At 48.0% G+C, this 57,671-nt stretch carries 53 protein-coding genes, 1 tRNA gene and 2 other annotated features (1 of these 56 running past the window's edge); of the genes, 17 read left to right on the top strand and 37 right to left on the bottom strand.

The features are described from left to right. The 4 genes from ACAN55_RS13565 to ACAN55_RS13550 all read right to left on the bottom strand — a co-directional run. Positions 1-1,182: the 5' portion of a helicase-associated domain-containing protein gene (locus ACAN55_RS13565; protein ID WP_379133449.1), read on the bottom strand. Its footprint begins 714 nt before the window's first position; the window shows 1,182 of its 1,896 coding nt (coding positions 1-1,182); it begins with the start codon at positions 1,180-1,182; its stop codon lies off the left edge, out of view. Continuing rightward, positions 1,182-2,891 (bottom strand): DNA repair helicase XPB, encoded by a 1,710-nt coding sequence (locus ACAN55_RS13560; protein ID WP_379133447.1) that lies wholly within the window; start codon positions 2,889-2,891, stop codon positions 1,182-1,184. The genes ACAN55_RS13565 and ACAN55_RS13560 overlap by 1 nt, the downstream gene beginning before the upstream one ends. A 96-nt stretch (positions 2,892-2,987) precedes the next feature. Beyond that, the gene (locus tag ACAN55_RS13555; RefSeq protein WP_379133683.1) at positions 2,988-3,398 is read right to left on the bottom strand and encodes a CBS domain-containing protein; all 411 of its coding nucleotides are present in this window, start codon (positions 3,396-3,398) and stop codon (positions 2,988-2,990) included. A gap of 94 nt (positions 3,399-3,492) precedes the next feature. Then, positions 3,493-4,674: an amidohydrolase gene (locus ACAN55_RS13550; protein ID WP_379133444.1), complete on the bottom strand. Its 1,182-nt coding sequence runs from the start codon at positions 4,672-4,674 to the stop codon at positions 3,493-3,495. Between the two features lie 230 nt (positions 4,675-4,904). Here ACAN55_RS13550 and ACAN55_RS13545 point away from each other — a divergent pair, with 230 nt between their 5' ends. Continuing rightward, on the top strand, positions 4,905-5,252 hold the full coding sequence (locus tag ACAN55_RS13545; protein WP_379133442.1) for a YugN family protein: 348 nt from the start codon (positions 4,905-4,907) through the stop codon (positions 5,250-5,252). A 14-nt stretch (positions 5,253-5,266) separates the two neighbouring features. Then, entirely contained in the window at positions 5,267-6,487 is a 1,221-nt protein-coding gene (ftsW, locus tag ACAN55_RS13540; protein WP_379133439.1) for a putative lipid II flippase FtsW, read from the top strand. 108 nt (positions 6,488-6,595) lie between these two features. Here ftsW and ACAN55_RS13535 read toward each other — a convergent pair whose 3' ends face one another. Then, positions 6,596-6,961, bottom strand: coding sequence for an Asp23/Gls24 family envelope stress response protein (locus ACAN55_RS13535; RefSeq protein ID WP_175374539.1), 366 nt, complete (start codon positions 6,959-6,961; stop codon positions 6,596-6,598). A gap of 154 nt (positions 6,962-7,115) precedes the next feature. On the opposite strand from ACAN55_RS13535, the gene cax reads away from it, so the two are divergent. Continuing rightward, the gene (gene cax / locus ACAN55_RS13530) at positions 7,116-8,186 is read left to right on the top strand and encodes a calcium/proton exchanger (protein ID WP_379133437.1); all 1,071 of its coding nucleotides are present in this window, start codon (positions 7,116-7,118) and stop codon (positions 8,184-8,186) included. 85 nt (positions 8,187-8,271) lie between these two features. Here the strand turns inward: cax and ACAN55_RS13525 are convergent, their stop codons facing one another. The 7 genes from ACAN55_RS13525 to nirB all read right to left on the bottom strand — a co-directional run bounded on the left by ACAN55_RS13525 (position 8,272) and on the right by nirB (position 14,918). After that, on the bottom strand, positions 8,272-8,568 hold the full coding sequence (locus tag ACAN55_RS13525; protein ID WP_379133434.1) for an Fpa/YlaN family protein: 297 nt from the start codon (positions 8,566-8,568) through the stop codon (positions 8,272-8,274). A 144-nt stretch (positions 8,569-8,712) separates the two neighbouring features. Beyond that, positions 8,713-8,958 carry an HPr family phosphocarrier protein gene (locus ACAN55_RS13520; protein WP_379133431.1) on the bottom strand — a complete coding sequence of 82 codons (246 nt, stop codon included), beginning with the start codon at positions 8,956-8,958 and terminating at the stop codon, positions 8,713-8,715. Between the two features lie 104 nt (positions 8,959-9,062). Further along, complete coding sequence (locus ACAN55_RS13515) at positions 9,063-10,178, bottom strand: aminopeptidase (RefSeq protein ID WP_379133429.1); 1,116 nt, start codon at positions 10,176-10,178, stop codon at positions 9,063-9,065. Between the two features lie 94 nt (positions 10,179-10,272). Beyond that, complete coding sequence (locus ACAN55_RS13510; protein ID WP_379133426.1) at positions 10,273-11,127, bottom strand: hypothetical protein; 855 nt, start codon at positions 11,125-11,127, stop codon at positions 10,273-10,275. Positions 11,128-11,263: 136 nt separating this feature from the next. Continuing rightward, positions 11,264-12,031 carry a uroporphyrinogen-III C-methyltransferase gene (cobA, locus tag ACAN55_RS13505; protein WP_379133423.1) on the bottom strand — a complete coding sequence of 256 codons (768 nt, stop codon included), beginning with the start codon at positions 12,029-12,031 and terminating at the stop codon, positions 11,264-11,266. A gap of 126 nt (positions 12,032-12,157) precedes the next feature. After that, positions 12,158-12,469, bottom strand: a complete 312-nt coding sequence (nirD, locus tag ACAN55_RS13500; RefSeq protein WP_379133680.1) for a nitrite reductase small subunit NirD — start codon at positions 12,467-12,469, stop codon at positions 12,158-12,160. Between the two features lie 22 nt (positions 12,470-12,491). Beyond that, a complete protein-coding gene (gene nirB, locus ACAN55_RS13495) occupies positions 12,492-14,918 on the bottom strand; it encodes a nitrite reductase large subunit NirB (protein ID WP_379133420.1) in 2,427 nt (808 codons plus the stop codon). Positions 14,919-15,244: 326 nt separating this feature from the next. On the opposite strand from nirB, the gene ACAN55_RS13490 reads away from it, so the two are divergent. Further along, a complete protein-coding gene (locus ACAN55_RS13490; protein WP_379133418.1) occupies positions 15,245-15,865 on the top strand; it encodes an ANTAR domain-containing response regulator in 621 nt (206 codons plus the stop codon). Next, a complete protein-coding gene (locus ACAN55_RS13485; RefSeq protein ID WP_379133415.1) occupies positions 15,862-16,908 on the top strand; it encodes an anthranilate phosphoribosyltransferase in 1,047 nt (348 codons plus the stop codon). The genes ACAN55_RS13490 and ACAN55_RS13485 overlap by 4 nt, the downstream gene beginning before the upstream one ends. A 36-nt stretch (positions 16,909-16,944) precedes the next feature. Here ACAN55_RS13485 and ACAN55_RS13480 read toward each other — a convergent pair whose 3' ends face one another. Beyond that, positions 16,945-18,936 carry a sensor domain-containing diguanylate cyclase gene (locus ACAN55_RS13480; RefSeq protein ID WP_379133412.1) on the bottom strand — a complete coding sequence of 664 codons (1,992 nt, stop codon included), beginning with the start codon at positions 18,934-18,936 and terminating at the stop codon, positions 16,945-16,947. A 440-nt stretch (positions 18,937-19,376) separates the two neighbouring features. Between ACAN55_RS13480 and rpsD the strand changes: the two genes are divergently transcribed. Beyond that, complete coding sequence (gene rpsD, locus ACAN55_RS13475) at positions 19,377-19,976, top strand: 30S ribosomal protein S4 (protein WP_379133409.1); 600 nt, start codon at positions 19,377-19,379, stop codon at positions 19,974-19,976. A gap of 182 nt (positions 19,977-20,158) precedes the next feature. Here rpsD and tyrS read toward each other — a convergent pair whose 3' ends face one another. Then, positions 20,159-21,412 (bottom strand): tyrosine--tRNA ligase, encoded by a 1,254-nt coding sequence (gene tyrS, locus ACAN55_RS13470; protein WP_379133406.1) that lies wholly within the window; start codon positions 21,410-21,412, stop codon positions 20,159-20,161. A 70-nt stretch (positions 21,413-21,482) separates the two neighbouring features. Continuing rightward, positions 21,483-21,743: a binding site (T-box leader), on the bottom strand. Positions 21,744-21,880: 137 nt separating this feature from the next. Between tyrS and ACAN55_RS13465 the strand changes: the two genes are divergently transcribed. After that, the gene (locus tag ACAN55_RS13465) at positions 21,881-24,832 is read left to right on the top strand and encodes a transglycosylase domain-containing protein (RefSeq protein WP_379133403.1); all 2,952 of its coding nucleotides are present in this window, start codon (positions 21,881-21,883) and stop codon (positions 24,830-24,832) included. 57 nt (positions 24,833-24,889) lie between these two features. Here the strand turns inward: ACAN55_RS13465 and acsA are convergent, their stop codons facing one another. Next, entirely contained in the window at positions 24,890-26,614 is a 1,725-nt protein-coding gene (gene acsA / locus ACAN55_RS13460; RefSeq protein ID WP_379133400.1) for an acetate--CoA ligase, read from the bottom strand. 159 nt (positions 26,615-26,773) lie between these two features. On the opposite strand from acsA, the gene ACAN55_RS13455 reads away from it, so the two are divergent. Further along, positions 26,774-27,406, top strand: a complete 633-nt coding sequence (locus ACAN55_RS13455) for a GNAT family N-acetyltransferase (RefSeq protein WP_379133396.1) — start codon at positions 26,774-26,776, stop codon at positions 27,404-27,406. Positions 27,407-27,430: 24 nt separating this feature from the next. Here the strand turns inward: ACAN55_RS13455 and ACAN55_RS13450 are convergent, their stop codons facing one another. From ACAN55_RS13450 to ACAN55_RS13440, 3 genes are all read right to left on the bottom strand, one after another. After that, positions 27,431-28,126: a 5'-methylthioadenosine/adenosylhomocysteine nucleosidase gene (locus tag ACAN55_RS13450; protein WP_379133393.1), complete on the bottom strand. Its 696-nt coding sequence runs from the start codon at positions 28,124-28,126 to the stop codon at positions 27,431-27,433. A gap of 92 nt (positions 28,127-28,218) precedes the next feature. After that, the gene (ccpA, locus tag ACAN55_RS13445) at positions 28,219-29,229 is read right to left on the bottom strand and encodes a catabolite control protein A (protein ID WP_379133390.1); all 1,011 of its coding nucleotides are present in this window, start codon (positions 29,227-29,229) and stop codon (positions 28,219-28,221) included. A 242-nt stretch (positions 29,230-29,471) separates the two neighbouring features. Further along, positions 29,472-29,939 carry a hypothetical protein gene (locus tag ACAN55_RS13440; RefSeq protein WP_379133387.1) on the bottom strand — a complete coding sequence of 156 codons (468 nt, stop codon included), beginning with the start codon at positions 29,937-29,939 and terminating at the stop codon, positions 29,472-29,474. A 187-nt stretch (positions 29,940-30,126) separates the two neighbouring features. Here ACAN55_RS13440 and ACAN55_RS13435 point away from each other — a divergent pair, with 187 nt between their 5' ends. Then, complete coding sequence (locus ACAN55_RS13435; RefSeq protein ID WP_379133384.1) at positions 30,127-30,651, top strand: type 1 glutamine amidotransferase domain-containing protein; 525 nt, start codon at positions 30,127-30,129, stop codon at positions 30,649-30,651. A 67-nt stretch (positions 30,652-30,718) separates the two neighbouring features. Here the strand turns inward: ACAN55_RS13435 and ACAN55_RS13430 are convergent, their stop codons facing one another. Together ACAN55_RS13430 and ACAN55_RS13425 are read right to left on the bottom strand one after the other, a co-directional pair. Then, positions 30,719-32,149, bottom strand: coding sequence for a DUF4179 domain-containing protein (locus ACAN55_RS13430; RefSeq protein ID WP_379133382.1), 1,431 nt, complete (start codon positions 32,147-32,149; stop codon positions 30,719-30,721). Between the two features lies 1 nt (position 32,150). Continuing rightward, positions 32,151-32,669 carry an RNA polymerase sigma factor gene (locus ACAN55_RS13425; protein WP_379133379.1) on the bottom strand — a complete coding sequence of 173 codons (519 nt, stop codon included), beginning with the start codon at positions 32,667-32,669 and terminating at the stop codon, positions 32,151-32,153. 219 nt (positions 32,670-32,888) lie between these two features. Between ACAN55_RS13425 and ACAN55_RS13420 the strand changes: the two genes are divergently transcribed. Beyond that, positions 32,889-34,046 (top strand): glycosyltransferase family 4 protein, encoded by a 1,158-nt coding sequence (locus ACAN55_RS13420; RefSeq protein WP_379133377.1) that lies wholly within the window; start codon positions 32,889-32,891, stop codon positions 34,044-34,046. A 222-nt stretch (positions 34,047-34,268) separates the two neighbouring features. On the opposite strand, the gene ACAN55_RS13415 is transcribed toward ACAN55_RS13420, so the two are convergent. From ACAN55_RS13415 to aroA, 6 genes are all read right to left on the bottom strand, one after another. Next, positions 34,269-35,324 (bottom strand): LLM class flavin-dependent oxidoreductase, encoded by a 1,056-nt coding sequence (locus ACAN55_RS13415; RefSeq protein ID WP_379133374.1) that lies wholly within the window; start codon positions 35,322-35,324, stop codon positions 34,269-34,271. Positions 35,325-35,621: 297 nt separating this feature from the next. Further along, on the bottom strand, positions 35,622-37,388 hold the full coding sequence (gene ptsP, locus ACAN55_RS13410; protein ID WP_379133371.1) for a phosphoenolpyruvate--protein phosphotransferase: 1,767 nt from the start codon (positions 37,386-37,388) through the stop codon (positions 35,622-35,624). Next, complete coding sequence (locus ACAN55_RS13405) at positions 37,385-39,268, bottom strand: glucose PTS transporter subunit IIA (RefSeq protein ID WP_379133368.1); 1,884 nt, start codon at positions 39,266-39,268, stop codon at positions 37,385-37,387. The genes ptsP and ACAN55_RS13405 overlap by 4 nt, the downstream gene beginning before the upstream one ends. 604 nt (positions 39,269-39,872) lie before the next feature. Next, positions 39,873-40,541 carry a hypothetical protein gene (locus ACAN55_RS13400; protein WP_379133365.1) on the bottom strand — a complete coding sequence of 223 codons (669 nt, stop codon included), beginning with the start codon at positions 40,539-40,541 and terminating at the stop codon, positions 39,873-39,875. 217 nt (positions 40,542-40,758) lie between these two features. Next, positions 40,759-41,193, bottom strand: coding sequence for a CoA-binding protein (locus tag ACAN55_RS13395; RefSeq protein WP_379133363.1), 435 nt, complete (start codon positions 41,191-41,193; stop codon positions 40,759-40,761). Between the two features lie 151 nt (positions 41,194-41,344). Beyond that, a complete protein-coding gene (gene aroA / locus ACAN55_RS13390) occupies positions 41,345-42,637 on the bottom strand; it encodes a 3-phosphoshikimate 1-carboxyvinyltransferase (RefSeq protein WP_379133361.1) in 1,293 nt (430 codons plus the stop codon). Between the two features lie 113 nt (positions 42,638-42,750). Between aroA and ACAN55_RS13385 the strand changes: the two genes are divergently transcribed. Continuing rightward, complete coding sequence (locus ACAN55_RS13385; RefSeq protein WP_379133359.1) at positions 42,751-43,050, top strand: rhodanese-like domain-containing protein; 300 nt, start codon at positions 42,751-42,753, stop codon at positions 43,048-43,050. Between the two features lie 4 nt (positions 43,051-43,054). Here the strand turns inward: ACAN55_RS13385 and ACAN55_RS13380 are convergent, their stop codons facing one another. From ACAN55_RS13380 to ACAN55_RS13370, 3 genes are all read right to left on the bottom strand, one after another. Continuing rightward, entirely contained in the window at positions 43,055-43,603 is a 549-nt protein-coding gene (locus ACAN55_RS13380; RefSeq protein ID WP_379133356.1) for a shikimate kinase, read from the bottom strand. 164 nt (positions 43,604-43,767) lie between these two features. Continuing rightward, complete coding sequence (gene gndA / locus ACAN55_RS13375) at positions 43,768-45,180, bottom strand: NADP-dependent phosphogluconate dehydrogenase (protein WP_379133353.1); 1,413 nt, start codon at positions 45,178-45,180, stop codon at positions 43,768-43,770. A 329-nt stretch (positions 45,181-45,509) separates the two neighbouring features. Continuing rightward, positions 45,510-46,106, bottom strand: coding sequence for a hypothetical protein (locus ACAN55_RS13370; protein ID WP_379133351.1), 597 nt, complete (start codon positions 46,104-46,106; stop codon positions 45,510-45,512). Between the two features lie 271 nt (positions 46,107-46,377). Between ACAN55_RS13370 and ACAN55_RS13365 the strand changes: the two genes are divergently transcribed. Next, positions 46,378-47,001 (top strand): DUF1054 domain-containing protein, encoded by a 624-nt coding sequence (locus tag ACAN55_RS13365; protein WP_379133349.1) that lies wholly within the window; start codon positions 46,378-46,380, stop codon positions 46,999-47,001. A 75-nt stretch (positions 47,002-47,076) separates the two neighbouring features. Here ACAN55_RS13365 and ACAN55_RS13360 read toward each other — a convergent pair whose 3' ends face one another. After that, positions 47,077-48,360 carry an MFS transporter gene (locus ACAN55_RS13360; protein WP_379133346.1) on the bottom strand — a complete coding sequence of 428 codons (1,284 nt, stop codon included), beginning with the start codon at positions 48,358-48,360 and terminating at the stop codon, positions 47,077-47,079. 91 nt (positions 48,361-48,451) lie between these two features. Between ACAN55_RS13360 and ACAN55_RS13355 the strand changes: the two genes are divergently transcribed. Further along, positions 48,452-49,927, top strand: a complete 1,476-nt coding sequence (locus tag ACAN55_RS13355) for an aminotransferase class I/II-fold pyridoxal phosphate-dependent enzyme (protein WP_379133343.1) — start codon at positions 48,452-48,454, stop codon at positions 49,925-49,927. Between the two features lie 123 nt (positions 49,928-50,050). Here the strand turns inward: ACAN55_RS13355 and ACAN55_RS13350 are convergent, their stop codons facing one another. The 5 genes from ACAN55_RS13350 to ACAN55_RS13330 all read right to left on the bottom strand — a co-directional run bounded on the left by ACAN55_RS13350 (position 50,051) and on the right by ACAN55_RS13330 (position 52,266). Next, the gene (locus ACAN55_RS13350) at positions 50,051-50,374 is read right to left on the bottom strand and encodes a DUF1292 domain-containing protein (protein WP_379133341.1); all 324 of its coding nucleotides are present in this window, start codon (positions 50,372-50,374) and stop codon (positions 50,051-50,053) included. Positions 50,375-50,464: 90 nt separating this feature from the next. Further along, positions 50,465-51,016 carry a copper amine oxidase gene (locus tag ACAN55_RS13345; RefSeq protein ID WP_379133338.1) on the bottom strand — a complete coding sequence of 184 codons (552 nt, stop codon included), beginning with the start codon at positions 51,014-51,016 and terminating at the stop codon, positions 50,465-50,467. Positions 51,017-51,174: 158 nt separating this feature from the next. After that, on the bottom strand, positions 51,175-51,408 hold the full coding sequence (locus tag ACAN55_RS13340; RefSeq protein ID WP_379133336.1) for a DUF3892 domain-containing protein: 234 nt from the start codon (positions 51,406-51,408) through the stop codon (positions 51,175-51,177). Between the two features lie 81 nt (positions 51,409-51,489). Beyond that, positions 51,490-51,933, bottom strand: coding sequence for a GNAT family N-acetyltransferase (locus ACAN55_RS13335; protein WP_379133334.1), 444 nt, complete (start codon positions 51,931-51,933; stop codon positions 51,490-51,492). 120 nt (positions 51,934-52,053) lie between these two features. Next, positions 52,054-52,266: a hypothetical protein gene (locus tag ACAN55_RS13330; protein WP_379133332.1), complete on the bottom strand. Its 213-nt coding sequence runs from the start codon at positions 52,264-52,266 to the stop codon at positions 52,054-52,056. A gap of 116 nt (positions 52,267-52,382) precedes the next feature. Then, positions 52,383-52,650 (top strand) — a binding site (T-box leader). A gap of 19 nt (positions 52,651-52,669) precedes the next feature. Here ACAN55_RS13330 and metG point away from each other — a divergent pair. Both metG and ACAN55_RS13320 read left to right on the top strand, forming a co-directional pair. Then, entirely contained in the window at positions 52,670-54,343 is a 1,674-nt protein-coding gene (gene metG / locus ACAN55_RS13325; RefSeq protein WP_379133329.1) for a methionine--tRNA ligase, read from the top strand. 151 nt (positions 54,344-54,494) lie between these two features. Further along, on the top strand, positions 54,495-55,118 hold the full coding sequence (locus tag ACAN55_RS13320; RefSeq protein ID WP_379133326.1) for an HAD family hydrolase: 624 nt from the start codon (positions 54,495-54,497) through the stop codon (positions 55,116-55,118). A 123-nt stretch (positions 55,119-55,241) separates the two neighbouring features. Here the strand turns inward: ACAN55_RS13320 and ACAN55_RS13315 are convergent, their stop codons facing one another. Further along, the gene (locus ACAN55_RS13315; RefSeq protein ID WP_379133323.1) at positions 55,242-55,604 is read right to left on the bottom strand and encodes a response regulator; all 363 of its coding nucleotides are present in this window, start codon (positions 55,602-55,604) and stop codon (positions 55,242-55,244) included. 255 nt (positions 55,605-55,859) lie between these two features. Here ACAN55_RS13315 and ACAN55_RS13310 point away from each other — a divergent pair. Then, positions 55,860-55,931, top strand: a tRNA-Val gene (locus tag ACAN55_RS13310). A 97-nt stretch (positions 55,932-56,028) separates the two neighbouring features. Here ACAN55_RS13310 and ACAN55_RS13305 read toward each other — a convergent pair. Then, positions 56,029-56,550: a serine O-acetyltransferase gene (locus tag ACAN55_RS13305; RefSeq protein WP_379133320.1), complete on the bottom strand. Its 522-nt coding sequence runs from the start codon at positions 56,548-56,550 to the stop codon at positions 56,029-56,031. A 407-nt stretch (positions 56,551-56,957) separates the two neighbouring features. On the opposite strand from ACAN55_RS13305, the gene ACAN55_RS13300 reads away from it, so the two are divergent. Then, positions 56,958-57,392, top strand: a complete 435-nt coding sequence (locus ACAN55_RS13300) for a hypothetical protein (protein WP_379133317.1) — start codon at positions 56,958-56,960, stop codon at positions 57,390-57,392. Positions 57,393-57,671: the final 279 nt, after the last annotated feature.

Genomic DNA, 57,671 nt, shown 5'->3' with positions numbered 1-57,671 from the left:
GCCTCCCAGTGAATGGTCATCAAGCCAACGAATGGCTTCATCAACAAATATTCCAGATTCATAACCGAACTCGAACTGCTCTCTGGTTAACTTGTAACTCCACATGATATCAATCCTTTGGAGCTCAGCGATGCAACCAAGTGTCCAACGGACAGAGTATGGAGCTTCAGAAGGAACCAGAATCTCAAAATCAGGTTGTATCACGAGCAGAGCTTCCGGTATAGCTGGAGCAGAAACACCTTCTCCATCAGATATTTCATAATCTGCATCCTTCTCAAGGATGTCCGGCTTCGGGTTCACCCAGCGGAAATTGACATCTCCTGCGCTGTCACTACCTAGCTGACACCAGCCGCAGCCAGTCAAGCATTCCAGCCAAGCCAGACTTGAAATCTCTAATTGTTGACGGAATGAAGGATTGGAAAGCCCGGAATTCTCCATCCAGTCCAACAGACTACCTAATGATACCCAATGTCCTAATTCAAATTCCGGACGCATAATAATCCAGCGGAAATGCTGTGCAACCGTCTCTGGTCGACCATAACGATCCATAACAGCCTTGAACAGCAGCCGGTGCATTTTTTCTTCGGGAAGCAGCAGCCAGCTTTTTAAAACCTCTGTCTCTATTCTAAAAGCCCCCTCCTGCCGTTTTATGAGGCCTAAGAAGATCAACAGATCAAGGATTACTGCGACTGACGCAGGGTATTCTTCCTGATTCCTCCAGTTTAATCCCAGTCTATCCAAATGTTTATTCTGAAGTTGCAGCCTTGCGGCAAAACCTGAAACAGTTTTCTTATGAAGTACGCCTTTCACGGTAAGAGGCAGTCCTTCCTTGGCAGCAAACAACAACCCAATAAGCAAATCTGCCGGAAGTCCACGTCCCTCCTCCATCGTGATCTGTATATCACTGGAGGTCTCCGCAAGGGGAATCACAGGAAAGAACAGCTGCAATAGAAAAGGCAGTTTACCCTCAGGAACTCCATACAATCTCTCGCCCCATAATTTCTGCATAACGAAGAGATTCTCCGTCCGAACAAGCTCCATCAAATCGAGATTATGTTCAGCCCGGCACCGTATCACTGGACGGAGATATTCCAATTTGGCTTCTTCAAAAGGCTGTGAGCCATATGCTGCAACGATCTTTCTCAGCAGCTCTTTAGCCGTCTCTGTTAATGGAATTGCCATTATTCCATGATCTCCTCCCGACCAGATGACCTCAACTCATACTGATACCCTTGTTCTGTCAAAAACATCCGGCGGCGGAGGGCAAACTCCTGCTCCCGGCTTTCATCCGATACCAGAACGTAAAAGCTGGCTTTATTCTCACCGGATTTCGGTCTGAGGATGCGTCCAAGCCGCTGGGCTTCTTCCTGACGCGAACCAAATGCTCCGGAAATCTCAATCCCAACCGATGCATCCGGAAGATTAACGGCAAAATTAGCTACTTTAGAGACAGCCAGCACCTTCAGTTCTCCCGAATTGAACGCGCTGTATAATGCCAATCGTTCCTGCTGTGGAGTAGCACCTGTAATTAGAGGAATACCCAGTTCATGTGTAAGCATCTCCAATTGCTCAATATATTGTCCAATAATTAGGACCGCTTTACCGCTGTGATTGTGCAGCAGTTCGCGCACAACTTGAATCTTAGCCGGGTTAGTCGCTGCCAGCCGGAATTTATCTTTAGCCGAAGCAAACTTATACTTCTGCTTTAAGGCCTTGTCCATGGGTACAGTCATTTCTATGCAATCGACCTTTGCGATCCATCCATCGCGCTCAAGTGCCTTCCAAGGCAATTCAAATCGCTTTGGACCAATTAAGGAAAAAACATCCCCTTCACGTCCATCTTCCCGGACCAACGTAGCTGTGAGCCCCAACCTGCGTGTTGCCTGAATATCCGCAGTTGCCCGAAATACGGGTGCAGGCAGCAAATGAACCTCATCATAAATAATCAAACCCCAATTACGTTCACCAAAAAGATTCATATGGCGGAATTCAGCACCTTTATTACGGCGGTGGGTTAGTATCTGATAGGTTGCAACCGTCACCGGACGGACCACACGCTTCTCGCCGGTATATTCCCCGATGTCTTCCTCTGATAGACTCGTCCGGCTTTTAAGTTCATCGATCCACTGACGAACAGAAGTCGTGTTCGAGGTTAAGATCAGCGTTTCACATTGGAGTGCGTTAAGTACTGCCATCCCCACGACAGTCTTCCCCGCACCGCAGGGAAGGACTACAACGCCGCTTCCATCACTTCCGCTGTTGTGATTAAACCGCTCCACAGCTTCTCTCTGGTAATCTCTTAACTCGAAATCTCTGTTCATTTGATGATTCCAGGAATCGGCCAAAGATTCTTCTTTCCACTTCACCTGCAGGGATTGACCTTCATGGTATCCGGCGTGATCCAGTACCGGATAACCCAGACGCACAAGCTCCTGCTTAATTAGTCCTCTATTCTCAGAAAGGCATGACATTTCTAAGAGCCCGGTTCTCTCAAGAGATAGCGATAAGAGAACCGGAGAATGCTCCAGTTCATCCATCAAGCTCTCCTCAGCAGCGCATAAGACAAGTCTCCCTGGCTCCCCATCCACTCCGCGAAGAACCAGCCGTCCATATCTGGACATGACTCCAGAAATTTCACCCACCAGAGCCTCCGGCACCTCCAGCCGCGAGAGTTCACGTAGCTCTGTAACAATTTTAGCGGCTGATATACCCATAGATGCGGCATTCCACAGGGATAACAGACTGATTCGGTAAGTATGATAGACTGGCGGACTTTTAATCAGCTCGGCAAATACAGAAAGCCTTGCTCTGGCGTCCGCGAATCCGGAATGCCTCGCATCCAAGAGAACCGTATTGTCCCTTTGAACGATACAAGCCCCTCTCCCTTCCATAGGTTCCGGCTCCTTTCAAATCTAAGTTCATCTGTAGCTGTGTAACGGAAAAAGCCCATTCCTAGTGAAGGAAATGAGCTTATCCAGAAATGATTATTATTGAAGATGCTGCTGCGAGATATCGCTCAGCGCCTGACCTGCTTCCTCTACATAAACCTGACGGACCGCGAGATCGCCGATCGAGACGACACCGATAAGTCTGCCGTCCTCGACGACAGGCAGTCGGCGGATTTGCTGCGAAGCCATCAGTTCCGCGGCTTCATCCACGGATGTACCTCCTGAGACCGTTTGAACATTCGTGCTCATTACATTTTCTACTGAAGTGGAGCCCGAATGCTTGGCTGCGTATCCGCGAAGCACCAGATCCCGGTCTGTAATAACACCAATCAGCTTCTTGCTGTCATTATCATCGACTACCGGTACAAACCCTGTATCGTGATCTCTCATAATAACGGCGGCCTCATAAATATTATCCATGGTTGTAACGCAGACCGGACTTCCGGTCATGGCTTCTTTAACAGTTCTTGATGTTTTCAATGGGTTAATCCTCCTCTGTGATCATACAAGCATGATGTGAGTAGGATCTCCGCAAATGATGAAATTATACGGGCTTGCCTTCGGAGAGACGCGAATCAGCCATCGCAATAAGCAGCTTCACCCCGTGCAGCATTGCATCTTCATCAAAATTGAAGCGGCTGTGATGATGCGGGAATACAGCATCCTTATCAGGGTTTCCTGCGCCGACAAACATGAAGCAGCCCGGAATCTGCTGCACATAATAGGAGAAATCCTCCGCCGGCATCAGCTTGTCCATCGAAATAACCTGAACGGTCGAACCTAACGCCGCTGGAGCTTCCCGGAAGAAACGACGGCACTCTTCCTCATGGTTAACCAAAGGCGGGTACCCCATGAGATAATCAACCTTTGCCTCTGCACCATAAGCAGCAGCGATTGAGGCTGTCATCTCCTCAATTCTCCCCCGGATGAGCAGCCGAGTCTCCTCGTCAAATGCCCTCACCGTGCCCGTGATCCGGCATAGCTCAGCTACAACATTCTGTGCATATCCCCCATGGATCGTCCCTATACTCACTACCGCAGGCTGCAGCGGATCTACAGATCGACTTACAATGCTCTGGAGCTGCGTTACTAGTGCAGCCCCTGCTACGATACTGTCAATTGTGCGGTGGGGAATACCTCCATGACCGCCTTTACCAATAATATCAATGAAAAATTCATCCGCCGAAGCCATTAGCGGACCCGGTGCACTCGCCACCGTCCCTAACGGAAGCGGCGTCCAAAGATGCAGGCCGTATACAGCATCTGCACCGCTAAGCACACCCTCGCTGATCATACCCAGTGCTCCCCCAGGGCATACCTCTTCTGCAGGTTGGAACAGAAAACGAATCTCTCCTGCCAGTTCCTCTCTTCTGCCACTGTAGTAGGCAGCTGCCCCCAGCAGGATTGCAGTGTGTCCATCATGCCCGCAGGCATGCATCACACCCTCATTCAGAGAAGCGTAATCACAGTTGCTCTCCTCCTGTATCGGAAGGGCATCCATATCGGCACGAAGCACCACAGTGGGCCCAGGTTCATACCCTCTCAGAATTCCGACCACACCATAACCCGCCGTGCTTCTTTGAACCTCTATCCCAAAGCCTGCCAGCTTGTCCGCTACAAATGCAGACGTCTCACGCTCCTGGTAGGATAATTCCGGATGACGGTGCAAATGGCGGCGCCATTCAACCATTTCGGGGAGCAACCCTTCAATCGGCCTCTGCTTCATTACTACTCCATTCCTTTCCTGCTAAGCCGCTCCTTGTCCCGGAGCAGTCTTCTTTCTCTATTACCGTTAAATTGCAACATATGCCTTCATTGTAGCAGAAACATGAAAAACTGTGTATTCTACGCCCTTTTCCAGTCTTGCACAACCTATGGAAACATACTATCATGAGGTAGAACGTGAACATTTTGTTAATACAATACATCATACTTCGTGAGGGGGAGTTGTGCGCCATGATATTCGAGAACACAGGCCTCGTAGGACTTCAAAGTGATCTGCTCTATCTGGACGAAAGCGCGGAAAAGGCAGGATTTATCCGCTGGCAATGGGAATACTACCGCGCCACGTATGACTGTAAGATTGAGGACAAACAGAGCGGTGGGGAGTATTTCCTGCGCATCAACACCCGTGCGGTCGACGGCAAGCTTGAGAAACCGGATACGGTACTTGCCATTGAAGCCGTTTACTTAGGCCGGGCAACCTTCCCCCATGGTCTGGAATATGAATCAGCGGTACCAGACACTGTCCTTAAGACGGCCGGGGAACGCATATTGGAACTAAAACAGCTGCTTGAGGCTTGAACAGGAGTAAAATAATGAAATCAAAAGGCACTCCCGCCAAAAATTCCGTTAAAAAAGGCGCACCCGATTTTCAACTGCTCATCTTAACCCTGCTGCTTGTAGGCTTTGGAGTGATCATGGTATTCAGCTCCAGCTCCAGCCTGTTTTGGAAAGGAGACCCGCTGTACTTTCTGAAACGCCAGCTGGTATGGGTTGTGATGGGCAGCTTTGTCATGTTTACTGTAATGAATATCCATTACAGCAAATTCAAGAAATGGTACGCTCCCATATTTATGATTACTCTTGTACTGCTGCTTTTTGTGGCATCCACCGAAAGAATTAATGGAGCTAAAAGCTGGATGAGTATCGGTGGTTTGGGAATTCAGCCAACCGAGCTGGCTAAGATTTCCATCATCCTGTACCTCGCTGCACTGATCACCAAGAAAGGTGAGCGACTCAGAGACCTTAGAAGTGGTTATATCCCCGTTATGATGATCGTCGGCATTGTTGCCGGACTAATCATGATGCAGCCCGATCTGGGCTCATGCCTCATCCTTGTTGCGACAAGCGGACTTGTGATCTTTGCCGGAGGGGCCAGCCTGAAGCATATCCTGGGGTCCATCGCACTTCTTGTGCTTGGTGTAGGTCTGGTGATGGGAGCCAAGACGGTTATCGATTCCTTCTCACCGGCTCCCGAGAAGTCAGCAACCGAGCAGAACTATAAGGAAGCACGCGTTGAAGCCTTCTTGGACCCATTTACAGATCCGCAGGGCTCCGGCTATAACATTATCCAATCCTTGACTGCGTTGGGTCAGGGGGGAGTGGATGGTGCTGGTTTCGGTAAAAGTGTACAGAAGCTTCACTATCTGAGAAATGCATTTACTGACTTTATCTTTGCTGTTATTGGCGAGGAACTGGGTTTTATTGGAACCTCCCTATTTCTGCTCATCTATTTATATTTCATCTGGAGAGGTATTCTAATTGCACTTCGCTGTACTGATCCTTTTGGAACCCTAGTCGGTATCGGAGTTATGGGAATGATCGCTATCCAGGCATTTGTCAACATTGGCGGCGTAACCAAAACCATTCCGCTTACTGGCGTTACCTTGCCGTTTATCAGCTATGGCGGGTCTTCCTTAATGGTTACCATGCTGGCAATGGGTATCATGCTGAGCATCTCACGGGAATCGGGCCGTCCGGCCAAAGAGGAAGTTACCAAGTCAGTTACAACGGTCAGACAATTAAGAGCACGTTAAACACTGTGTAAGTTACACAAAAAGGGTGTTCCGAAGCCAACGCTTCTGGAACACCCTTTTTTGCGGCAGAGATTCTCAATGCAGTCGTTCACCGGCATTATCTCTACCTTATGAAATTTCGTCATTTTTAAAGGCAACGCCTTCAACCTTAACATTTACCTCTACGATATGGAGTCCTGTCATGCTCTCTACAGCTTCTCGTACGTTCTGTTGGAGCATCCGGCACACTTCGTGAATCGGCGTTTCATAAAGAACAATGATACGAAGGTCTACAGCCGCTTCCAGCTGTCCCACTTCAACGGTAACCCCTTTTTGTACGTTTTTGCCGCTGAGACGTTTAGCCCAACCTTCTGATAAGCCGCCTGACATGGCCGCGATCCCCGGAGTCTCTAAAGCTGCCAAACCGGCAATCTTCGAGACCACATCGTTCGAAATTCGTATATTCCCATTTTCCAGCTGAAGTTGTTCCGCCATGCCAAATCCCCCTTACACTCATTATCAATTATTGTAATTCCTAAACAGGCTAAAAAGCAAATCACTTTCTCTCACATCGTTTACATACCCGGTCAATTTGGTTATATTGTTTATGAAATCAATATACATAAATTGGACTGGAGTGTGTCTGACCTTGAAAAAATGGATTTCTCCAACGCTTCTCATCGCAACCTTCGCGCTCAGCGCCATCGGCCATTATGCCAACTGGGACCATACGCTTCAGTTCATCCTGTCCGCTATCGCCGTTATCTTTGTCGCCGGCTTTCTCGGTAGAGCCACGGAAAGCGTTGCCCATTACGCCGGACAGCGGCTTGGAGGCTTTCTGAATGCCACCTTCGGTAATGCCGCCGAGCTGATCATCGCCTTCTTCCTCGTGAAGGAAGGCCTATACGACATGGTGAAGGCAAGTCTCACCGGTTCTATAATCGGTAATCTGCTGCTTGTACTCGGCCTTAGTATATTTGCCGGAGGCCTAAAATTCAAGATTCAAAATTTTAACGTTACCCTGGCAGGACTGAATGGTTCACTTATGATTGTGGCCATTATCGCTCTGTTCGTGCCCGCCATGTTCCTGAATACCCATTCCATTACAGAGAATGATACGGATATACTCAGCCTCGTTGTCGCCGGTATCCTTATTGTTTCCTACTTGGCTTGGCTGATCTTCTCTATGATTACGCACAAAAAATATCTGGATGATGTAACCGACGACAAACAGGAAGAACTGCCAAATGAGCATACTCCGGTCTGGTCCAAGAAGAAATCCATCCTTTATCTGGTTCTTGCTACCGTGATGGTTGCGTTTGTCAGTGAGTGGCTGGTCGGTACACTGGAGACTCTGACCGAGCGTTTTGGACTAAGCGAAATCTTCGTGGGTGCCTTCCTTGTCGCCATTATCGGTAACGCGGCGGAGCACAGTGCTGCCATTCTGCTGGCCACGAAGAACAAGATCGGCGCAGCCGTCGAAATTGCTGTCGGTAGTTCTCTCCAAATCGCCCTGTTCGTGGCACCGGTGCTTATCTTCGCAAGTTATTTCATGGGAGATACGATGGATATCGTATTTACAACCATTGAGCTTGTTGCTATAGCGGTCTCCGTGTTTATTGCCAAATCTATTATCCAGGACGGTTCCACCAACTGGTATGAGGGTCTGCTGTTGCTTGCGGTGTATGTCATTCTTGGCGTTTCTTTCTTCCTTATCTAAGGACTGTATTACCTTTCCACGCATAACAAAAAGCGCACAAGAGCGGCTTCCCTGTCCTCTCTTGTGCGCTTTTATATTTCTATGCCTATTGCTGCTTCGCCTTGTTATTCAATGCCTCATAAAGAACCGCAAGATTTCGTTCCAGCTTGCTGAGTACCAGCTTGCCAGTAATCTCATCAACAAGTCCTGCTCTGACAGCGAAGTCGACTTCTTTAGAGAAGCCATACATCTGGGTATCCAATACTTCCTCATAGAGAGGGCAGTATCGAGTTGCCAGGTTCTCCATCTGCACTTCGATGAGCTTCTCAATTTTATCGGCATCTTCTTGTAGAAGAGTGATCGCTTTAAGATTAATCTGTTCCTGCAATTCCGATGAAGTCATGCATTCTTCCCCCCCTGTCCAAAGTTACAGCATAATGCTATTAATTTAATATTAGTCGAAATCGCATATCAATACAAGAATGCAGTTATTTTAAGAAATAAAAAACGCCTCGTCAAAATCGACAAGACGTTTCAGATGAAGCAACTACTCAGCTACAACTGTAAAATTCAAACCATGTTTGGCAAAAACTTCGCTCATAGCCTTCTTGGCTTCCGCAGCATCCGTACCATGAACATGCAGTTCATAGCTTTGGCTGGATACCAGCGTAGTGAACAATCCAAGGATACTCTTGACATCAATGTACTTGTTGTCCGCTTGAAGAACGATAGAAGAGTTGAACTGGCTCGCAGCTTGTGCAATTTCAACGATTGCCGCATTGTTACTGGACATGAGAATCCCTCCGCAACTTGATTATGAAACTTATATTACTTGTAATCAATTCCATGATACCTTGAATCCGCTTACTCGCGCAAGGTGTTTTCTTATCTTTGTGATTACTTCAGGTTTTCGGGATTAAGGCCTTCCAGCTCAGGAAGAACGAAGATTCCGTCTTTACGGATGAGAACATCGTCAAAATAGATTTCTCCGCCGCCATATTCTGGACGCTGAATCAATACCAGATCCCAATGTATGGAGGAACGGTTGCCGTTATCCGTAACATCATATGCCTGACCCGGAGTAAAATGCAAACTTCCGGCAATTTTTTCATCAAACAGGATGTCCTTCATCGGGTGAAGAATGTACGGATTGAAGCCGATGGCGAACTCGCCGATATAACGTGCACCTTCATCGGAATCCAGAATCTCGTTCAGGCGGGCAGTGTCATTGCTGGAAGCCTCAACGATTTTTCCATTTTCGAAGCGGAATTTCACATTCTCAAAGGTAATGCCGTTGTACAGAGTCGCAGCATTATAGCTGATCGTTCCGTTTACGGAATCACGCACAGGTGCACTATACACCTCACCGTCCGGAATGTTCTTCTCTCCTGAACACTTCTCGGCACCGATGTCTTTGATTGAAAAAGCAAGGTCCGTCCCAGGTCCAACAATACGTACTTTGTCCGTTCTTCTCATAAGATCTGCAAGAGGGTCCTGAGCCTTATCCATCTTAGCATAATCCAGGTTACAGACGTTGAAGTAGAAATCCTCAAATGCCTCAGTGCTTATATTCGCAAGCTGAGCCATGCTGGCATTCGGATACCGCAGTACTACCCACTTCGTATGCTTCACACGCTGCTCGCTGTGCACAGGATGCGAATAAAGGGAATTATAGAGCTTCATTTTCTCTTCCGGCACGTCCGAAAGATCGTTCACATTCTCACCTGCACGAATACCTATGTAGCAATCCATTTGCTTCATCCGGTTTAGGTCGATTTCAGCCCAAGTCCGCAGACCTTCCGGTGTGGCATATTGAAGCATGCTGCGCTGAACGGTACGGTCGGTGAGTTGTACGAAGGCGTTGCCTCCCGCTTTACCAACCTCCTTCACCACGGCGCTGATCAGATCGCGTTCACTGCCGATCATTTCGACGAGCACGTTCTCGCCAGGCTGTACATTCACGGAATACCCTACCAGGTTCTCCGCCAGCTTCTGAATTCTGGGATCGTTCATCTCTCTCTTCCTTCCTTATCATGAAAAATCACATGCTTATCTATTGTAGCACGCACGTTATAGAGCGCAAGACCTGGAACGGCACGAAAACGGTTCAACGATAGCTGTAGAAATTCACATCTGAAACGTATGATTCACCCTCCGACTCCGTGCTCTGACCGGAATAAGTGATCGTCCGGGTCCACGACAGCCTTTTAGGAAGATTACGTTTGACGTCAACGCTCAAGTGATATACCATCTTCACTTCCGCCTGACCCAGCCTGCTCTGAAGTTCGGCGTTCCTTTTCTGCCAGAGTTTCTCCAAAGCCTCGTCGAGTCCGGACTGCCCCGATTCTCCCAAGCCCTTATTCCTTGAATGTAGCGCGGACATCTCCTGATTTAACTGGTCTGCCAATTGAGAGTGAGCCGCATTAGGAGAAAGCTCGATTCGCAGATTCCGCATTCCTCTGCCTGCGCCTCTTTCCTCTGTCACCTTCTTCTCCAGGCTCTTCAGTTCCTCTAGCTGGTGAATCGGATTTAGATGCGAAAGCGGATTATCCTCCTCACTTTTACCGCCAAGCGGCTGCCATCGTCCTTTCACTTTTTCCAATTGACTGTAATAGGAAGGTGCGTTGGAGGCGGTTTGTCCCAAATTACGGATCTGCCCTGCCTTTGAGGCGGTTTCAGGAGTGCTTCCGTCCGGCAATAAAGTATATAGAGTCAGTTTATTATGCTCCTTGACGTTCCCGCCATAATATAACGAGACATACGGTGTATTCTCATTACCTTGCAGTAATGCTGCTGCTCCTTCAAAAGTAACCCCGTCGCTGCCCTCCATTCCGGCGAGTGCCAGATTCAAATATTCCCCCGCCGGCTTTCCAGCCTTCGTACCACAGCCGCAGCATAGAGTACTGCAGATGATCATCATCATCATCAAACTCCGAACCCATGACCTAGTCATCGCCTTCATGCCCTTTCAACCTCATTTTTAGTTATAGGTTCTCCTATAGGATTTAAAATAACCCCAAAAACCATATAAATTCCTTCAGGTAGAGATGGACACAAAGTATGACGTTATAGATAGAAAAATACGCCCCGTGGGGCGTTCAGACCATCATAGAGGCAGCAGCAAATTCTAATTCCAGCAGCTGTTCTCTGACTTTAACTACTTCACCGATGATAATCAGCGCGGGATTGCTTATTCTCATTGCTGCCGAGAGCTGTTCTATATTCAGCAACGTTCCCGTAAGAATACGCTCACGGCTGGTTGTACCATTCTCTATGACCGCAACGGGTGTACTTTGGCTTTTTCCGTGCCGCAGCAGTTGTTCCCGAATTTCATGGAACTGGCTCATTCCCATATACACAACTATCGTATCAACACCATGCACAAGCCTATCCCATTGAACGGGGGAGTCATAATCATGGCAGCGGCTTCCCGTAACCACGGCGAAGGACGCCGCTAATCCGCGGTGAGTGAGAGGTATTCCGGCTGAAGCAGCAGCTCCAAGGGCAGAGGTGATACCAGGGATAACTTCATAGGGAATACCTGCTGCAGCCAAAGCCAGCGCCTCTTCTCCACCCCGGCCAAAAACGAATGGATCACCGCCTTTTAGCCGGACCACCTTGTGGCCTTCTGTTGCATACTTTATGAGCAGCTGTTCAATTTGACTTTGCGGCATAGCGTGCTGTCCGGGTATTTTGCCGCAATAGATACGCAGTGTTTCCGGTTTCGCATACTCCAGCAATTCTTCGTTAACCAGCCGGTCATACAGAATAACACTAGCCTCCTGGATTCGGTGCATAGCTTTGATCGTCAGCAGTTCCGGGTCGCCTGGTCCGGCTCCTACGATGGCAACACTCCCCGGCTTCATAAGCTTTTCTCCTGACCAGCAGGTTCCAGTCCCGAATACTGTGTACAGCCTGCACTAACATCATTAACTATAGTCGCGCGTTTAAGATAGTCCATTGTCACTCCTCCTAATACCGGTTTGGTGAGTCTATATTGTTACGTAAACAGAGCCATTAAGGAGATCTACTTCAACCTCAAATGTTGTCACACAGCCTTTGTCCGGTTCCTGTACCTTGCCGCTATGCAGATCGATTCGCCAGTCATGCAGTGGACAGTGAACCTTAGTGCCGCAGACCATGCCTTCGGATAACGCTCCGCCTTTGTGTGGACATTTATTCTCAATCGCAAGAACATCACCAGCCGACAGCCGGAACAACGCAATTTCGGTGTCATTCACCTTAAATACCCTTGATCCTTTAAGATCAATGTCGGTCACATTCCCAATCAGCATTTTAGTCATGGTCATGGCTGAATCCCCCCTGTTAAGTAAGATCTACTTGAGCGATAGGCTCAAAATTTTTACGCAATTCAGGTTCACTGACAATTTGCTTCCAGGGGTCTGTTGTCCGACTAAGGGTTGTCTGGATTCTGTCTCTAAGCGCAAGCCGATCCTCACGATTCTCCAAAGCCTTCTTCACTGATTCCACACCAACCCGCTCTACCCAATTCGAAGTCCGCTCATTCCAGCCTGCATTCTCACGGTAATATTGAAGAAAAGCACTTGCCCACTCCACCACTTCATCCTCCGTTTTAACCACACAGAGCAGATCAGTAGCCCGGACATGCACACCTCCATTGCCTCCTATATGCAGCTCCCAGCCGCCGTCTATAGCTACTACACCGAAATCCTTAATTGTCGCTTCCGCACAATTCCGGGGGCAGCCGGATACCGCCAGCTTCACCTTTGCTGGAGTGTTCAGACGCTCAAATTCTTTTTCCAGGCGGATTCCCATGCCAATGGCATCCTGAGTACCGAAGCGGCAGAAGGTCGAGCCTACACAGGTCTTCACTGTACGAAGAGTTTTGCCATAAGCATGGCCTGAAGGCATATCGAGCTCTTCCCAAATTTTCGGCAGATCCTCTTTCTTGATTCCGAGCAGATCTAATCGTTGTCCACCGGTAAATTTGACCATCGGCACATCGAACTTTTCGGCTACTTCCGCAATCTTCTTCAGTTCACCCGGGGAGGTGACTCCGCCGTATATTCGAGGCACTACCGAATACGTTCCATCCTTCTGAATATTGGCATGATAACGTTCGTTCGTGAACCTGGACTCCTTCTCATCCACATACTCTACCGGCCACAACATGCCAAGGTAATAATTAAGCGAAGGACGGCATTTGGAGCAGCCTTCCTCTTGGCTCCACTCCAGAACGTTCATCACTTCCTTGACCGTCTTCAGCTCCATCCGCTTAATCTCTGAGACAATCTCATCCCGACTCAGTGTAGTACACCCACAAATCCCTTCCTTCACAGATACAACTGCATCACCGGCATATAATTGCAGTAATCCCTCCACCAGAGGTTTGCAGCCACCACAAGAAGCTGAAGCTTTCGTGCACGATTTGATCTGCCCTACACTGGTGCAGCCCCCGGTTTGGATGGCATCCGCAATCGCTCCTTTAGATACGCCATTACATCCGCATATAATTTCATCATCCGCCATTGCTTCCAGCCGCTGTTCCGGAGAGACCGTCGCTCCTGCGGAAAATCCAAGCAGAAGTTCTTTTTCTCTCCCCTTAATGAGTTCCGCTTTCTTAATGATGGAGAATAGCTGTGCACCGTCGCCGGTATCTCCGAACAATACCGCTCCGATCAGTTTGTCGTCCTGAATCACAAGCTTCTTATATACTCCTTCTATCTCGTCCTGATAGCGGAGCGCCCTGGAGCCAGCAGGTTCGATAAATTGTCCGGCGGAGAATACATTTACACCGGATACCTTTAATTTGGTTGAGGTCACAGACCCTGCATAGCCTTCCGTAAGGACTCCTGCGAGTCTTTTGGCGAGGACAGCACCCTGTTCATATAAAGGGGCTACCAGGCCGTAGGCGATTCCCCTATGCTCCGCACATTCACCCAGAGCAAAGATGCCGGGGAGGTTCGTCTCCATATAATCATTTACGACGATTCCGCGGTTCACGGTGATACCCGTTTTTTGCGCCAATTCAATATTAGGTTTAATGCCGACAGCCATTACAATAAGATCTGCATCTGCCATCTCCCCATCCGTGAACAGCAGGCCTTTTACCCGTTTCTTGCCTAGAATCGCTTCCGATTGCTTGTTCAGCAGGAACTTCATCCCCTGCTCCTCCAGTTCCCTTCTAAGCATCACTGATGCAGCCTGATCAAGCTGGCGTTCCATAATATACTCATGGATATGAACGACAGAGACCTCCATTCCAAGGTGCAGAAGCCCCCTTGCCGCTTCAAGCCCGAGCAAACCTCCGCCGATAACCACCGCTTGCTTATAAGCCTTGGAGGTCTCCTGCATAATCAGGCAATCATTGATATCCCGGAATGCGATAACACCTTCTTTTTCCGCACCCGGAATCGGAAGCATGAAAGGATTGGAGCCTGTAGCAAGAATGAGTTCATCGTATTCCGCCTCAACCCCTCCTTCAGAATGAACCTTGCGGTTTCTGGCATCAATATGTGTTACGGGATGACCTATATGAAGAGTAATGTTATGACTCCGGTACCATTCCAGATCATTAATGATGATTTCATCCATATCCGCGCCACCGGCAAGCACTGAAGACAACATGATGCGGTTGTAGTTCGGATGTGGTTCTGCTCCAAATATCGTGATTTCATAGGCATCAGGAGCAAGCTTCAGCAAATGCTCAATCGTGTGTACCCCAGCCATGCCATTGCCGACGAGAACCAGTTTCTTACGGGATGTTGTCATTATATATCTCTCTCCTCTCCATGTACCAAACACAAAAAGCCCGCCTCACCCCGCACGGAAACCTAAGATTCCGTAACGAAAAGTGAAAGCAGGCGCCATTGCCGCTTCATCCGAATACATCATTGTACTCGTAATGGATATTGTTAAAACGACTATACAACATCAAATCAGGATACGTCAACAATTATGACATTTAAAATTATTTATTTCAAATTTATCGACAAATAAGCTCCTCATGTGTTATATAAGGTAACACGAAGTTTCTTTTTCACAGCGAAATACAGTTCTTATCTACGTATATCTAATCATAAAGGGGCGTCATATCTATGCATTCCCTGTTAGTCATTTATAATGCTACGACTATAACAGAAACCATAGAAGATTCCCAAACATGCATTTTGCCGGAATTCATCCTCCGCTCTGCCGGCTACCTGGTGGATGTAGCCTATACAAAGGAGCAGGCTATTACAGGGATAAGGGATGCTGATGCTTCTGTTCTATTTGTTCCGGTTTCAGAGCTGATGTACTGGGGAAGCTTTCTTATGAAGCAAAAAACCGCTCCGCTTGTGTGGTGGTGCGCCGAGGAGACAGCCAATCTGTCTCTTGCCGCCTGCGACGACCATATCCTTGTTGATGGAATATTAGGGCCGGCCATGCGCGCTCAAGAAATTCATTGGAGTCTGCACTTCAGTGCCAAACAATGCTTTGAAAGACAACAGTGGTTGAAGGAACGGGAGCAACTGCTGTCCAAGATTGAAGAGCGCAAGTGGATTGATATGGCAAAGGGCATCCTTTCCAAAGTGAAAAACATTCCTGAATCCGAAGCCTACGACCTGCTGCGCAAGCAAGCCATGAATGAGCGAAAACGAATGGTTGATGTGGCAACTTCCATAGTCAAGGTCTATCAGCTGCTGCAGGATCAAACTCAAGGGGGCGCCAGTAAATGATCAATCTTTTAAAAGAAGTCGCCCGCGGCAAAAGAGGCGCACGTGATCTAACTTATGAAGAATCACTACAGGCAGCCGAATCTATCCTGGGACTGAAGTCCACTCCTGCCCAGATTGGAGCCTTCCTTATCGCAGAGCGTATCAAACTTGAAAGCTTGGAAGAACTGGAAGCTTTCGTTGCAGTCCTGAGGAAGTATGCTCATCGGGAGCCCGTTCAAGAAGGACTGGATTGCGCTGGTCCGTACGATGGAAGAATATCTACCTTTATCGCCACATTTCCGGCGGCTTTCCTCTTGTCAGCAGCAGGTTTGCCGGTAACTTTGCACGGTGGTTCTACCTTGCCCCCCAAATGGGGAATTACCCTTCAGGATATCATCTATGAGGCAGGGATTGACGTCAGCCGCCTACCGCGCACGGAAGCCCTTGCTGCCGCAAGGCAGAGCGGAGTTTTGTTCGCGGATGCCGAACAGTGGTGTCCCCCGCTAGGCGATATCCGCCAGATCCGTGAAGAGTTAGGGATGCGCACGATTATTAATACAGCGGAGAAGCTGGTCGATTATAGCTGCTCCCCGTTTATCGCGTTCGGAATCTATCATAATACCGTCTTCGACCGCCTATCCAGGTTACTGATTAAACTTGGGTATCAAAAGGCACTGGTCATACAAGGTGCAGAAGGCTCGGAGGACCTGTACATTGATCGCCCTACCCGAGTATACACTGTAGAGAACGGTAATGCCGGCCTTGACATCATAGATCCCGAATCCATGGGACTCGATACGCCTGTACCGGAGATGCAGTGGACTGCTAAGCTCCAGCTCTTCACCGCAGAAGCTGTCTTACAAGGCGGAGGCCACATGGCTTTCTATAATCAAACCTTATTGAACAGCGCAGTCCGGCTTCATCTTGCCGGCAAGGCCGGTTCGGTTGAAGAAGGCTTATATATCTGCAAAGATCTGCTGGATAACGGGCAAGCATGGAGAGTATATACCACATGGAGAAGCGCTTTGCAGCGCAGTGGCGAGATCGCCACGAATCATGCCTAACTCATTCCAACTAAAAAAATCCTTGAGGCAAGGGCCTCAAGGATTCTCTTCTTTGCTATCTGACAACTTGTTATCGATTACCACCCGGTTGCGACCATTATTCTTCGCATCATACAGCGCCATATCCGCCCGGTAAAACAGCGATTCCACACTCACCCGGGAATCCGTCCAGCTCCATTCAGCAATTCCGCAGGACACCGTCACACGCGGCTCTGTCTCCTCCGAAACCCGTGAACGGATACGTTCAGCGACGTAGGCAGCCTGTTTGACTCCCAGCTGCGGAAGATAAACCGCCAACTCCTCACCGCCCCACCGTGCGGCGGTATCCCCTTTGCGTATCGAGGTCTTCACGACTTCACTGACCTGCTTCAGGATTTTATCTCCTTTTTGGTGCCCATATGTATCATTCACCAGCTTGAACTGATCAATGTCTACTACAATCAAAGAACCACAGAAATCGGTACCTTGTTTAACCTGAATCTCTTCGTCCAGATAATGCCGTGCGTATAGCCCCGTCAGGCTATCTCTGTTCGCCAGTCGGCGAACCTCAGCATGCAGGCGCGCATTTCCAACTGCAAGCCCAATGTGGCCAGCCATAGCCTGCAGAAGCCTATAATTGTCATAGGAGAAATAATGAGGACGACGGTGAGTCAGTAATATCGCTCCACGGATCTCTCCCCCGACACTTAACGGAGTCGCGATAAGCGACTGCGAAGAAGTGACCTTCATTAACCTCGAAGCGGTCTCCGGCTGTTCCAGGTACTCGGATAGAATCATTGAGTCTCCGGTACTAAACACCTTCCCGCCTAAACCCTGCCCGGTCTGTATAATCTCGTTCTGCATCGCCTGATGATTACAAGCAACAACCTCAAGCCCGCCCTTGCCTTCATTCAGGTGAAGGATGCAGCAATAATCCGCCTCAAACATTTCAAGCAGCTCTTCATAGGCACAGTTAAAAATATCCCCTAGACGCAAGCTTTGGTTTAATCGCTGGGTAAGTTCATTGCTCATACGGAGCTCACGGATAAGCTGGTTAGAGCGTTCGTAGAGCTTGGCATTCTCAAATGCCGTCCCGGCTGTATCCGCTACCATAGACAGGAAACGTAAATCCACATCAGGAAATGCCGGATTAAACATCTCCATATGAAACACGCCATAGACGCCCTGCTTACCGCCAAGCGGAAGACCTATTTCCACAATTCCGCTGTCATCACGGCTTGCCTGAAGAGTTACTTTGCCATCCTTAAAGGCTCTTGCACACACATCACCGTTCTCCCACCGGATCGGGAGCGGTTTCACCTTCGGATGGGCACATCGGTGATCCTGAGACATATAGAGCATAAGCCTTGCACCCGGAAACATTGCAGATATACTTTCGATTACTTCGATTAGAACTGCATTCACATCAATATTGTCATGCATCCTCTGTACAATCTGGAACAATAGGGAATGACGGTTACTCTCCCTTTCAGCACGCAAATGAACGCCTTCAATGTCAGCAACAAAAACGTGCTCGAACCTGCGGTAAAAACATGTCTTGTAGAAAAGCGCCAGCGCTTCAGCGACTTCCCTTCCACCCGCCTCAAATTGTTCAGTTGGCATGAAATAACCCAGAAGTGCAAACACATCACCTTGACTGCGCGTGAGTATTGGCACGGTTACCAAAGTCATGAACTTTCCTTGCGATTCTGTATGGGAGATATGCATTTTACGGGACAACAAACTAAAGCTGGCTGCCTCTTCCCAAAGAGCATCCCAACTGCTGTCATGATTTATATTGGCAACGATTTTACCTTCATAATTAAGGACACACAATTTCCACGATTCGGTGAACGGCAGGGAAGCTTGTCCCTTGTGCCATTCAAGAAAACTTTCGGTAATCAAACCGGTAGCATAAGGAAAATCATAGGATACGATGTCCGTTTCCCTAAGCCATGCGGTAGGATCTTCAGAATCGTCACTTGCTGGCATGGTGTCCTGTTCCAGCACTTGGCTGCCTTTATGATCGTAAGCTTCCTGCTCTGACATAAAGAGGATCCCCTTAATATCTCAATTTAAGTATAAATAGCTATACTGCCGTTATCCCCTTAGGTATACGGCTCTGTTTATTAAATTCGTCAACAATATGATTTAAGCATATTTTACTCTCTTTTTTTCAGTATTGCATTATATTTTCCACAATTCCGGGATTTTTTTTAGGTCCTAAGCCCTACCGACAAAGTATGACAAAATCTCTGTGAAGATGTGCTTGACTTCCGGTGTTGTTTTCATATAATATTTATTGTTGAACAAGACTGTTAAAGGTCTTATATTGGGCGTAACGTTGTGTCACCCTCACGCAAGTTCGTTACTACCAGGGCAGCGGCTGAACTTCCCTGATAGTGTGGATCTATAATCTTCCACTGATACGGCTAGCGGCACAAATAGGCCCCACCTGAAATTTCAATTAAAAAGGAGTCTACTATAACATGGCACGTTACACAGGACCTAAATTTAAACTCAGCCGCCGTCTGGGAATTTCCCTTAGCGGTACAGGTAAAGACTTGAAACGCCCTTTCCCACCGGGACAACACGGCGCTAACCAACGCAGAAAAGTAAGTAACTACGGAATGCAGCTTTTGGAAAAACAAAAACTGCGTCACATGTACGGCTTGGGAGAGAAACAATTTAAAACTCTCTTCACTAAAGCACAAAAAATCCAAGGTATCGCGGGCGAAAACTTCATGTTCTTGCTTGAGAGCCGTCTGGACAACCTGGTTTACCGTCTTGGATTCGCTAACTCCCGTGCAGGAGCACGTCAGTTGGTATCCCACGGTCACGTAACTGTTAACGGCAAGAAAGTGGATATCGCTTCTTACCGTGTAGCACTTGGTGATGTAATCGGTCTTCGTGAAAGAAGCCGTGCAATGTCTTCCATTAAGGAAGCCCTTGCTAACCGTTCCCACCTTCCTGCTTACCTGGATTATGCTGAAGGTTCTTTCGAAGGCAAATACATCCGTTTGCCAGAACGTTCCGAGCTGTCCCAAGATATCGATGAGAAACAAATCGTCGAGTTCTACAACCGTTAATATTTTTTTAACGGCTGTATCAGAACCTCCGGATTCTTCCGGAGGTTCTTTTATTGCTGTCTTACGCCAATAAATAAAAAGTGCCCTGGGAGCCAATGGCTACCGGGGCACTTTTTATTTAAAATCCAAGAACCGGCTGCCGTACCTGTGAAGGACGTCGCAACCGGTTCTTCTTTCTCCTCTTAGTTCAAGGTAAGCTTGGCGAACTTGCGTTTGCCGACCTGGACAATATCACCTTCCTGCGGCGCAAGCTCCGCATTAGGGTCTTCCTGTTTCACTTCGTTAATCTTCACGGAACCGGCTTGAATGCTTCGTTTGGCTTCACCGTTGGACGCCGCAAATCCGAGCAGAGTCAAGAGCTTGATAAGCTTAATACTTCCGTTCTCCAGCTCATCCGCAGGAAGATTGAACAGTTCAATTTCATCAGGCAGCGCACGCTGTTGGAATACGGTCACGAAATGCTGCTGGGCGGCATCCGCTGCTTCTGTCCCGTGATACATCCGCACAAAGGAATGGGCCAGACGCATTTTAGCATCTCTTGGATGAACTGAACCGTCAGCCAGTCCTTCTTTCAGTGCCGTAAGGTCACTGTTGGTGATATCGGTAGCCAGTCCGTAGTACTTAAGCATAAGATCATCCGGTACGGACATCGCTTTTCCGTATATTTCATTCGGCTCTTCATCGATCCCGATATAGTTGCCAAGACTTTTACTCATCTTGTTGACACCATCTAGTCCCTCAAGCAGTGGAGTCATTATGGTAGCCTGCATATCCACGCCGTATTCCTTTTGCAGCGTACGGCCCATCAGCAGATTGAACTTTTGATCCGTACCACCTAGCTCCACATCGCTCTTCAGAGCCACGGAGTCCATCCCCTGCATCAGCGGGTAGAAGAATTCATGAATACTAATCGCCTGGCCGCTCTGGAAGCGTTTAGTAAAATCATCGCGCTCCATCATACGGGCAACAGTAACCTTGGCAGATAGGGTAACAACTTCAGCAAAAGACATCGGTCCGAGCCATTCGGAGTTGTAGTATACTTTTGTTTTTTCCGGATCCAGAATTTTATAGATCTGTTTCTTGTACGTCTCTGCATTGCGCTGTACATCTTCTTCGGTCAATTGCTTGCGTGTCTCCGATTTGCCCGTAGGGTCACCGATCCGTCCAGTGAAATCTCCGATAATAAGCTGAACCTGATGTCCAAGCTCCTGGAACTGCCGCAGTTTGTGCATGACTACAGTATGCCCCACATGAATGTCCGGCGCCGATGGATCAAGTCCCAGCTTAACATTCAACGGCACACCCGTAACGATCGATTTCATAATCTTGCGTTTCAATTCTTCCTCCGGAACGATCTCCACAACACCACGTGAGATTACCTCAAGCTGGCGTTCCACTTCCTGCTGCTGCTCAGGCGACAATTCTTCCCATTTCATATTTCTGCTCCTCCTCGAAGTTCTTAATAACGATTAGCTTACGGACACGCAAAAAAGCCCCTTTATCATCCCAAGGGACGAGAAAGAGACTCGCGGTACCACCCTAATTAAAGCCCTGCCTTATGCCTCAGCACAACAGGAGACTTCCACTTCATTGCCATAACGGGATTGCACCCGGTGCCGGACTACTGGGCTCTGAGCTTAAACTCATGCCTTTCCCCCGGACAGCTCCAGACTGTAATTCAAAGGGGGCCTGTTACCGGTTCGCACCACCCACCGATTCTCTGAGAACAAATGCTGCCCTTTTACTGATGTCTTTCCGCGCTTTTGTGATATCCAATTGATTTCATTTATATCACATGCACTTTTCAAAAGTCAAACGGGAAAGAATAGAGAAACGATCAGAAGCGCATTCAAAAACGCCAAATTGTGCTATAATAATTCCGTTATAAAGGAGGATTCCCGTCAATGGTTGAAGAGAACAAGAAAAAGACCGCCAAGAAACGCCCCCCAAAAAGAAAGAGATCCTGGCTCCGCAGATTCGGTTCTGTAGTGAAATGGATGTTCATCCTGGGTATTATGGGTATTTTGTTTGCCGGCGGCGCCGTGGCAGGCTATATTACTTCTATCGTAAAAGATGACCCTGTCCGTTCTGTACAATTAATACAGCAACAAGTAAGCCAAAACGCCATAACCGGATTCGCTTATTTCCGTGACGGCGCACCTATCGGCCAACTCCGTACGGAGGAAGACCGCAGACTTATTGAATACAATGATATTCCCCAGTTAATTATTGACGCCGTCCTCTCCATTGAGGACAAGGATTTCTACACTCATCATGGCGTTGATGTTACCGGGACTCTCCGGGCGGTCAAGCAGAAGCTCTTGAATGAATCCGTACAAACCGGAGGCAGTACCCTAACGCAGCAGCTTGCAAGACGTGTCTTCCTCAGTCTGGACCGCACAGAAGACCGTAAAGTGAAGGAAATCCTGCTTTCTCTGCGTCTTGAACGTTTCTTGACCAAGGAAGAGATATTAACTGCTTATCTGAACAAGGTTCCTTTCGGTAACGGTTCAAACGGCTACAACGTATTCGGTATTAAAGCTGCTTCCAAAGGAATCTTTGGGCAGGATGATCTGGATAAGCTGAATGTTGCCCAAGCCGCCTATTTGGCAGGTCTTCCGCAGTTGCCTTCCTCTTATTCCGCATTTAACGGAGTCGGAGAATTTAATGAAGCGAACTTCAAACGTGCCATAGAGCGCCAGCACCTCGTGCTGCGCCGTATGCTGGAGGAGAACAAGATCACTTCCTCCCAATATGAAGAGGCTTTAGCCTTCGATATCAAAGGCTCTCTTGCAGCTCATACCAAAAAAGCTTACGCCACATATCCGTATCTGATGCTGGAAACAGAACGAAAAGCTGCTGAAATCATGCTCTCCATCAATGAAGAGAAATCCGGTGAAGTTGCTGGTGAGGTTGCTGTTGAAGCAAGCAGCGATAACGCCCTTCTTCTGGAGGAAGCACGCCAGCAGTTGATGACGGGCGGATACCGCATTTACACTACTATTGATAAAAAAGTGTACAGCGCGATGCACAGCATTTCTGATGACAGCGAGAACTTCACGAAGGACAGCAAAACCAAAGGCAAGGAACAAACCGCCGGCATGATGATCGATAACAAAACCGGTGCTATCCTAGGAATGATTGAAGGCCGCGATTTCAATATCGAACAAATGAACTACGCGACCCAAATGGTACGTCAGCCGGGTTCGACCATGAAGCCTATCGCTGCGTATCTGCCTGCACTTGAGGCCGGACTGATCCAGCCTGCGGGCGTATTGGATGACGCTCCGATTATTTTGAAGGACGGCTCCAAGGGATTCCATATTCCTAAAAATGCCAACAATCGTTACCAGGGTCTGGTTACCGCACGGTACGCCCTGAATAAATCACTGAATCTGCCTGCCCTAAAGCTGTTTAATCAGAAGGTAGGTATCGAGAATTCCTGGGCTTTCGCCAAAAAGCTGGGTATTACTACGATTCAGGATGAGGATTACGGCGCACAGACCGGGGTTCTGGGCGGTCTCCGATACGGCGTATCTGTAGAAGAGCTGACCAATGCATACTCTTCCATCGGCAATAAAGGTGCTTTCAATGATGCCTACATGATCGAGAAGATTGTGGACTCCCAAGGGAAAATAGTCTACCAGCACAAGGTTAATCCGGAGCAGGTCTACTCGGAGCAAACCGCTTATCTGATGACCGATATGTTACGTACCGTAATCACAGAAGGAACAGCCAGCACCGTAAAGAGCAACTATAAACACTTCGGCGAGATTCCTATCGTTGGTAAAACAGGCTCCACCCAGAACTATGCTGATGTCTGGTTCATGGGCTTCACTCCGGATGTCACACTAGGAATGTGGGTTGGCTATAAAGAACCGATCAATACGCTCGAAGGCGACACTCAGAAACGGCAGGCCCAAACCTTATGGTCCAAGGTCATGAATGCTGTTATCGACAAGAAGCCGGAGATCTTTGTGACACCGAAGTTTGAACAGCCTGAAGGCATTGTTAAGAAGACAGTCTCCGCATACAGCGGCAAGCTGCCCTCCGAACTTACGGATAAATTCACAACGGATATCTTTAATGTCAAATACGTGCCTAAAGATAGTGATGACGGCATTACCAAAGCCAAATATATAACGTTCAACGAAATCAATTATATCCCTCAAGAAGGAACACCTGAGGACTTCCTAAAGGAACAAATCGTGGTTACCCGCGAGAAGCCTATTCAGGAATTGGCAAAAGAACTGCTGGCAGCATTTCCGGCGATGAGTGAACATGAACCGCTGGCTTATTACTTGCCGGAGGATGCCAAGAACGATGTTCCGACAGAAGTAGATCCACGTGTCGACGATGGTCTTGCACCTTCTGCTCCCGGCAATGTAGCCGTATCGTACAGTACAGGTAAGGCAGTCATAACGTTCTCGCCAAGCGGTTCTGCAGATGTAGTAGGTTACCGGCTTTACCGTGCCTTGAACGGTGGCTCCTTCCAGCAGATCGCTGTGCTTATGGTAGGTGAAGAAACTGTATTTAAACCTGGTACACCTTCAAGCGTGAATGCATCCTTCTATGTGACGTCAGTTGACGTGGCCGGTCATGAGACAGCCTCCGGAAGCCTTACGAATTCCACACCGACGCCAACACCTACACCTACGGATCCTCTGACTGAGCCGACCCCGGATACCGGGATCATTCCTGAAGGCACAGACGATCCGGGCAACATTATTTTTGATCCTGGAACCGAACCTACACCTCAGCCAAACGGTAATAGTGGAAATGGTGCAAACAACGGGAACGGCGGCAAAAGTAATAACGGGAATACCGGAACGACTAACGGTTCAAGTACGCAATAAACTAAATAAAGCCCTATCCCGTAAATTTTCGGGATAGGGCTTTATAATATAATGGGATTAATCCTCGATAGTCGATAAATCCCCGGCAGGAAGATGCAGCTCCCACGCCTTCAAGACACGACGCATGATTTTGCCAGAACGGGTCTTTGGAAGCTTATCCTTAAACTCAATTTCCCGCGGCGCAGCATGGGCTGACAGTCCGGCTTTAACAAAAGCCGCGATCTCTTCCTTCAACGCTGGCGATGCATGGTACCCTTCCCGCAATGAAATGAAGGCCTTGATGATCTCCCCTCTTGTCGCATCCGGCTTGCCGATGACACCCGCTTCTGCTACCGCAGGGTGCTCCACCAGCTTGCTCTCGACTTCAAACGGTCCAATCCGCTCTCCAGATGTGTTGATAACATCATCAATCCGTCCTTGAAACCAAAAGTAACCTTCATCATCCATATAAGCGGAATCTCCTGAAATATACCATCCGGGAATCCGGAAATACTCCGCATATTTGGCCGGGTTATTCCAGATTCTGTCCATCATGGACGGCCAGGGTGTCCGTATAGCCAGATTGCCCATCGTATAAGGTTTGACCGGGTTGCCGCGGTCATCCAATATTGCAGCTTCTATACCAGGCAGAGGACGGCCCATAGACCCTGGTTTGATATCCATCCCCGGATAATTGCAGATCAACTGTCCTCCGGTTTCTGTCATCCACCAGGTATCATGAATCCGCTGATGATAGACCTTCTCTCCCCATCTTACCACTTCAGGATTTAAAGGTTCGCCTACGGACAGCACATGCCGCAGACTATTCAAATGAGCGCCTTCTAGGCTGCTCTCTCCGGCTCCCATGAGCATGCGGAATGCTGTAGGCGCACTATACCAGACAGTAACGCCATAACGGTCTATGGTACGGTACCAGTCCTGAGGACTGAAGCGCCCCCCGCGAACCACGTTCGTAACGCCGTGCAGCCAAGGTGCGAATATACCGTAAGAGGTTCCTGTTACCCATCCGGGGTCTGCTGTACACCAATACACATCATCCGGACGTAAATCGAGTACAATATCCCCTGTATAATAATGCTGAAGCATTGCCCGCTGAACATGATATACCCCTTTAGGTTTACCGGTAGATCCCGAGGTATAGTGAATGATAAGACCATCATCCAACGCCAACCATTCCGGCTCCATCTCGGCGGAAGCGGAAGCCATCTCCTCTTCGAAGCCAATAATACCCTTCTCGGGTTCGGATGTACCTCCGACCAATATAATATGCCTCAGCTCAGGCAGCTCTTCGCGCTTTACCCGTTTAAGAAGCTCCGGCCTAGTAACGAGAGCAACAGCGCCGCTGTCCTCCAGGCGGTCCTTGACTGCTGTCTCCATGAAGGCTTCGAACAACGGACCGACGACAGCCCCTACTTTCAATATGCCAAGCAGACTGAAGTACAGCTCCGGTTGCCGGGGCATGAATATAAACACCCGCTCTCCCTTGCCGATTCCGTATTTGCGCAGCAGATTTCCGAAACGGTTCGACTTCTCACGGAGATCGGCGAAGGTGTAGGATTCTTCGCGTGTGGCATCACTGTATAACAAAGCGGTCGTATGACCACGTCCATTCAGGACATGGCGGTCAACCGCTTCATGGGCCATATTCACCTTCCCGGTGTCATGCCAGGAGAATTTCCGCTCAATGAGATCCCAACTAAATTCATCCACTGCCCGATTGTAATCCGGCATGTTGGATCGCTCCGCCCGGCCACGAATAATTTCACTATGGACTTGACCCATCACTGTTGCCTCCCTCGCTATTTTAAATTAAGCTTAGAGCAAGACCTTCTACATATTAATGATGTCAATGGTTCAATTGTGAATATTTTATGTCTGAATCAGTATATCACAGCAAGCGTTTTCATTCCATCCCCTAAACGTTGTTGAAAGGAGCCTTTTATGGAGCAGCTTAAGGTTATCCATTCCCATTCACTTAGTCATGCCGGCAAGAGCCTTACCGTTCAAGGGCCGCTTGCCGCTACCTTTCTGGAGAATCTTGTGATGCATCCGGATCTGGATGCTTTCCGGAGGCCCAAGGAGCAGCTGGAAGCTCTCGTAGACATTGCCAGCCTGCCTGAAGGGAGAGTTATTGCTGCAATAGAGGGTAACACCATAGTCGGCTATGTGACCTTTCATTATCCGGATGAGATGGAGTTATGGTCTCAGGGGAATATGGAGGATCTGATCGAGCTGGGTGCGGTTGAGGTTGCCGATAAATATCGCGGTGCGGGTCTTGGCCGCCTGATGATCAAGACCGCCTTTGAGGGGGAGCAGCTGGAGAATTACATTGTTTTTACTACCGAATATTATTGGCACTGGGACCTCAAAGGCAGTGGGCTGGATGTATGGGCATACCGTCAGATGATGGAGAAGCTCATGAAGACTGTAGATATGGTGTGGTATGCAACGGATGACCCGGAAATATGCTCACATCCAGCCAACTGTCTGATGGTCCGTATTGGCAGCAAAGTACCTCTGTCCTCTAAGGAAATGTTCGACAGGGTACGATTCAGACAACGGTTTATGTATTAATGGCATTCTATGCCAGCGACTGAATTACATTAAATCAAGCATGGCCTCCAAAATCATATGTGAGCGCAGCGATGAAGCGACGGTGAATTCAGCGAAATTCACATGTGCCGAACCATCCGCTTTATCGGACATCGCACGAAGAATGGCAAATGGTACATTGTTCATATAACATACCTGCGCTACCGCCGCCCCCTCCATCTCTGTGCATAGTCCGCCCATCTGCTCATGCAGACTGGCCGCCTCAAGAGGATCAGCAATAAAACGATCACCAGAAAGGATTGTACCCGTCATATGTGCAACATCCAGTTCAAGGCAGGCCTGTTCAGCCAGCGCAACCAATGCGGAATCAGCGGGAAAGCAAGACACTTCCTGATAAGGAATAACACCTCGGGCAAACCCCAAAGCCGTAGCGTCCATATCGTGCTGCATGCATTCGGAAGAGATCACAATATCTCCGATCTCAAGATTCGGATGGAGCGCTCCGGCAACGCCTGTAAATAAAACCGAGGATACCTGAAATGTATCCGCCAGTATTTGTGCCGTAACTGCGGCGTTCACCTTGCCCACACCTGATTTGCAGACCACTACAGACTTTCCTTTTACGATCCCCGTGAAATAGTCCGTTCCGGCTTTAGTAACGGTCTTCCGGTCCTCCATCCCATCGAGAAGAAGTCTGATCTCCTCATCCATTGCTCCAATCAATCCAATCATTTGGCCCATAAGGTTATTCGCCCTTTCTGAAGTAGACTATAAAAACATAAAAAGCCCCAAAAGGAGCTCTCCACGTTTAAAGCTATTCTATAATATAATTATTATTCGTTCACATGACTTACAGACAGACGAAGAATCGTCTCATGCGGCAAAATGACCCGTGAATTCTCCACAGTCTCTTTCTTCATCAGCTTGGTCAGAAGTCTCATAGCTACTGCGCCTAAATCATACATCGGCTGTGCAACCGTCGTCAGCAGAGGACGTACCATGGATGCCATGCGGATGTTGTCTACGCTGATAATCGAGAAATCATCAGGCACTTTCAGACCTTCGTCCTGAATGCTGTGGATGGCTCCAATTGCCATTTCGTCTGTTGCAGCAAATATCGCCGTCGGTTTCTTCTTGAGACCCAAGAAGTATTTCATCGCTTCGACACCGGATTCGTAACGATAGTTGCCAATCCGCACCAAATCTTCTTGATACTCGATACCTGCAGCCACCAGTGCTTTCTTATACCCTTGGAAACGGGCAAATCCGTTAGCCGGATCCTGAAGGGTACCACTGATCATTGCGATCTCACGGTGTCCGTGGCGGATGAGCGTGTTCACTGCATCAAATGCAGCTGTCTCATGATCGATATCTACGGATGGATAAGTTCCCTTCTCATCCCGCGTTGCGCAAAGTACAATCGGAACTGCCGAAGTCTGGAATGCTTGAATATGTTCTTCTGTTACGGTACCGCCCATGAAAAGAAGCCCGTCCACCTGTTTCTCTAACAGCGTGTTAATTACACGGATTTCCTTCTCCTTACGCTTGTCCGCATTACATAAAATAATATTGTAGTGATACATGTTGGCAATATCTTCAATTCCGCGAGCAATTTCTGCAAAAATCGAGTTGGAGATATCGGGAATCACAACTCCAACTGTAGTTGTCTTCTTACTAGCAAGACCTCTTGCCACAGCATTGGGACGATAGCCCAAACGTTCAATTGCTTCAAATACTTTCTTCCGGGTTTGCGGTTTCACATTAGGGTTATTGTTCACAACCCGTGATACCGTAGCCATGGATACGCCTGCTTCTCGAGCTACATCGTAAATGGTTACCGTCAAATTACTCTCTCCATTGCGATAAATTTTATCGTTCGACTAATTAAAATTATGATACGACACTTTGTACTTTTGTGCAATGATAACGCTTCATTTTCCTTTCATTATTTCTTTCAAAGGAAAAATCGTTACACTAAAATGAATTAAAAATTATAGAATTTCCTTGTTCTATCTATATCCTAACAAAATATGAGTTAAAAATCTATTACTCGTGAAAATTTTTCATCTTTTTTGCAGAAAAAATTTCATTTTGCATTTTCATGTGAAGGAAGCGTCAACTGCGACAGCCGGAGCGCGGTTTCTTCCATCCATTTGTGATCTGAACAGTCAGCAGCAAACTTATAAATATCAAGCAATACATCAATTCGGCTTTGAATGGCAGAAACAATAGCGTTCTCCAAGTCGGTCAGATTACCCGCAGCAAAACCGGCAAAGGTCTCCTTAAGAACCCTGGCCCACTCGTTGACCTCCGAAAAAGAATACTTGTATCTAGCGGCGGGTTCACCAAACCCGTTAATCAGATTAGCCAGATCCCTTTTGATCAATGGTATCGGCTCATACCTGGAACATTCCTGGCAAGTATACACAGGTACATTGGTGATTTTGACTTTCGCACTGTAGATTAACGTATGCATATGTATGGTCATGTTCCCGCCGCAGCTGCATGACTTGCTCATCAAACCGTCATTATACATCTCCCACACCTCAAGCATGAAATTGAAAAAGGACACACACTTCCCTTTTCAAATCTAAATATTCGACCTCCCCTCCCGAATACCTTCTCATTTGCATATCGTGTTTTATTTACCAAGAAAGCAATAAAATACCTTTGCTCCGTGACTTCATATTTTAAATTTGCTACAATTAACAGAACTTGTTCTTCGAAGGGAGCTACCCACCATGAGACTAACCGGAAAAAAGGTTATAGCACTTGTAGACGATGAAGTCGAAGATTTGGAATTATGGTATCCCGTATACCGTGTTCGTGAGGAAGGCGCTGAGGTGCATCTGGCAGGACTGGTCAAGGACCATGTGTACACCGGAAAATATGGCGTTCCTGCAAAAGCCGATTATTCCTGGGATGAGCTTAACGCTACCGATTATGACGGGATTCTAGTGCCTGGAGGCTGGGCGCCGGATAAGTTGCGCCGCTACCCCAAGGTACTGGAACTGGTGCGGGACATGAATGAAGCCAAGAAGCCGATCGGCCAGATCTGCCACGCAGGCTGGGTTCTGATTTCAGCGAAGATTCTAAATGGGGTAACTGTCACCTCTACCCCGGGTATACGTGACGACATGGAAAATGCCGGTGCGATCTGGAAAGACGAGGCTGTCGTCGTGGACGGACATATCATCTCGGCGCGACGGCCGCCGGATCTGCCGCCTTACGGCAAAGCATTTTGCGATGCTCTGGCCGGAGAGTAACTGAATACAAGCCTGCTCCACTGGACGATACGGTCCGGCAGGGCAGGCTTTTTGCGTGGATCATGAGCTAGCGGATTTTTAGAGTGTGCTCTTCCATGATCGGACTCGGGTAGCTGAAGAGCTTAAAAGTAAGCGGCTGAGGTAAATCAGCGGAGCCCTTATCATAAAATGAACTGGATACATAACCTTCCGGCCCTCCGGTTGATTGTGAGCTGCCACTTGTCTTGAACTCATGACGATCTCCATCTCCGTCAGTAAAGGTATTATCAAGGCTTACTGAACCTACATTTATACCGAAAGCATTATCTGGATCATTCATAGTATAGTTAAAAGCAATCTCTCCAGGACGGTCATATTGTTCTCCTTTGCTCACGCTAAGCTTACCATCCGGCGCTTGCAGAATCTTCATTTTATCCGTATCCACAATAACATCTAATTTGGATTTATCCAGGGCATGAATACCTTTCAATGTTAGTGCAAGTGCATCGTCCTTATTCATATTGTCGTGATCAAACACAAGCGTCTGTCCTGTGTCAGGTACTCCGAAACCAAGTGAGCTGCCAAAACCATAGGTTCGAGATTCTCCACCCTCAACCACTCTAGCGTCAATCAAACTAAAGATCTCCATAGAGTTGTCCGGAGCATTCTGTATAGTGATATAAGTTCCCGTATGAGCAACTATGGCTTTTTTCACAATAATGGATTGGTCTGCTATTTCGATCGTTTGATTCAGGGTAATTTCCTCACCGGGATTATTTAACATCACAGGATCCAAGATAATCGGAACCTTCAACGTTAACAGGTCTTCAGGTGCCTTTGAGAGTTCATCTGGTCCACCAATGGCCGGATTACTTACAGGATTCTTAGTGAAGCTCAGCTCAGCCATCAGCCGATTCTGAAGCTCCCCGGGATGTTCCCACCGCACCTCAATCATTCGATGTTCAACGGGCGTATATTGGCTATCACCAGTATATGAACTGGTATATAAACCGTAGTTCAAGCTGCTGCCGTCTGAATCCTGAATCTGCATACCGCCAAAAGCGACTTTTTGTCCTGTAGTATTCTCGAATGTATACAGTAGCAGCATCCCATATTTATCTGCCACAGCGCCGTTAACGGTTAACTTATAACCATCCTTCTCTGCAACAGCATTCTCGAACCGCTGTACATATCCGGCATCCAAAGCAGATTTTAAAGTCAGATTGTCCTTAATCAGGGGGCGAAAGACCTCAAGCTCGTTCCACGGCTTCGGCTGCTGTGCGGCAAGCCTGGCCCGCTGCTCCAATGTCTCTGCTGTAGATACGGCAGCGAATACCAGAAGAATTGCAGCGGCTGCCGTAACTAATATAGAACTTCTGCGTCTTCGGATTTTCCGCCGCTTCCCCTGCTCGATTCCTCTTAAAACTGCCGATTCCATCACCGAATCCGAAGTATTTTCCGACTCATCCCTTATTCTACTGAAGTATTCCTGTACCCGTTCCTCATCCCGTTCAACCATGTTATACCCCCCCTCTCTCATTCATTTTCTCCCGCAGCTGCTTCAGACCTTTGTTCAGCCACGTCTTGACTGTTCCCTCGGGCTTCTCCAGCACTTCAGCTATATCGGTCAAAGTCATATCGCGATAATACTTCAGCACCAGCACCTGACGGTATTTAGGCTTAATCTGTTCCAGCGCCTGCGCCATATCCAGCTTATTGTCGCTTGCCAGCTCCATAACTCCGCTCTCGAAGCGCTGCGGTTCAGAAGTAAGGGTCCGCTTTCTTCGCTTCAACTCATCTTTGCAGCAGTTCAGCACAATCCGGATCAGCCAAGGTGTGAACCGGCTCGGGTCCTTGAGGCTTCTCCGTTTGATCCATGCCCGGCAGGTCGCCTCCTGCAGCACTTCCAGTGCATCCGACTCGCTCCGCATGTAGCTGTAGGCAATGCCGTAGAGCAGTTTTTGCTGCTTGGATACTTGATCAAAAAACTGTTCTTCCTCACTGGCATGCGCTGCCTCGGCTTTCATTATATTTTCCATCGCTATGAGTGCTCTCCTCCCCACCCGTTCCACATGCAAATCACTTTCTTTATAACCTCTATACTATAATGACTGAATAACTGAGCAAACGGTTTTGTTTTATTTCCAGAATTACAATCTCCATAATTAAATTTTATAATTTCTGGATCTGACGTTAACTCCCGTCAAATATTAGCCTGATATGATCAGGGCAACAAGAGAATATGGGAGGTGTTGTTCATGCGTCTTGCTTTGTTCACGGACACCTATCTGCCGCAGACTAACGGGGTAGCCCGTACATTAAACCGGCTGACCGGTCACCTGCACCGCCGCGGCATTGAGCATCTACTGTTCACACCGAAGCCTGCTCCGGAAAAGGATACTGCCGAACCGGTACGCTCCATAACCAGCATTCCTTTTTTTCTCTATCCTGAGTGCAGGTTGGCCCTGCCGAGTATGTCCTCCATCCAAAATGAACTGAAGTCCTTCCTGCCCGATATACTGCATATGGCTACACCCTTCAACCTCGGAATAACCGGCCTGCGCTATGCCCAGAAACAGAATCTCCCCCATGTTGTGTCCTACCATACACATTTCGACCGGTACCTTGAATACTACCGCATGAAAAGAATCATACCGCTCTACTGGAAATACATGAAGTGGTTTCACCGTTCCTGTGATACCATCCTTGCTCCCTCCCAGGAGACGATTAGCTCACTGCGTTCGCATGGGTTTACAGGTCTGAAGCTCTGGTCCAGAGGCATTGACTGCAGCTTGTATACACCGGAGAAACGGAGTGAAGCTGTGCATGAGCGTTATGGGATAACTGCACCTTTATTACTGCTGTATGTAGGCCGGATCGCACCGGAAAAAGATATCTCTACCCTACTGCAGGCTATGCGGCAGCTGCCACAATCCACAGCAGCCCAAGTCCACTTACTGGTCGTTGGAGACGGCCCGCTGTTGTCCGAACTGCGAGCTCAGGCAACTGGCAATATTACTTTTGCCGGCGCTAAATTTGGCGAGGAATTGGCGGAGCTGTATGCTTCCGCAGATCTATTTGTTTTTCCGTCTTGTACCGAGACCTTCGGTAATGTCGTCCTTGAAGCAATGGCTTCCGGGCTTCCGGTCCTCACCGCCAATGCAGGTGGTACAAGAGATCTGGTTGTGCCCGGTGTTAACGGCTCACTGTTCGAGCCTCGAAGTTCGGAATCACTCGTAAAGGAGATATGTAACATGTCCGCCCAGCCTGGATTGCGGTCAACTATGGGTATGGAAGGACGTAAGCTGGCGCTCGGACGCTCCTGGGAGCATATTTTTGACGAGCTGATCAGAGATTACGAAGAGGTGATCGAGAGTAGACGCACGAAGAGTAAGGCAGGGATGTTTACAGCCTAAAGTGAATTAACGACGGCTTACAAAGCCAGCACCGACTGCAGTCTCAGGGCGTTTCTCCACAGTGGGACCAGCCGGGCTGGCTCAGCATTTCAAACGAAACCCGTAATGACCTCTACCACGGCCGGATTTCACAGGTGGCAGATACGTAGGCACGCTACCCACAAAAAAGGACGGCGTCTCCGCCGTCCTCCATTGGTACCTCTTGCAAGCTGTATTTTTGCTTCAGTCCATTCCCTGCTCCCAACGCGCAATTCCTTGCCGCACGCGGGGTGCCACTTCAGTTCCAAGCAGTCTGATCGCCTCCATGACTTCACCATGAGGCATCGTGCCGTGCGGCACATGCAATAGAAACCTCGTGATTCCCACATGCTTGCGCAGATGAATGATTTTGTCCGCAACCGTCTCAGGATCCCCCACATATAAGGCTCCATCAAAACTGCATGCCGCATCATAATCGGTACGAAGGTAAGGAGGGACCCCCTTCTCCAGCGCCCTCACATTCGTTCGGGCAAAGGTTGATGGGAAGAACTGTTCTATGGCTGACTTCGTATCCTTCGCAATGAAACCGTGAGAATGAGAAGCAATAGGCAGTTTGGAGACATCATAACCTGCCTTCGCTGCCGCTTCTTTGTAGAGTCTCACCTGTGATGCGTAATGCGACGGATTAACATTCCCGATAATGGCCAGAGCAAAAGGCAATCCCAAGGACCCGGCACGGACCGCTGAATCGGGACTGCCTGCACTGGCAATCCAGACCGGTAACGGATCCTGAACCGGACGCGGGTAGATGCTAAGATTATGTATGGCAGGCCGATGATTACCGCTCCACGTTACTTTCTCCGACTCCCGGATTTTCAAGAGCAAATCGAGTTTCTCCTCAAATAATTCTTCGTAATCCTGAAGATCGTACCCAAACAAAGGAAATGACTCGGTGAACGAACCGCGGCCAACCATGATCTCCGCACGCCCATTCGAAATACCGTCAAGTGTAGCAAAATCCTGAAAGACGCGCACCGGATCGGAAGACGATAGGATCATAACCGCACTGGTCAAGCGGATTCTACTTGTCAGGGATGCCGCAGCCGCCATAATAACTGCTGGTGAAGAAGCTGCAAAATCATGCCGGTGATGTTCGCCTATACCGTATACATCCAGTCCCACCTGATCGGCGAGTACAATTTCCTCCACTACTTCACGCATTCGCTCTGCATGGCTCATCGTCTCTCCTGAGGTCACATCAGGCGTTGTCTCGACAAAGGTGCTTACACCAAGTTCCAATGCTTGTCCCCCCTTTCATAAACATGGATCAATAGACTATATTTTAAATCCTAATAGTTATTTTTTCAAAATTTAAATTTCGAAGAAATCATCCACCCTCTCCATATTAGAAAAGCTTGCCCGCTTTCTTAGTCGAACACAGCCGCATTTGGGTTCTACTCCAAGCTCGCCAGATCTAAAGTTATGGCAGCCCGGCCTACGCAAATAAATAAAGCCCGGCAACCCTGTGCCGGACTTTGATGCTGAACTATAGTTATCAATGATGCCAATAAAGCGCCTGCAGCTCCTGTGCAGAGTCTATGAGGTTCTTTCTTTGGCATTCGAGCCCGCTGCAAGCGGAACCTCACCCGGGACTGCAAAGAGATTCAGTAATTCCTCAGTTTCCGTGCTGGAACGCTTCTTAAGGCATGCCTTAGCAACCGTTCTGGCTTCCGATGCCAGTATATTTAAAGTGCGGTGCTTCACTTTCAGCAAGGATTGAGGGGACATGCTAAGTTCATGGATTCCGAGCTCTAGCCACAATGGAAGAGATCGTTCATCGGCAGCCATTTCACCGCATACACTGACGCTGATTCCCTTGCTACGTGCTGCATCCACCGTCATCTTAATCATCCGCAATACAGCCGGGTGATACGGATGGTACATGTGGGCAATTTGTTCGTTCATCCGGTCTACAGCAAGCACGTACTGCACCAGATCATTGGTACCAATACTGAAGAAGTCGACTTCTTCCGCGAGGTAATCGCTGATCAGAACAGCTCCCGGCACTTCAATCATAATACCTACGGCAATATTCCGGTTATACGGGACACCGGACATCTCCAGTTCTTCCTTGACCTCACCCAATACAGCTTTCGCTTCCAGTACCTCTTCGACTGAGGAGATCATGGGGAACATTAACTTCACATTCCCATAGACGCTGGCTCTCAGAATGGCTCTCAGCTGGGTTTTGAACATATCCTTGCGGTCAAGGCTGATGCGAATCGCGCGGTAGCCCAGGAATGGATTCTGCTCTTCAGGCAGCTGGAAGTAATCCAGATGCTTATCGCCACCAATATCCAGTGTTCGGATGACAACCGAGTTCTTTCCGACTTTTTGGGCAACCAGCTTGTACACTTCGAATTGTTCCTCTTCACTTGGGAACGTATCCCGGTCCATATACAGAAACTCTGTCCGGAATAGCCCGACCCCTTCGGCTCCATACTTCAAAGCCAGATCCAATTCTTTCACAGAACTGATATTTCCCGCCAGTCTCAAGGTAACGCCATCTTTAGTAACTGCTTCAACGGTAGACAGCAACTCTAGCTGTTCTCGTTTTTTATATTGCTTCTCACGGATCTGAGTATATTCCCGGACTGTAGGCTCATCGGGATGCATCTGCACAAGACCTGTCTCTCCGTCCAAGACGATCATATCTCCGGTTTGAATCGGCTGAGAAAGCTTGTTCTCCAAACCTGCCACAAGCGGTATACCGAGTGCCCGGGCCATAATGGAAGAGTGAGAGGTTTTGCCTCCCATCATCGTAACGATCCCAAGTACATAATTCGGATTCAAATGAGCTAATTGTGAAGGAGACAGCTCTTTGGCCACCAGAATATAAGGCTGTGTATCGGAAGGCAGAGTCACCTCAGGTGCTCCAAGCAAATGCTTCAACAGACGATTGCCGACATCCTTGATATCAACCGCCCGCTCCTTCATATATTCATCATCCAGCAGATCAAACATCGCTACAAAATGATCGATGGCTTCCTTGACGGCAACCTCTGCCGCTTTGTACTGCCGTTCAATGATGCCGCGGATTTCGCTCATGAACACCGGATCATCCAATATGGCCAGATGTGCATCAAAAATACTGGACTCCTCCGGTCCCACGACCTCACGGAATTCCCGTTTGATGAACTCTATTTCATCCTTGGATGTACGGATACCTTCATATAAACGCTCAAATTCTTTAGCCAGATCCACCGGATTCACTTCATTATCCGGCAGGCTCCATTCCCAGTTCGGCAAAACAAAGGCTTTCCCGATGGCAACACCTGATGAGGCGCCAATGCCTTGTATCATGGTTCAACCCCTCCAACATTACTTTCATGCAGTACAACCGACATCACGGAGGACTGTCCTCTTTTTACACTTTTAAATGGAGCGTAGCTCCAGGATTTGACACGGTCCGGATTGGTAATCACCATTGGTGTTGCCAGCGAAGAGGCATGCTCTCGCAAGTACGGAAGATCGAATTTGACCAAAAGCTGGCCTGGCTCGACACTGTCGCCTTCCTTCACCAACGACTCAAACGGCCCTTTTAGCTGGGAGGTATCAATACCGATGTGCATAAGTACCTCCAATCCTTCCGGCGTTGAAACACCGATCGCGTGCATCGTAGGATATACGTGCATGACTTTGCCGTACACCGGGGAGACGAGTTCGCCTTTCTCCGGTATGAAAGCAACTCCATCACCCACAAGTTTGGCCGCAAAAATATGATCCGGAACTTCCTCAATCGGCAGCATCCGGCCCTGCATCGGAGCAGCGAACAATACCTGCGGCAGATCACGGAGCAGCAGCTTATTAATCTCTTCGCGGATCAGCTCGGAATAGGTACCAAATACGACTTGGACATTACCGCCGCCAAGCTTGATAATTCCTGCCGAACCAAGACCTTTAAGAGCCCCTGTATCTATATATCGGTCATTATGCACCGTAAGCCTTAACCTTGTAATGCAGGCCTGAACCTGAACAATGTTCTCCTTACCTCCAAGTGCTTCCAGAATAAGAGGCGCCTGATAAGGAATATTCCCTGCCCAATCGCCCAGCTCTGAGCCTTCTTCACGGCCAGGTGTCGGGATTTGAAAGCGCCTGATCGCCCAGCGGAACAAGTTATAATAAACGATTCCGTATCCGATCCCGATAGGAATGATCAGCCATGCCCGCTGCGACAGATGCAGGTTCAGGAAGAAATCAATTGCACCCGCCGAATACGAGAAGCCGTGATGAATTCCAAGCCAGTACGTCAGCACCATAGCCAGACCGGACATTACGGTATGGACGATAAATAAATATGGAGAAGCAAATAAGAATGCGAACTCAATCTGTTCTGACACTCCAGTCAGGAAACAGACCAAAGCCGCACGCAAAAAAGTCTTCTTGATCTTTGGCTTTAAATCCTCACGGGCTTCCTGGATAATAGCAAATGCTATCGCTGGCAGCGCAAACATCATAATCGGAAACAATCCGGCCATAAAACTGCCTGCAGTCGGATCCCCGGCAAAAAAACGCGGCAAATCGCCCTGAACAACCATACCGTCAGGCGTTGTAAACGTCCCCAGTTCGAACCAGAACACATTGTTTAGAATGTGATGTAATCCAAAAGCAGTCAATACTCGGTACAATACGCCATAAAGGAACAGTGAGTAGCTGCCAGTCTGCTGAATCACTCTAAACAGATCTTCCAGACCCAGCTGCAGAACCGGCGCGACCCCCAGCATCACCCAGGCGAATAATGCCGAGAACAATCCCATAAACAGCAAAACAAAACGCGACCCTCCAAAGAACTGGATCGCTTCCGGAAGCTTGATATTTTTAAACCGATTATGCGCTACGCCGGCAACAATTCCGAGCAATATCCCAATGAGTGTAGCGGGTTGAATGCTCCCGTCTCCCATATTGATAACAATTCGATCATAGGTGAACATTCCCGCCAAAGCGGCAAGTCCCGCTGGTCCAGCCTGATTGGACAATCCCCACGCTACACCTACAGCGAAGAGATAAGGCATAAAATAAAAAATCCCCTGCCCTGCATATGTTGCCACTTCGGATACCGAAGAAAGTCCCCATGCAGACCACGGTAAGCTGCCTATGCTAAGAAGAATAGCTGCCGCCGGCAACACCATGGTAGGGAGCATAACGGCTCTGCCTAATTGCTGCAGTGAACCCAGCCAATTCAAGGCGACCCTCTCCTTTCTTTCTATATTGAATGGTAAGCGCTGAGACAGCTTTTGTCAAAAGAATCCGTGGACAAGCTGCTGAAGTTATAATTCTATGGGGCGGGTCTTGCGGCCTATATTGGAGAATAGTGTTTTTAGGCACAAAAATGTTCATTAGCGCTCCCTGTGACGGGTTCAGTGGACCTGGATGGGCGACCAACTCTCAGCAATTGGCATCATAAAGCTCCGCCTCATATTCAATTGTATGTTGTTCAGCAATTTAACCTATAAACCGCTCAACATTACCATTCATTTGCTTATGGTGGAGAATAAGATCAAAAGAAACGCTCAACTTCACATTCTGTTGCTTTTATGGAGTGAAATATCAGCCGATAACCGCTCCCCTCACATTCTGTTGCATTTTGTGCATCAGATTTCCAATATAATCGGTCATTTTCTACTTCTGTTGCACTTTGTGCATCAGATTATTTACAAACACCCGGTTTTATCTATATTTTGGAATTTCAATTGTACAAAATACAACAGATCCTATTTCCACTCCTTTTTTCATTATTTCAATTGCACGAAATGCAATCAGAACAAACTCCGCGCTCTTACTGTACTCTTACCACTCTTGATCAGGATGCAGCACCTTGAGCTCGTAATTCCGCACGCCTCTCCCACCTTCTTTGGGCTCAAGAAAGCCTTTTTCACTTAACGAGGTGAGCAGCTTCCGGGCCGTTCGAAAGTTAATACCAAAATGCATTTTCACATCCTTAGGCCTGATTCCGTTACCTAACTTCCACGCCATCCGCAGTACTTCCTTCTCATCCGCCGAGATCTCTCTACCTGCGGTTTTGCGTGTTAAGTACGGCGCTAACGCAAGCTGCAGTAGCATCCGACATACTTCTGGGCGCTGCTGGATATCATCGAAGGAGAAATGAAGCATCTTCCAGCCCATACCGGTCAGAAATGTATCGCGGTTCAGCGCATAGCTGAATTTCTCGCGGTCCATATCTTTCACATGGCTTTGAAATCCGTCTACCTCAATACCAAACCTGGCGCCACTAGGCGGGAGAAAGGCGAAATCAATAAACTGTGATTTGCGGTTCCAATCATAAATTTCATACTCCGGATGAAGATTGTCCAGCGATTCGAACAAGGGCCACCAAACATTACTCAGAAAAAGCTTCTCAGCATGGTTATGGCCTCTATTCATCCTGCCTTTCCGTTCCCCTGTTCTAGCACTTAAGTGCTCCTGGAAAAATAAGCTATGTACTACCTCAAACGCCATAAATGTTCCCCTCCTAAAAAATAAAAAAACGCCCTTTACCGCAAATGCTTCATGCGGCTAAGGGACGTTCTTCGTCTAGTGCAATTTTATCAAATTCGGTTAAAAAAACCAATCCGTCTGAACAAAGACCTCTCCGGGGTTCCGGGGTTCCGGGGTTCCGGGGTTCCGGGGTTCCGGGGTTCCGGGGTTCCGGGGTTCCGGCCCCGCTTAATGACTCTTACGCCCGGCTGCGACCTTGCTGGGTAATGGCTTCCTCTACCTTGATGCAGCGGTCCATGATGGCGATCATGCCGTGCTCGGCGCAAATGTCGGCCGCTTCCTCGTTGACTATACCCTGCTGCAGCCACAGTATGTTGGCACCAATCGCAGCCGCCTCCCGTGCCACTTCGGCGCAGAATTCACTCCGGCGGAACACATTGACGATATCTACGGGCTCAGGTATATCGGCCAATGTATGGTAGCATTTCTCGCCCAGAATCTCTCCGTCCACCAAAGGATTGACGGGTATAATGCGGTAGCCACGGCTTTGCATGGCGTATGCCACCATGTAGGACGTGCGGTCTGACTTATCTGAAAGCCCGACAACTGCAATATTGCCTGCGGAAGCTAATATATCTCCAATTTTGTCCCTGCTGGGATTCTCAAAGCTCATCTTTACTGCCCCTTTCAAAGGAAGTTAACAGGATAGTATTCAACTTTAATTGTATACCATTCCACTTGTACTTTCATCCAGACACCCGAGCACATTTATTAAATGAAATAAAGAGGCGGGCTGGCTATGGAACCACATTAAATCTACACTTCTATTGTACCCACTCCACGTCAGCACCAAGCGCACTCAAATGGTCAAAATACTGCGGATACGATTTCGCAACATGGTGTGCGTCCTTGATCACTAGCGGCTTACGGGCTCTCAGGCCCACCACCGTCAATGCCATAATGACACGATGGTCGTAGTGCGCGTTGATTGTCACGCCACCTTCCACACCCTCCGGCATGCCGTGTACGATGATTTCGTCACGCCGTTCCTCCACCTTAGCACCCGCACGGGTTAGTTCAGCCAAATAGTCGGTAATCCGGTCGCATTCCTTGAACCGCAGATTCTCCACATTGTAGAACCGGGAAGTACCTTCGGCGAATACCGCCGCTGCAACCATCGCCAGTACAGCATCCGTAGCGGCATCTCCGTCAAATTCAACGGCCTTCAACACACCGGTTCCTTGCACATGCACAATCCCTTCCTCATGGGTCAACGGCACTTCCATCATACGGAGAACATCTACAATCGCCCGCTCTCCTTGTTTGCTATTCTCAGCAAGTCTATGAATCTTCACATCCGACCGGGTCACCGCCGCCGCCGCAAGTACAGCTGCCGAACCGGGATAGTCACCCTGCACGATATAAGACTTGGCAGCATACTTCTGGCGGCCGGGAACCTTGAAGAACATGTAATCATCTGCTGCATGCACAACAATTCCAGCCTGTTCCAACACCTCAAGCGTCTGTCCGACAACAACCTTGGACTTCAAATCATCGAGAACCGTAATCTCACTGTCTTCATCCAGAAGCGGAGTAAGGAAGAGCAGTGCACTCAGGAATTGGGAGCTGACAGCGCCCGATACTGAGATTTTGCCGCCTACTGGCTTGCCTCCCCGAATGGTAATCGGTAGTCTCCCCTGGTTATGATCTACTTCCACGCCTAGCTGCCCGAGCGCGGTGATCAGGTCATCATGCGGACGCTTTCCCAGTGAGTCAGGATATGTATTTACAAAAGTGACTTCTGGGCAGAAGGAAGCTATAGCCATAAGAAACCGCAGAACAGCGCCGGCATTACCTACATTCAGCTCTTTGATATCACGAGGATTTCGTCCAAAACCCTGGATGACGATTTTCTCCTCATCCTCTGTAAGCACCGCACCCAGATCTGCAATACAACGGCGGATGGCATCGCTGTCCTCGCTATGAGCAGGGTGGTAGATGGTGCTGACACCTTCAGAAAGAGCGGCTACCAGCAAGTAGCGGGTGGTGTAGTTTTTGGAAGAAAGGGCACCAAATTCTCCTTGCAGAGTTGGCGTAGGCCTAACAATAACGTCCATAATGATAATTGCTCCTTTGTATAGTGATATAGGACAAGCCGGGCCCGTTTGACATTGAGTTCCGTGCCTGTGTTATGATTGGAATAATTTCCGATGAAAAGAGGTCACACCCGATGAACGACATTCCACAGATGACAACCCAGGAATTACAACAGCGTCTACAGGCAGGTGAAGACCTTGTCCTTATCGACGTTAGGGAAGATGAAGAGGTAGCCCTAGGGATGATTCCCGGCGCACTCCATATTCCAATGGGAGAAATCCCATACCGTTTGGATGAACTCAGTACAGAACCAGTGACAATATTTATCTGCCGCTCAGGTGCGCGGAGTCAGCGTGTCTGCGAGTATCTCCGCCAGTACGGTTACGATAGAATAGCCAATCTCTACGGCGGCATGATCGAATGGAATGCCTAAAAGCTTAACCGCGGTACTGCATTAAAATATATTCCGACACTTGTGCCGGACGAAGTCCCGTTGTATCGACCGTGTAATGCGCGAACAGGTATGCATTTCGGCGTTCTTCCATTAAGCGCCGCACCCGTTCCTCCGCATTGCCGGCGAGCAGCGGCCGGTTTTTATCTTCTGCAACCCTCGAAATGATATCTTCAGCAGCAGCTGTCAGGGCAATAACGCAACCATTCTCTAGCATTACTGAGGTATTGCCCGGAGCCAATACGGCCCCCCCGCCTGTTGAAATGACTTTACCTCCACCCAGCAAAGAAATCTGTAGCTCAGCCGTTTCTACAACCCGGAAATAGGATTCCCCATTTTCTGCGAATATCTCAGGAATGCTGCGCCCTTCTCTCTTCACGATTGCGTTGTCAAGATCAATAAACTCAAAGCCTAATTCCTGCGCCAGCAGTTGTCCCACGGTCGATTTACCCGTTCCCATCATCCCTACTAAGATGATATTCCTGCCGTCGTTCGCGCTTCCCATGTTTACTTTTTCCTCTGGTGTTTCAGCCATGACTACCTCCAAGCGGCGACATTTGTCATATCATAACACAGCCCCAAAACATTACACAATGTGCTTCTCTGCACTTCATTTCTTTGAGCAGAACAGCAAAAAGTCCGAAAGTCCCCGCATACGGCGGGGCTTTCGGACTTTTAAGAGAACAAAAAACATGAAATTTATTCAGACAACCATTCGTGATGGAACACGCCTTCTTTGTCTACACGTTTGAAGGTGTGGGCACCAAAGTAATCGCGTTGAGCCTGAAGCAGATTCGCCGGCAGGCGCTCTGTGCGATAGCTGTCGTAGTAAGCCAGTGCGCTGGAGAAGCCAGGAACCGGGATACCCAGTGTTACAGCGGAAGCGATAACTTTGCGCCATGCATCCTGATAGGATCCCATGATGTCCTTGAAGAATGGATCCAGCAGCAGGTTTTTTAGATCCGGATTGCTCTCGTAGGCATCCGTAATGTTTTGCAGGAAGCGGGAACGGATAATGCAGCCGCCGCGCCAGATTTTAGCCAGGCTGCCGTATTTCAAATCCCAGCCGTATTCATCGGAAGCAACGCGCAGTTGAGCAAAACCTTGAGCGTAGGATACGATTTTGCTGGCGAACAACGCTCTGCGGACGTTCTCGATGAATTCTGCTTTGTCTCCTTGGAAAGGTGTTGTTGCCGGACCGCTCAGCACTTTGCTGGCTTCAACGCGCTCATCCTTCATTGCAGACAGGAACCGGGAGAATACGGATTCGGTAATCATGGACAAAGGTACGCCCAGATCCAGCGAGCTTTGGCTTGTCCATTTGCCAGTTCCTTTTTGTCCGGCTGCATCCAGAATCACGTCAACCATCGGTTTACCGGTCTCTTCATCGTATTGGGAGAAGATATCGGTAGTAATCTCAATCAGGTAGCTGTCCAGCTCGCCGCTGTTCCACTCTTTGAAGATGCTGTGCAGTTCCTTGGCATCCAGACCAAGCACATCTTTCAATAGTTGATAAGCTTCGCAGATCAGTTGCATGTCACCATACTCTATACCGTTATGCACCATTTTCACATAGTGCCCTGCACCGTCTGGTCCAATATATGTACAGCAAGGCTCACCGTCAATTTTGGCCGAAATAGCCGTAAGGATGGGTTCAACCAGCTTATAGGCACTTTCTTGTCCGCCAGGCATGATGGAAGGCCCTTTAAGAGCACCTTCTTCGCCGCCGGAGACACCGGTGCCAATAAAGCGGAACCCTTTCTCTTCGAGCTCTTTGCTGCGGCGTACTGTGTCAGGGAAATATGCATTGCCCCCGTCGATAATAATATCGCCTTGATCAAGATAAGGCAGAAGCTGCTCGATCGTCGAGTCTGTTGCTGCACCCGCCTGAACCATGATTAGAATTCTGCGTGGTGTTTCCAGTGATTGTACGAATTCCTCGATAGTGAAGGCACCCGTCAAATTTTTGCCTTGAGCTTCTTTCAGAAGATCATACGTCTTCTCTGCGGAACGGTTGAATACCGATACCGTAAAGCCTCTGCTCTCGATGTTCAGAGCCAAGTTTTTGCCCATTACCGCCAGGCCGATAACGCCGATTTGTTGTTTTGTCATCTGGTCTCCACCCTTTGCACCCTATATTTTTGTGTAAGCCATTTCTTGCAGAACAAGAGATTATTTTAAGAATACCATTCTTTAAAAAGATCAGCAAAGCTTGTCCTGCGTGAAGAGATCAATTTCATTGACAATGCCTTGTGTAAGGAAATTGAAACACAATGTATTTATTTTAACTTTTTTATCACCAGAAGTGAACCCCTGTCCGCAAGTTGTCTGCACATGTAGCACCACGGCTTTCTTCGCACAGTTGTTATATTTAAACAGGTTACATGCAAATGAAGACATCCCTGTTACGGGATGCCTTGGATACATCTGCTCTGGATACCTTACCATTCCAATTTAGCTAACTCCCGGGTGAGAAGAACAAGCTCTTCCTTGCACCGTTGAACCTCATCTGCGTTCTCCAGATTCAAAGCTTCCTTGAGCCGGTCAAGCAGCATATCCACATCCGTACTAGCCTGCCTGATACGTTCTTCGCCTTCAGAAGAGTAGAACAGCTTAGTAAGCTCCTGATCTGTTAAAAGCGGACCTTTCTGGTACAACACACGCTGCTGGTAGCCCGAAATTTCCACAAGCCGGATCACTTCTCCGAACATGATGTTCTCAATAATAATCTGCCGGTCGCGGAAACGTTTAACGATGGCGTGACCTCGCATATCACCGATCAGCTTCTCCATCCATTCTGCTAACCGTGCATCCCGGATCATGTAATCGCCCACCAGCTTGTAGCCTTCCTTAATCCGTTGAAAGCGAAGTTTCACCAGCTTCCGGCCGGTACGGACGGAGATAACAAACAATGTCTCGTCCTCACTCCAGTACAGGGAATAGCCATCCTGAATCAGATCTTTAATCAGGTCCTGAATATGCTGGCGGTCAAACCGGAGCTCCAGATTGCAATACTCCACCTCATCATTTTTGTTCACGGCACTCCCCCCTAAAAGCTTTGCCTCTGCAAAGCGGCTTGGCAAGCATCTGCTTCATTTACGGAGTCACTTTAGGCGGCCGGACCTCCACTTGCATCTTTTTCCTTTTTGCGTTCGTGCTACTCTTATTTTATACTTCAGTTTATGTAGCGGTAACTTGGTTTATTGACTATTTTTACCCGCAACAGCATATCTCCAAACGTTATCTTCCGGTTTAATCCTGCAAAAGGCAAAAAATAAATCAAGCGTTCTCGCGATAAGGTGGTCAACCATGTCATTTTCCGGCTTTACTGAGCAAGACTTTGATGTATTTCTAATTCCAGGGCTAGCACCACGTATGGATGCCCTAATCGAGCAAGTTCGTCCGAAGCTGAATGTACTGGGTGCAGAAATATCTCCCGTGCTGTCGGCAGTCTGCGGGGAAGAGATGTTCCCCCACGTAGCCAAGCATGCCCGCAGAACCGTACATCCGCCTAATGATACATGGGTCGCTTGGGGACCTGCTAAGCGCGGATATAAGGCTCTGCCTCATTTTCAGGTCGGCATGTTCCATAGCCACGTATTTATTGTGTTCGCAATTATCTATGAGAGTCCGAACAAGCTGATTTTTGCTGACGCCTTATCAAGTCATTTAACCAACATCCGCAAATCGCTGCCCGGCAGCTACTTCTGGTCTACGGATCACTTGGATCCACGTGGGATCAAGCAGACGGAGATGTCCGGTAAGGATTTCGAAGAAATTGCACGCAAGCTGAAGGAAGTTAAAAAAGGTGAAGTCACCTGTGGACTCCGTCTGGATAGAGACGATCCTCTTCTCTCGGATGGAGAGGCACTACTGAAGGTAATCACGGAGACTTTTGAAACACTCCTGCCTTTATACCGGATGTCTTTCTAAACAATAAACGCCGCTGGTCTCCGTCAAGTACGGCTGCCAGCGGCGTTTATTGCAATGATTTGGAACTCGCTATTCTCAGCTAGCCTCCCCGGCTTTCATCCGGGTTCTGCGCACAATCAGCAGGTGCAGGACAAAGAGCAGAAGCATAACCAGACTACTGGCGAGAAATGGTGTACCATGTCCTACGGTATCCCATAGCTTTCCGGATAATACCGGTCCTGCCACCATCCCCGAGCCCTGTAAGGTCAGGAACAGTCCCCATACCGTACCACGTTCACCCTTTGGAATCAGTGTAGCCAGAAAGGCGTTCCATGCCGGGAGAATCAGCGCATAGCTAATCCCGACAAGGGCTACAACAACAAATACAACCGGAAGCCAGCGTACTTGGGAAAATAAAGCAAGTGCTACTGCAGCTAGCAGAAATCCGGTGTTCAAGAATGCATTTGTACCAATCCGGTCAACCAATCTTCCTGCGGGTATTAAAGCCAGAACCGTGATCCCCCCACCAGCAATAAGCAGCAAGCTGAATTGGTTAGGGGTTACATGCAGCTCGCTGCGAGCGAATAAAGTAACTACCGGGGTCATTAAGCCAATGGCAAAAGCCTGCAAGAACAATGCGGGATATAGCAGACGGCTTACCTTAAGCGAGCTTTTTACTTGCTGTAGTGTCCGTTTCAGGCTCTTCAACGGATTTGGAATTTTACGTCCTCTGGCAGGCTCTTCAGCCGGATGGGTAGTTATATTCGGGGTAACGTGTGTTATCCGTGAAGGAAGCAGCAGAGCAACCGCTGCAACGACTGCAGCGCAGCAGAGCAGCACCAGAAAAGCCACCCTGTAGCTTTCGCCATGATCGATGAGAAAGTTAACGGTAATCGGACCCACACCAGTACCTGCGAGGGAAGCCATTTCGACAGCACCCATGGCAGCACCGCTGCTGCCGCTTTTGGTAGACCCGGCCAGATCTGTTATGCCAGTCATTACACACGGCCACAGCGGCGAGGTACCAATACCAAGAATAAGACAAGCTGCCGACAGCCAAAAGGCATCACGGGCATAGATTATCATAGTTACTGCCAGCACGATCATCAGCAGCGCGCCCGTCATCGTCCAGCGGAACCCGATTCTTTCCATCAACCATCCTGAGGGGCTTCGAAGCAGATTATCCCCCAAATACTGCAGGGCAAAGGAGAATCCCACCACTGTTACCGAGAGGCCGATGATGTTCTCCATGTACACAGGGAGCAGGGCAACCAGCAGGGAACCCTTCACAAACTCCACCAGAAAAATGATAATCCACATCTTGACTATAAACGGTGACGCTAGATTAATATGCGTCCGCTGTTCTGCATGTACTGCCATTCCATTCACATCCTAGTATTATGATGATTGTTTTGTTATACTGATGCTTGCTTGAAAAATTACTCTTCACGAAAGGTTGTGACAGCATTAAATGAATCAACACCGTACTCCCCTCTTCACTGCTCTTAAAAAGCATGCCGCTGGAAACCCTGTGCAATTTCATATTCCCGGGCATAAGAAGGGGCTAGGAACCGATGCCGAATTCCGTGAGTTTATCGGCGATAACGCTCTATCCATTGATCTGATCAATATCGCACCGCTTGATGATCTACATCAGCCTACCGGAGTCATTCAGGAAGCACAGAAACTGGCCGCGAAAGCCTTTGGTGCTGATTATACCTATTTCAGCGTTCAAGGTACAAGTAATGCCATTATGACCATGATCCTTTCTGTATGCTCACCGGGTGACAAAATTATCGTACCGCGGAACATTCACAAGTCAGTCATGTCAGCGATTATTTTTTCTGGAGCCAAGCCGGTCTTTGTCTCTCCTGTACAGGATGAGAACCTTGGAATAGATCACGGTATTACCACGAGCTCGCTCGAACGCGCGATTAAGCGCCATCCGGATGCCAAAGGCGTCCTTGTAATCAATCCTACTTACTTTGGCGTATGTGCGGATCTTCGTTCGATCGTCGATCTGGCCCATAGCTATGGGATCCCGGTATTGGTGGACGAGGCGCACGGAGTATTGATTCATTTTCACGAGGATCTGCCGATCTCGGCTATGCAAGCCGGAGCGGATCTGGCGGCAACCAGCGTCCACAAACTGGGGGGCTCCATGACCCAAAGCTCGGTACTGAATCTGAATGCCAAGACCGGTCTGGTCAACCCTCAGCGGGTTCAGACCATTCTCAGCATGCTGACCACAACTTCAACTTCATATATCTTGATGGCATCTTTAGACACGTCAAGACGCAACCTTGCCCTGAACGGCCATGAAATGGCAGAGAGAACCATTGCCTTGTCCAACTATGCCCGTACGGCGATTAACGAAATCGACGGCTTGTACAGCTTTGGCCGAGAAATCCTCGGTACCGAGGCAACTTTTGATATTGACCCTACCAAGCTGAGTATTCACGTCCGTCACCTCGGTGTTACCGGATACGAGACTGAGAACTGGCTCCGGGAGAAATACAACATCGAAGTTGAAATGAGCGACATGTATAACATTCTTTGCCTTATTACACCTGGAGATACCCGTGAATCGGTAGATAAGCTTCTGGCTGCTCTACGCGTGTTGTCCGCTGTTCATTACAGTAAAGGTGAAATCTACGAACTTAAGGTGCAAGTACCGGAAATTCCGCAGCTAGCCCTAATTCCACGGGATGCTTTCTACGCCGACACTGAGCTCGTGCCTTTCCGTGAGTCCGCAGGATATATCATCGCAGAGTTTATTTATGTGTATCCTCCAGGGATTCCGATTCTTCTGCCGGGGGAAGTTATTACACAGGATAATATCGATTACATCATCGACCATGTTCAGATCGGACTTCCCGTTAAAGGGCCTGAGGACCGCACGATTACGAATATCAAAGTAATTGTAGAGGCCAACCCGATTTCATAGACTTTCGGCGAGCCGGAACACCTGAATACAAGCAAAAACCCGATACCTCTGAGGCATCGGGTTTTTGCTTATTTAACAAGCGCTGTACCTGTTAAAGGCCACAGCCAGTACCGTAATCGAATTCTATTCTTGCTGTGTCAGCAGCTCATTGTAAGCTTCTTCCACGGCTTTCCATTCAGCTTCGTCTTCGATATTGTAAAGTACCATTTCTTCGTTCTCTTCTTCCATACGCAGAATAATGCCATCTGCTTCAGGGTTCTCGCGCTCAAGCAGCAATGCGTATACTTTATCAGCTACGTCGAAGGTCTCTACCAGTACCATTTCTACGTCTTCGCCCTGCTCGTTCGTCAAGGTCAGCACAAACTCCTCGTGCTCATGGTCGTGATCATGTCCGCAACCGCATGCTTCACCATGTTCATGGCCATGCTCATGTTTGTGATCGCTCATTGAAATACCTCACTTTAATTTGAATTATCTTCCGCTTAGTATCGTAACACGTCAGACAAGTTCAGGTCAATTTAGAACACGGGGTGATATCTAATCAAGAGCTGTGATTACTTTTTCAGCTACAAGTACATAATCACTGTTCTTTTCAGCCTTGATGTAGAAGCCAACCCGGTATTTCCCATTCTCCTTGAAGTCATAGGTGACCTCAGTGCTAGGGAACCAGAAATCTTCCTTTTTTGTACCTTCCATGTTCCTGGAATCGATATCTTTGATATTGCCTGAAGGATCTGTAATCGCTACTTTAACCGAATAAATGTTGTCTGTCAGGCTGTCTACCTGGCTGAACACTTTGAACTTCAGTTTACCTACATTCACATTACCAAAAACAGTATCACCCTTGAACAAGAAAATATGCACATTCGGTTTTAGAATTGTCACTTTACCGGAGCCGTCCCAGGATACTACTCCACCGGCTTCCCGCGCAGGGATATAGGTCTTCCCGTCAATCAGGTATCCGCCATCCGCCATCTCTTTCCCATTGCTCCATACCCGGATTTTCTGGGTTACAGAATCAGCGAATAAAAGTGAGCTTCCCATCAAGGAAAACACGATTACACACAGCGCAACTTTTCTCCATCTCATAGTAAAAACCCTCCAAACAATTCATGCTGTTAATATATACTACTAACTTCTTTGCAAGTTGCGCGGATGTGAGGCAGATTTTTCATTTATTTTTTCAAGGAATACAAAGAGCCGGAACAACGTCTAAGGACGCTGTCCGGCTCTTTCAGTCAACCTATTTAGAACATGGGAAGCTGGTCAAGATTATTGGTAGGATCGCCATCGGCATCTCCCCGAATATAGAATTCGCCATCTTTACCTTTGAACACATTGACCCCGGCAATATTGCCGGCTTGTACCTCCTGCAGCGCCTGCTGGTAATCAAGCACGCGGCCTCCAGAAGTCTGGAAGCTGATTAAATCTCCATCTCCATTCCGCTGTGCTGCCGTGAAGCTCTCCCGCTCATTATCCATCTCTGCACCACTCCTGCTCCAATAATTCGCCAACAATAGGCAATCATAGGTTTACCTGGCATGGAGAAGAGTATTCGCGGTTTAAAGAGCTTTCTGCATGCGGACATGCAAGATGCCAGCATCATAAAAAGGCTCAGTGGAGATTACTTCATACCCCAGCTTCAAATAGAACTGCTCTGCCTGGCATTGACCGTCAAGAATGGAGTAGTCCAGACCGAGATCCCGGGCAAGCTCTTCCAGGGCAAGAAGCAGTACACGGCCGTAACCCTTTGAACGATATTCCTTCAGGACAGCGATACGCTGCATTTTCGCTGCGCCGCTCTTATAATAGGTGAGTCTCCCGGTAGCTACGGGTCTCCCCTCGTCCATCAGAAGCAGATGGTGTACCTGGTCTCCAATGACATCATACTCATCAACTTCCTCTTCAACCGGCACTTTTTGTTCCTCTACAAATACTTTCATCCGGATCTCCAGCCCCATTTGAAGCAGTTCGTCCGTAGTCACATGCACAATTTCTGCTGCCATAACGATATAAGCTCCTCCCCAGGAAATAAACGATAATTGAGCCATTATACAGAATATTCATTCTGCTGTATAGCGCCTCCCCTACGCTCCCTTAGCGCTCCTGACTTATCGGCTGTCCCGTTAATCGGAGTATACTTCCTCTGGAATGGAACGATTATAGACATCTTTCATCACCGGGGAAAGAGTTTCACTTCTGTCCATTGGCAAAGGCTGCTTAAGTGCAGGAAGCTCCCTGAGTCCGGTATATGGCGGTGCTTGTTCCTCATACGAACACCCCGAGATCACCAGCAATAATAATATTGCACTCGGCCACATCATCATTTTGCTGAGCATTTTCAAAGAAACCTCCTTTCGTCCTCGACTAACAGCTTTGACGATATGAGGTGTTCTAAAACCTCTTCTTGACATTACATGAACCATTCCTTATGATATCCATTAATTAGGAAACCACAAAAGCTATGAAGAGAAAGAGTACCACGGCATTTTCTTGTACAGAGAGCTCCGGTCGCTGAAAAGGAGCAAAGAAAACCCCTGGGAATATGGTCTCAGAGCTGCGCATCGAACCCCTCCCGGGGTGTAGGCTGCGCCGGAACCTGCATCCGTTATCGTGCTAGGGTATATCCGCATGAAAGATTGCGCCGTACCCGAAGAGGTGAATGCTGCAAGGCATTGATGAAGTTGGGTGGTAACACGTGAGCAATGGCTCTCGTCCCTTTGGGGATGGGAGTCTTTTTTGTTGTCTACTAATAAGGAGGAATTTAAGATGACCCATATTTTTATTGGCGGGGCCTGGCCTTATGCTAACGGTTCACTGCATTTGGGAAGGCTGGCCAGTGTACTGCCGGGAGATATCCTAGCCCGTTACCATCGCTCTAAAGGTGATAAGGTACTCTATGTCTCAGGCAGTGACTGCCATGGAACACCCGTTGCTGTTCAGGCCGCTCAGGAAGGCGTTACTCCGGGGGAATTCGCCGGGCATTACCATCAGGAGTTTGTCGATTGCTTCACCAAGCTGGGCTTCAGTTATGATTGCTATACACGGACAGACCAGCAGTTCCATCACACTGTAGTTCAGGAGCTATTTCTAAGGTTGCTGGATCACGGACATCTGGATAAAAAATCGATCCTGCAATGCTACTGTGAGGTGGATAACCGATTTCTACCGGATCGATACGTTGAGGGGACTTGCCCCGTTTGCGGGCAACAGGCAAGGGGCGACCAGTGCGATTATTGCTCCACACTGCTTGATCCGTCCGAACTCTTGAACCGGACCTGCAAAATATGCGGAACTACTCCTGTGGAACGGCCTACCGAGCATTTTTATTTGGCGCTTTCCCGCTTTCAAAGCCTGCTTCAGCAATATGCGGATAACCAGCAAGGCTGGAGAGAAAATGCGAACCATTTGACCCAAAGGTATTTGGAGGAAGGTCTTCAGGACCGTGCGGCTACCCGTGACTTATCCTGGGGTGTAGATGTACCTGTAGCAGGATTTGAGGATAAAAAGATCTATGTCTGGATTGAAGCCGTCAGCGGATATTTATCCGCCAGTAAACAGTGGGCTGCCGAAAGTGGCGGCAATTGGGAGGATTTCTGGCTTCACGATCGCAAAGATATCACTGCCTATTACGTACACGGCAAAGACAACATCCCTTTTCACAGCTTGATTTGGCCCGCTATTCTGCTGGGAACCGGGGGACTTCACCTGCCAGACCGTATATTTTCCTGTGAATATATGACGCTGGAAGGACAGAAATTCTCCACCAGCCGCAACTGGGCAGTCTGGGTTCCCGACATCATCAGCCGCTACCAGCCCGATTCCATACGCTACTTCCTGATTGCGAACGGTCCTGAGAAACGGGATACGGATTTCTCCTGGAGAGAATTCATTCATAGCCATAACGGTGAGCTGCTGGGTGCGTTCGGAAATTTCGTGAACCGCAACCTGGCTTACATCGAGAAATCCTTCGCAGGACAAATCCCTGAAGGAGACCTGAATCCCGACTGGGAGCATAACATCGATCTCTTATACCGGGAAGCCGGAGCCATGATTGAGGCCGGGAATTTTAAGGAAGCACTTGAATTCATCTTTTTGTACATACGCCAGGCGAATAAGTATTTCGATGAACAAAAACCCTGGATTCAAATCAAAGAAAATATTTCCGCGTGCGGAAATACGTTATACACCTGTGTGCAAATTATTGCGAACTTGGCTCAGCTGCTGCATCCGTTTATCCCATTCTCCTGTGGGAAAATTTCTAATTTCCTCTCACTTAGGCAGCCGGTGTGGCACCCTGTTTCTGTTACAGCTGGTCTCCGCATCAAACATATAGAGCTGCTGTTTGAACGGATTGATCTTAGCCGTATTGATGAGGAAACAACGCTGCTGGCCAAATATAAATCGTTGAGCTGAATGCAACCCTGCTTTACTTAACGTGTTTTCTACGTCCTAGCCGCTTCTTACAGTTCCAAGGCTGCAGAAATTTCCGGATAATAAACTCTTGACCTGAAATCCATTTCATCTTTTATGATAGATAGACAAATGCAAGGGAGCTGAAAAGTGGATGTATAAAACAGTAGTATTTGACGTGGACGGTACTTTAATTGATACAGAACAAGCAGTTATAGGATCGCTTCAGAAGCTTTTGCTAATGAATTATGGTAGAACCGTTGAAGCGGGAGAGTTATTATTTGTGCTGGGGATACCGGGCACCTATTCCCTGCCGAAGCTGGGGATCACAGATATTGACGATGCCTGTGCACAGTGGAATGTATATATGAAGGAATTTTATGATTCCATGAAGGTGTTTCCGGGAATTATGGAGGTTATGGGCACATTAAAGACCCGAAACATTCTACAAGGTATCGTCACTTCCAAGACAGACAAGGAGTTGGCCGATGATTTCGTTCCGTTTGGTCTTATGGATTACTTAACGCATGCGGTATGCGCAAATCATACAGAGAAGCATAAGCCTAATCCTGAGCCGCTGCTGAAATTCCTCGAAGTTACAGGCACCGACCCCGCCTCATCTATTTATATTGGCGATACGATCTATGATTATGAGTGTGCCCGGGATGCTGGTGTGGATTTCGGTCTGGCACTGTGGGGATGCCAGAATCATGAGCATATTCCGGCGAAATACAAGCTGGAGAAACCGCAGGATATTCTAAAGCTTGCGGGAGAATGATGAAGCGGATGAAGTACGGCTGAATTCAGCAGAAATAAGAAATCCCCTCCTTGGCTTGTGCCTAAAGGGGATTTCTTATTGGTATTTTTTCAGTCACCATCAGTCAATCGTCAAAGAATTTTCCTAAGCCAAGATCTGATTATTTACAGCTTGGACCAGACGGTCAGCGTGAAAAGGCTTAACAATGAAATCTTTAGCGCCTGCTTCTACAGCCTCAAAAACCTTCCTCTGCTGCCCCATTGCGCTGCACATGATAATGATGGCTTGGGGATCGAGTTCCTTGATTTTTCTCACGCCAGTAACACCATCCATATCCGGCATGGTGATATCCATGGTCACGATATCGGGGCGATATTGCTGATAGCCTTTTACTGCCTCGAAACCATTAGCTGCTTCTCCAACCACTTCATGGCCTGCTGCTTCCAACGCCTCGCGAATTGTCAGTCTCATAAAAGCCGCATCATCGACTATTAATACTTTTGCCATAGCAATTTGCCCCTTTAATATCATATATTGTGTAAATCATTGAAGTGACCCATTCGACAGTATTCGAGAACTGTAGGTACTAAGAACTAACATTATTCGACATTATATGAGCATATAGTAACACGAAGTGTGAGATCCAACTATGAGATTTATGACACACCAAAGACTCCCCGTCTATCTGAGGAGCACTTCAATGCCAATTATCAAAAAACATTGCCTTCCCGCTTCCACTTATGGTATTATAAATTTCGTTGCAGGACGGTAGCTCAGCGGGAGAGCACTATCTTGACAGGGTAGGGGTCATGGGTTCGAACCCCATCCGTCCTATACTGCATCATCCTTGAAACTCCTTATTCTATAAGGAGTTTTTCTGTTTTATCCCCTTTAACTATCCCCAGGAAGCTTTTTTATGTCATTCCCTCATCTATCTAGTATTTTCTGTTTTAGGTTTATCCCTTAGCAGGTTTTTTGCCGGTATTCCTACTGCCGATGCGTAATCAGGTACATCCTTAACAACTACTGACATCGCACCGATATTCGCATCGTTACCAATCAATATAGGACCAAGTATCTTTGCTCCCACTCCAATAAAGGCTCTGTCTCCAATTATTGGCTCTCCTAAGCTATTTCTGCCGCCGATGGTTACTTGATGAAAGATGGTAGCATGACTGCCGATAACTGCTTTGTGGCTAATAACGATACCATTTAAACCATGCGGCAAATGAAGATAATCACCGATCTTTGCTTGTGCATGTAATTCTCCATTAGAAAGGACTCGAACAAAAGCTAAGTCCATCACTTTATAGAGTATCCATAGCGGTTTTTTAACAATCTTACTTTTTACCCGATAGTGTACCCAGTTTCCAAAGCGATACGTAAACAAGACCATAAGCGTTTGTGGATTTTTACGGTTCGCTTTTAAATCTGTTTTAAATGACTTAATCATTTGGTCATCCTCCTTTTTTAGTAAGTGTCGCCACCTTATTCATTCATTTTCATCCAATTATACACTCAAGAATATAACTGATATGTCGAAAATTGTATTATTTAAAAATTTAGTTTTCTATGCAGAAGCATAAGTTCTACCTTGTCCATGAGCATTGGTGGATCTGACCGCGGTGTCACTTATTTCCCCTTTGCAAAAAGACCTTTTTAATGGATACGGATAATGAGGAAGAAGCCTATGATTTCATAGAGAGTTACACAAAAAAATTTCTAAATGAGCTTTACGGTGCTACATATATAGGGGCATGGAAAATTTGAATCTCTTTCAATAAATATATACCGTCCTGCGGACGAACATGTTCATATAGCTGCATATCATATCTCAAAAATAATATTGGAGGTATGCACATGGTTCGCACTCTTGATGCCCGGACATCTCAAAATGCAAGCTTTGGTAATACGATCTCTATCCCTTTACCCGCCAATACCCCTGTAGTTATCGGGCAGGTCGGCCTCAATGTAACAGATGCAGGTAGCAACATACGCGTACAATTCTCAGGAATTGCCGAGCTCGCCTTTCCAGAAACTCCTCCGTTTGATTCAGTCATTGCTTTTTCCATCGTAAGAGATGCAGAGGTTTTTCCTGTCGCTTACGCCCTCTACTCAGTAAGTGTCACCGGAGCGAATCCAAATGCTGTACAGGTCGTTAACATTACCGCATCCGATTACAATGTACCCTTTCCACCGGCGAATGAATTGGTTTATACCCTATATCTTTTTTGCACAGCAGATGCGACTCGAATAGGTATCGAGAGCTTTAATGCTGTTGCCTACTCCGATTAAGTTCATATACTTTAGTTAAGAATCTATACCACTTTATCGGTATCAGATTACACTGAGGCATAAAAACTTCCGTACCGATTCGTGTTCCACCGATATAATTGAAAAAAGGAGTAGTCTGCCAATGAAGTGCACCCCTTAGAATAGACATTGGAAAAACCCCTGGGTAAATCCGATGTAATTCCAAGGGGTGCATTTTTTTTATGCCAGCAAAGAAAGGTCAGAAGTTTAAGCATTATCCTGAGTCTGTGAAAGTAGAAGCTGTTCGACTGTTTATGGAGG

The sequence above is a fragment of the Paenibacillus oryziterrae genome (assembly GCF_042610485.1).
Taxonomy (GTDB): domain Bacteria; phylum Bacillota; class Bacilli; order Paenibacillales; family Paenibacillaceae; genus Paenibacillus_AQ.
Note: the sequence above shows the minus strand (reverse complement) of the source record. Positions and strands in the feature narration are given on the sequence as shown.

Coding starts and splice junctions, on each gene's coding strand:
- tyrS (WP_379133406.1), bottom strand. CDS start 21,412: ATGAAATGGGAAGAATTGTCGCCTGAGCAGCAGCAGGAAGTGGAACGC.
- aroA (WP_379133361.1), bottom strand. CDS start 42,637: ATGGACGTTATTGTTAGGCCTACGCCAACTCTGCAAGGAGAATTTGGT.
- ACAN55_RS13490 (WP_379133418.1), top strand. CDS start 15,245: ATGCATTCCCTGTTAGTCATTTATAATGCTACGACTATAACAGAAACC.
- ACAN55_RS13380 (WP_379133356.1), bottom strand. CDS start 43,603: ATGGCTGAAACACCAGAGGAAAAAGTAAACATGGGAAGCGCGAACGAC.
- ACAN55_RS13320 (WP_379133326.1), top strand. CDS start 54,495: ATGTATAAAACAGTAGTATTTGACGTGGACGGTACTTTAATTGATACA.
- ACAN55_RS13400 (WP_379133365.1), bottom strand. CDS start 40,541: ATGGCGTTTGAGGTAGTACATAGCTTATTTTTCCAGGAGCACTTAAGT.
- ACAN55_RS13305 (WP_379133320.1), bottom strand. CDS start 56,550: ATGATTAAGTCATTTAAAACAGATTTAAAAGCGAACCGTAAAAATCCA.
- cobA (WP_379133423.1), bottom strand. CDS start 12,031: ATGAAGCCGGGGAGTGTTGCCATCGTAGGAGCCGGACCAGGCGACCCG.
- ACAN55_RS13435 (WP_379133384.1), top strand. CDS start 30,127: ATGAGACTAACCGGAAAAAAGGTTATAGCACTTGTAGACGATGAAGTC.
- ACAN55_RS13510 (WP_379133426.1), bottom strand. CDS start 11,127: ATGAAGGCGATGACTAGGTCATGGGTTCGGAGTTTGATGATGATGATG.
- ACAN55_RS13480 (WP_379133412.1), bottom strand. CDS start 18,936: ATGTCAGAGCAGGAAGCTTACGATCATAAAGGCAGCCAAGTGCTGGAA.
- ACAN55_RS13315 (WP_379133323.1), bottom strand. CDS start 55,604: ATGGCAAAAGTATTAATAGTCGATGATGCGGCTTTTATGAGACTGACA.
- ACAN55_RS13425 (WP_379133379.1), bottom strand. CDS start 32,669: ATGGAAAATATAATGAAAGCCGAGGCAGCGCATGCCAGTGAGGAAGAA.
- ACAN55_RS13440 (WP_379133387.1), bottom strand. CDS start 29,939: ATGCTTGAGGTGTGGGAGATGTATAATGACGGTTTGATGAGCAAGTCA.
- ACAN55_RS13450 (WP_379133393.1), bottom strand. CDS start 28,126: ATGGGCCAAATGATTGGATTGATTGGAGCAATGGATGAGGAGATCAGA.
- ACAN55_RS13420 (WP_379133377.1), top strand. CDS start 32,889: ATGCGTCTTGCTTTGTTCACGGACACCTATCTGCCGCAGACTAACGGG.
- ACAN55_RS13430 (WP_379133382.1), bottom strand. CDS start 32,149: ATGGTTGAACGGGATGAGGAACGGGTACAGGAATACTTCAGTAGAATA.
- ACAN55_RS13525 (WP_379133434.1), bottom strand. CDS start 8,568: ATGACTTCATCGGAATTGCAGGAACAGATTAATCTTAAAGCGATCACT.
- nirB (WP_379133420.1), bottom strand. CDS start 14,918: ATGACAACATCCCGTAAGAAACTGGTTCTCGTCGGCAATGGCATGGCT.
- ACAN55_RS13360 (WP_379133346.1), bottom strand. CDS start 48,360: ATGGCAGTACATGCAGAACAGCGGACGCATATTAATCTAGCGTCACCG.
- nirD (WP_379133680.1), bottom strand. CDS start 12,469: ATGACTAAAATGCTGATTGGGAATGTGACCGACATTGATCTTAAAGGA.
- ACAN55_RS13535 (WP_175374539.1), bottom strand. CDS start 6,961: ATGGCGGAACAACTTCAGCTGGAAAATGGGAATATACGAATTTCGAAC.
- ACAN55_RS13385 (WP_379133359.1), top strand. CDS start 42,751: ATGAACGACATTCCACAGATGACAACCCAGGAATTACAACAGCGTCTA.
- ACAN55_RS13350 (WP_379133341.1), bottom strand. CDS start 50,374: ATGAGCGATCACAAACATGAGCATGGCCATGAACATGGTGAAGCATGC.
- ACAN55_RS13355 (WP_379133343.1), top strand. CDS start 48,452: ATGAATCAACACCGTACTCCCCTCTTCACTGCTCTTAAAAAGCATGCC.
- ACAN55_RS13485 (WP_379133415.1), top strand. CDS start 15,862: ATGATCAATCTTTTAAAAGAAGTCGCCCGCGGCAAAAGAGGCGCACGT.
- ACAN55_RS13395 (WP_379133363.1), bottom strand. CDS start 41,193: ATGAGCTTTGAGAATCCCAGCAGGGACAAAATTGGAGATATATTAGCT.
- ACAN55_RS13455 (WP_379133396.1), top strand. CDS start 26,774: ATGGAGCAGCTTAAGGTTATCCATTCCCATTCACTTAGTCATGCCGGC.
- ACAN55_RS13345 (WP_379133338.1), bottom strand. CDS start 51,016: ATGAGATGGAGAAAAGTTGCGCTGTGTGTAATCGTGTTTTCCTTGATG.
- ACAN55_RS13330 (WP_379133332.1), bottom strand. CDS start 52,266: ATGCTCAGCAAAATGATGATGTGGCCGAGTGCAATATTATTATTGCTG.
- ACAN55_RS13365 (WP_379133349.1), top strand. CDS start 46,378: ATGTCATTTTCCGGCTTTACTGAGCAAGACTTTGATGTATTTCTAATT.
- ftsW (WP_379133439.1), top strand. CDS start 5,267: ATGAAATCAAAAGGCACTCCCGCCAAAAATTCCGTTAAAAAAGGCGCA.
- ACAN55_RS13550 (WP_379133444.1), bottom strand. CDS start 4,674: ATGAAGCAGAGGCCGATTGAAGGGTTGCTCCCCGAAATGGTTGAATGG.
- ACAN55_RS13335 (WP_379133334.1), bottom strand. CDS start 51,933: ATGGCAGCAGAAATTGTGCATGTGACTACGGACGAACTGCTTCAAATG.
- ACAN55_RS13555 (WP_379133683.1), bottom strand. CDS start 3,398: ATGACCGGAAGTCCGGTCTGCGTTACAACCATGGATAATATTTATGAG.
- acsA (WP_379133400.1), bottom strand. CDS start 26,614: ATGGGTCAAGTCCATAGTGAAATTATTCGTGGCCGGGCGGAGCGATCC.
- ACAN55_RS13515 (WP_379133429.1), bottom strand. CDS start 10,178: ATGAACGATCCCAGAATTCAGAAGCTGGCGGAGAACCTGGTAGGGTAT.
- ACAN55_RS13560 (WP_379133447.1), bottom strand. CDS start 2,891: ATGGAAGGGAGAGGGGCTTGTATCGTTCAAAGGGACAATACGGTTCTC.
- ACAN55_RS13520 (WP_379133431.1), bottom strand. CDS start 8,958: ATGTCCAGTAACAATGCGGCAATCGTTGAAATTGCACAAGCTGCGAGC.
- rpsD (WP_379133409.1), top strand. CDS start 19,377: ATGGCACGTTACACAGGACCTAAATTTAAACTCAGCCGCCGTCTGGGA.
- ACAN55_RS13340 (WP_379133336.1), bottom strand. CDS start 51,408: ATGGATAATGAGCGGGAGAGCTTCACGGCAGCACAGCGGAATGGAGAT.
- gndA (WP_379133353.1), bottom strand. CDS start 45,180: ATGACAAAACAACAAATCGGCGTTATCGGCCTGGCGGTAATGGGCAAA.
- ACAN55_RS13465 (WP_379133403.1), top strand. CDS start 21,881: ATGGTTGAAGAGAACAAGAAAAAGACCGCCAAGAAACGCCCCCCAAAA.
- ACAN55_RS13300 (WP_379133317.1), top strand. CDS start 56,958: ATGGTTCGCACTCTTGATGCCCGGACATCTCAAAATGCAAGCTTTGGT.
- ptsP (WP_379133371.1), bottom strand. CDS start 37,388: ATGATACAAGGCATTGGCGCCTCATCAGGTGTTGCCATCGGGAAAGCC.
- ACAN55_RS13545 (WP_379133442.1), top strand. CDS start 4,905: ATGATATTCGAGAACACAGGCCTCGTAGGACTTCAAAGTGATCTGCTC.